General features: G+C 55.4%; 51 protein-coding genes and 3 pseudogenes. 24 read left to right on the forward strand and 30 right to left on the reverse strand.

The window, feature by feature from the left end; genetic code table 11:
• The coding region (locus tag HMPREF3178_RS31895) for a fumarate hydratase (protein ID WP_228705148.1) at positions 1-485 on the reverse strand (485 nt) is incomplete at its 3' end.
• Between the two features lie 52 nt (positions 486-537).
• The gene (locus tag HMPREF3178_RS22745; protein WP_017145769.1) at positions 538-2043 is read right to left on the reverse strand and encodes an anion permease; all 1506 of its coding nucleotides are present in this window, start codon (positions 2041-2043) and stop codon (positions 538-540) included.
• A 627-nt stretch (positions 2044-2670) separates the two neighbouring features.
• Here HMPREF3178_RS22745 and HMPREF3178_RS22750 point away from each other — a divergent pair.
• Positions 2671-5448 carry a flavocytochrome c gene (locus tag HMPREF3178_RS22750; RefSeq protein ID WP_004113380.1) on the forward strand — a complete coding sequence of 926 codons (2778 nt, stop codon included), beginning with the start codon at positions 2671-2673 and terminating at the stop codon, positions 5446-5448.
• 65 nt (positions 5449-5513) lie between these two features.
• Complete coding sequence (locus tag HMPREF3178_RS22755; RefSeq protein ID WP_004102540.1) at positions 5514-6464, forward strand: FAD:protein FMN transferase; 951 nt, start codon at positions 5514-5516, stop codon at positions 6462-6464.
• Here the strand turns inward: HMPREF3178_RS22755 and dcuR are convergent.
• Together dcuR and HMPREF3178_RS22765 are read right to left on the reverse strand one after the other, a co-directional pair.
• Positions 6445-7164 (reverse strand): two-component system response regulator DcuR, encoded by a 720-nt coding sequence (gene dcuR / locus HMPREF3178_RS22760; RefSeq protein WP_016807965.1) that lies wholly within the window; start codon positions 7162-7164, stop codon positions 6445-6447. The two genes, HMPREF3178_RS22755 and dcuR, sit on opposite strands and share 20 nt — an antisense overlap.
• A complete protein-coding gene (locus HMPREF3178_RS22765) occupies positions 7161-8780 on the reverse strand; it encodes a sensor histidine kinase (RefSeq protein ID WP_016807964.1) in 1620 nt (539 codons plus the stop codon). Before HMPREF3178_RS22765 ends, dcuR begins: the two co-directional genes overlap by 4 nt.
• 377 nt (positions 8781-9157) lie before the next feature.
• Between HMPREF3178_RS22765 and HMPREF3178_RS22770 the strand changes: the two genes are divergently transcribed.
• The 3 genes from HMPREF3178_RS22770 (at position 9158) to HMPREF3178_RS22780 (ending at position 13158) form a co-directional block, all read left to right on the forward strand.
• Positions 9158-10063: an N-acetylmuramic acid 6-phosphate etherase gene (locus HMPREF3178_RS22770; RefSeq protein ID WP_004113377.1), complete on the forward strand. Its 906-nt coding sequence runs from the start codon at positions 9158-9160 to the stop codon at positions 10061-10063.
• A gap of 299 nt (positions 10064-10362) precedes the next feature.
• The gene (gene mqo, locus HMPREF3178_RS22775) at positions 10363-12018 is read left to right on the forward strand and encodes a malate dehydrogenase (quinone) (protein ID WP_016807963.1); all 1656 of its coding nucleotides are present in this window, start codon (positions 10363-10365) and stop codon (positions 12016-12018) included.
• Between the two features lie 213 nt (positions 12019-12231).
• Positions 12232-13158, forward strand: a complete 927-nt coding sequence (locus HMPREF3178_RS22780) for a LysR family transcriptional regulator (RefSeq protein WP_004102531.1) — start codon at positions 12232-12234, stop codon at positions 13156-13158.
• On the opposite strand, the gene mdcH is transcribed toward HMPREF3178_RS22780, so the two are convergent.
• The 10 genes from mdcH to HMPREF3178_RS30370 form a co-directional block, all read right to left on the reverse strand.
• Complete coding sequence (gene mdcH / locus HMPREF3178_RS22785; protein WP_017145770.1) at positions 13148-14050, reverse strand: malonate decarboxylase subunit epsilon; 903 nt, start codon at positions 14048-14050, stop codon at positions 13148-13150. The genes HMPREF3178_RS22780 and mdcH overlap by 11 nt on opposite strands.
• Positions 14047-14667 carry a malonate decarboxylase holo-ACP synthase gene (locus HMPREF3178_RS22790; protein ID WP_017145771.1) on the reverse strand — a complete coding sequence of 207 codons (621 nt, stop codon included), beginning with the start codon at positions 14665-14667 and terminating at the stop codon, positions 14047-14049. Before HMPREF3178_RS22790 ends, mdcH begins: the two co-directional genes overlap by 4 nt.
• 2 nt (positions 14668-14669) lie before the next feature.
• Positions 14670-15629 carry an AEC family transporter gene (locus tag HMPREF3178_RS22795; RefSeq protein WP_004113372.1) on the reverse strand — a complete coding sequence of 320 codons (960 nt, stop codon included), beginning with the start codon at positions 15627-15629 and terminating at the stop codon, positions 14670-14672.
• Positions 15630-15757: 128 nt separating this feature from the next.
• Positions 15758-16558, reverse strand: a complete 801-nt coding sequence (mdcE, locus tag HMPREF3178_RS22800) for a biotin-independent malonate decarboxylase subunit gamma (RefSeq protein ID WP_004102523.1) — start codon at positions 16556-16558, stop codon at positions 15758-15760.
• On the reverse strand, positions 16558-17391 hold the full coding sequence (locus HMPREF3178_RS22805) for a biotin-independent malonate decarboxylase subunit beta (protein ID WP_017145772.1): 834 nt from the start codon (positions 17389-17391) through the stop codon (positions 16558-16560). The genes mdcE and HMPREF3178_RS22805 overlap by 1 nt, the downstream gene beginning before the upstream one ends.
• Positions 17384-17683: a malonate decarboxylase acyl carrier protein gene (gene mdcC / locus HMPREF3178_RS22810; protein WP_017145773.1), complete on the reverse strand. Its 300-nt coding sequence runs from the start codon at positions 17681-17683 to the stop codon at positions 17384-17386. The genes HMPREF3178_RS22805 and mdcC overlap by 8 nt, the downstream gene beginning before the upstream one ends.
• Positions 17684-17700: 17 nt before the next feature.
• Positions 17701-18543, reverse strand: a complete 843-nt coding sequence (locus HMPREF3178_RS22815; RefSeq protein WP_016807961.1) for a triphosphoribosyl-dephospho-CoA synthase — start codon at positions 18541-18543, stop codon at positions 17701-17703.
• Complete coding sequence (gene mdcA, locus HMPREF3178_RS22820; protein WP_017145774.1) at positions 18543-20198, reverse strand: malonate decarboxylase subunit alpha; 1656 nt, start codon at positions 20196-20198, stop codon at positions 18543-18545. Before mdcA ends, HMPREF3178_RS22815 begins: the two co-directional genes overlap by 1 nt.
• A gap of 459 nt (positions 20199-20657) precedes the next feature.
• Positions 20658-21692, reverse strand: coding sequence for an AI-2E family transporter (locus tag HMPREF3178_RS22825; RefSeq protein ID WP_017145775.1), 1035 nt, complete (start codon positions 21690-21692; stop codon positions 20658-20660).
• Between the two features lie 171 nt (positions 21693-21863).
• Positions 21864-22187 (reverse strand): hypothetical protein, encoded by a 324-nt coding sequence (locus HMPREF3178_RS30370; RefSeq protein ID WP_004102516.1) that lies wholly within the window; start codon positions 22185-22187, stop codon positions 21864-21866.
• A gap of 30 nt (positions 22188-22217) precedes the next feature.
• Here HMPREF3178_RS30370 and mdtJ point away from each other — a divergent pair, with 30 nt between their 5' ends.
• From mdtJ to HMPREF3178_RS22840, 3 genes are all read left to right on the forward strand, one after another.
• The gene (mdtJ, locus tag HMPREF3178_RS22830) at positions 22218-22580 is read left to right on the forward strand and encodes a multidrug/spermidine efflux SMR transporter subunit MdtJ (protein ID WP_004102515.1); all 363 of its coding nucleotides are present in this window, start codon (positions 22218-22220) and stop codon (positions 22578-22580) included.
• Complete coding sequence (gene mdtI / locus HMPREF3178_RS22835; protein WP_017145776.1) at positions 22567-22896, forward strand: multidrug/spermidine efflux SMR transporter subunit MdtI; 330 nt, start codon at positions 22567-22569, stop codon at positions 22894-22896. The genes mdtJ and mdtI overlap by 14 nt, the downstream gene beginning before the upstream one ends.
• Before the next feature lie 106 nt (positions 22897-23002).
• Positions 23003-25159 carry a putative bifunctional diguanylate cyclase/phosphodiesterase gene (locus HMPREF3178_RS22840; protein ID WP_070585523.1) on the forward strand — a complete coding sequence of 719 codons (2157 nt, stop codon included), beginning with the start codon at positions 23003-23005 and terminating at the stop codon, positions 25157-25159.
• A 4-nt stretch (positions 25160-25163) separates the two neighbouring features.
• Here the strand turns inward: HMPREF3178_RS22840 and HMPREF3178_RS22845 are convergent, their stop codons facing one another.
• Together HMPREF3178_RS22845 and HMPREF3178_RS22850 are read right to left on the reverse strand one after the other, a co-directional pair.
• Positions 25164-25976 carry a trypsin-like serine peptidase gene (locus tag HMPREF3178_RS22845; protein ID WP_017145778.1) on the reverse strand — a complete coding sequence of 271 codons (813 nt, stop codon included), beginning with the start codon at positions 25974-25976 and terminating at the stop codon, positions 25164-25166.
• A gap of 558 nt (positions 25977-26534) precedes the next feature.
• Entirely contained in the window at positions 26535-27476 is a 942-nt protein-coding gene (locus HMPREF3178_RS22850) for a LysR substrate-binding domain-containing protein (RefSeq protein ID WP_017145779.1), read from the reverse strand.
• A gap of 117 nt (positions 27477-27593) precedes the next feature.
• Between HMPREF3178_RS22850 and HMPREF3178_RS22855 the strand changes: the two genes are divergently transcribed.
• Entirely contained in the window at positions 27594-28202 is a 609-nt protein-coding gene (locus tag HMPREF3178_RS22855) for a LysE family translocator (RefSeq protein ID WP_004102499.1), read from the forward strand.
• Positions 28203-28348: 146 nt separating this feature from the next.
• Here HMPREF3178_RS22855 and asr read toward each other — a convergent pair whose 3' ends face one another.
• Together asr and HMPREF3178_RS22865 are read right to left on the reverse strand one after the other, a co-directional pair.
• The gene (gene asr / locus HMPREF3178_RS22860; protein WP_004102497.1) at positions 28349-28717 is read right to left on the reverse strand and encodes an acid resistance repetitive basic protein Asr; all 369 of its coding nucleotides are present in this window, start codon (positions 28715-28717) and stop codon (positions 28349-28351) included.
• 173 nt (positions 28718-28890) lie between these two features.
• The gene (locus HMPREF3178_RS22865; protein WP_017145780.1) at positions 28891-30378 is read right to left on the reverse strand and encodes a carboxypeptidase M32; all 1488 of its coding nucleotides are present in this window, start codon (positions 30376-30378) and stop codon (positions 28891-28893) included.
• Between the two features lie 336 nt (positions 30379-30714).
• Between HMPREF3178_RS22865 and HMPREF3178_RS31440 the strand changes: the two genes are divergently transcribed.
• On the forward strand, positions 30715-30807 hold the full coding sequence (locus tag HMPREF3178_RS31440; protein WP_004102479.1) for a KPN_01571 family protein: 93 nt from the start codon (positions 30715-30717) through the stop codon (positions 30805-30807).
• A gap of 35 nt (positions 30808-30842) precedes the next feature.
• Here HMPREF3178_RS31440 and HMPREF3178_RS22870 read toward each other — a convergent pair whose 3' ends face one another.
• A complete protein-coding gene (locus HMPREF3178_RS22870) occupies positions 30843-32093 on the reverse strand; it encodes an MFS transporter (protein WP_004102477.1) in 1251 nt (416 codons plus the stop codon).
• A gap of 116 nt (positions 32094-32209) precedes the next feature.
• On the opposite strand from HMPREF3178_RS22870, the gene HMPREF3178_RS22875 reads away from it, so the two are divergent.
• The 3 genes from HMPREF3178_RS22875 (at position 32210) to bioD (ending at position 35280) form a co-directional block, all read left to right on the forward strand.
• Entirely contained in the window at positions 32210-33103 is an 894-nt protein-coding gene (locus HMPREF3178_RS22875) for a LysR family transcriptional regulator (protein ID WP_070585524.1), read from the forward strand.
• A 133-nt stretch (positions 33104-33236) separates the two neighbouring features.
• A complete protein-coding gene (gene mlc / locus HMPREF3178_RS22880) occupies positions 33237-34457 on the forward strand; it encodes a sugar metabolism global transcriptional regulator Mlc (protein WP_004102473.1) in 1221 nt (406 codons plus the stop codon).
• Between the two features lie 127 nt (positions 34458-34584).
• A complete protein-coding gene (gene bioD / locus HMPREF3178_RS22885; protein ID WP_004102470.1) occupies positions 34585-35280 on the forward strand; it encodes a dethiobiotin synthase in 696 nt (231 codons plus the stop codon).
• Here bioD and clcB read toward each other — a convergent pair.
• The 6 genes and pseudogenes from clcB to HMPREF3178_RS22915 form a co-directional block, all read right to left on the reverse strand.
• Positions 35233-36528, reverse strand: coding sequence for a voltage-gated ClC-type chloride channel ClcB (clcB, locus tag HMPREF3178_RS22890; RefSeq protein WP_029496814.1), 1296 nt, complete (start codon positions 36526-36528; stop codon positions 35233-35235). The two genes, bioD and clcB, sit on opposite strands and share 48 nt — an antisense overlap.
• Positions 36529-36669: 141 nt before the next feature.
• Complete coding sequence (gene dmsD, locus HMPREF3178_RS22895) at positions 36670-37278, reverse strand: Tat proofreading chaperone DmsD (RefSeq protein ID WP_017145782.1); 609 nt, start codon at positions 37276-37278, stop codon at positions 36670-36672.
• Between the two features lie 39 nt (positions 37279-37317).
• Entirely contained in the window at positions 37318-38175 is an 858-nt protein-coding gene (locus HMPREF3178_RS22900) for a DmsC/YnfH family molybdoenzyme membrane anchor subunit (RefSeq protein ID WP_017145783.1), read from the reverse strand.
• A 1-nt stretch (position 38176) separates the two neighbouring features.
• Positions 38177-38794: a DMSO/selenate family reductase complex B subunit gene (locus HMPREF3178_RS22905; protein ID WP_004102463.1), complete on the reverse strand. Its 618-nt coding sequence runs from the start codon at positions 38792-38794 to the stop codon at positions 38177-38179.
• A gap of 10 nt (positions 38795-38804) precedes the next feature.
• Positions 38805-41240, reverse strand: a pseudogene (gene ynfE / locus HMPREF3178_RS22910) (selenate/tellurate reductase subunit YnfE).
• 148 nt (positions 41241-41388) lie between these two features.
• Positions 41389-41640: a DUF1161 domain-containing protein gene (locus HMPREF3178_RS22915; RefSeq protein ID WP_004102460.1), complete on the reverse strand. Its 252-nt coding sequence runs from the start codon at positions 41638-41640 to the stop codon at positions 41389-41391.
• 102 nt (positions 41641-41742) lie between these two features.
• Between HMPREF3178_RS22915 and HMPREF3178_RS22920 the strand changes: the two genes are divergently transcribed.
• On the forward strand, positions 41743-42453 hold the full coding sequence (locus tag HMPREF3178_RS22920; RefSeq protein WP_017145784.1) for a YnfC family lipoprotein: 711 nt from the start codon (positions 41743-41745) through the stop codon (positions 42451-42453).
• Here HMPREF3178_RS22920 and speG read toward each other — a convergent pair.
• Together speG and HMPREF3178_RS22930 are read right to left on the reverse strand one after the other, a co-directional pair.
• The gene (gene speG, locus HMPREF3178_RS22925) at positions 42447-43007 is read right to left on the reverse strand and encodes a spermidine N1-acetyltransferase (protein WP_004102449.1); all 561 of its coding nucleotides are present in this window, start codon (positions 43005-43007) and stop codon (positions 42447-42449) included. The genes HMPREF3178_RS22920 and speG overlap by 7 nt on opposite strands.
• 60 nt (positions 43008-43067) lie before the next feature.
• Positions 43068-43409, reverse strand: a complete 342-nt coding sequence (locus HMPREF3178_RS22930) for a DUF1283 family protein (protein ID WP_004102447.1) — start codon at positions 43407-43409, stop codon at positions 43068-43070.
• A gap of 136 nt (positions 43410-43545) precedes the next feature.
• Between HMPREF3178_RS22930 and HMPREF3178_RS22935 the strand changes: the two genes are divergently transcribed.
• The 6 genes from HMPREF3178_RS22935 (at position 43546) to HMPREF3178_RS22960 (ending at position 50150) form a co-directional block, all read left to right on the forward strand.
• A complete protein-coding gene (locus HMPREF3178_RS22935) occupies positions 43546-43872 on the forward strand; it encodes a YnfA family protein (RefSeq protein WP_004102445.1) in 327 nt (108 codons plus the stop codon).
• Positions 43873-44082: 210 nt separating this feature from the next.
• Positions 44083-45297: a starvation-sensing protein RspA gene (rspA, locus tag HMPREF3178_RS22940; RefSeq protein ID WP_004113339.1), complete on the forward strand. Its 1215-nt coding sequence runs from the start codon at positions 44083-44085 to the stop codon at positions 45295-45297.
• A 15-nt stretch (positions 45298-45312) separates the two neighbouring features.
• A complete protein-coding gene (locus HMPREF3178_RS22945) occupies positions 45313-46332 on the forward strand; it encodes a Zn-dependent oxidoreductase (RefSeq protein ID WP_016808800.1) in 1020 nt (339 codons plus the stop codon).
• A gap of 43 nt (positions 46333-46375) precedes the next feature.
• Positions 46376-47752 carry an MFS transporter gene (locus HMPREF3178_RS22950; RefSeq protein WP_071530302.1) on the forward strand — a complete coding sequence of 459 codons (1377 nt, stop codon included), beginning with the start codon at positions 46376-46378 and terminating at the stop codon, positions 47750-47752.
• Between the two features lie 234 nt (positions 47753-47986).
• Positions 47987-49450 carry a mannitol dehydrogenase family protein gene (locus HMPREF3178_RS22955; RefSeq protein WP_004113336.1) on the forward strand — a complete coding sequence of 488 codons (1464 nt, stop codon included), beginning with the start codon at positions 47987-47989 and terminating at the stop codon, positions 49448-49450.
• A 268-nt stretch (positions 49451-49718) separates the two neighbouring features.
• A complete protein-coding gene (locus tag HMPREF3178_RS22960) occupies positions 49719-50150 on the forward strand; it encodes a universal stress protein (RefSeq protein ID WP_004102436.1) in 432 nt (143 codons plus the stop codon).
• Positions 50151-50201: 51 nt separating this feature from the next.
• On the opposite strand, the gene HMPREF3178_RS22965 is transcribed toward HMPREF3178_RS22960, so the two are convergent.
• Positions 50202-50888: a GntR family transcriptional regulator gene (locus HMPREF3178_RS22965; RefSeq protein WP_004102435.1), complete on the reverse strand. Its 687-nt coding sequence runs from the start codon at positions 50886-50888 to the stop codon at positions 50202-50204.
• An 88-nt stretch (positions 50889-50976) separates the two neighbouring features.
• A complete protein-coding gene (gene ydfG, locus HMPREF3178_RS22970; protein ID WP_004102434.1) occupies positions 50977-51726 on the reverse strand; it encodes a bifunctional NADP-dependent 3-hydroxy acid dehydrogenase/3-hydroxypropionate dehydrogenase YdfG in 750 nt (249 codons plus the stop codon).
• A gap of 172 nt (positions 51727-51898) precedes the next feature.
• On the opposite strand from ydfG, the gene dcp reads away from it, so the two are divergent.
• Positions 51899-53941, forward strand: coding sequence for a peptidyl-dipeptidase Dcp (gene dcp / locus HMPREF3178_RS22975; protein WP_017145786.1), 2043 nt, complete (start codon positions 51899-51901; stop codon positions 53939-53941).
• Between the two features lie 274 nt (positions 53942-54215).
• On the opposite strand, the pseudogene HMPREF3178_RS30375 reads toward dcp, so the two are convergent.
• Positions 54216-54407: pseudogene (locus HMPREF3178_RS30375) on the reverse strand (colicin-like pore-forming protein); the annotation flags it as partial.
• Positions 54408-54869: 462 nt separating this feature from the next.
• On the opposite strand from HMPREF3178_RS30375, the gene HMPREF3178_RS22980 reads away from it, so the two are divergent.
• From HMPREF3178_RS22980 to HMPREF3178_RS31900, 3 genes and pseudogenes are all read left to right on the forward strand, one after another.
• Positions 54870-55316, forward strand: a complete 447-nt coding sequence (locus HMPREF3178_RS22980; protein WP_004102431.1) for a DUF3290 domain-containing protein — start codon at positions 54870-54872, stop codon at positions 55314-55316.
• A gap of 9 nt (positions 55317-55325) precedes the next feature.
• Entirely contained in the window at positions 55326-55961 is a 636-nt protein-coding gene (locus tag HMPREF3178_RS22985) for a DUF421 domain-containing protein (RefSeq protein ID WP_004102429.1), read from the forward strand.
• Positions 55962-56323: 362 nt separating this feature from the next.
• Positions 56324-56603 (forward strand): annotated as a pseudogene (locus tag HMPREF3178_RS31900) (SAM-dependent methyltransferase); the annotation flags it as partial.
• Between the last annotated feature and the right edge of the window lie 149 nt (positions 56604-56752).

Genomic DNA, 56752 nt, shown 5'->3' on the forward strand with positions numbered 1-56752 from the left:
GTGCCGGTGTTGACCTCTTTATACATATCCAGCGCGGCGTTCTGCGAATAGCGCAGGTTGTCTTCGGTATAGGTGTTATAGACGCCGCGGGCGAGGGCCGCCTCATCGCCGCCGCCGGTCCATACGCGCTGGCCTTTCTTGCCCATAATAATCGCCGTACCGGTATCCTGGCAGGTGGGCAGCACGCCTTTCGCCGCGATTTCAGAATTGCGCAGAAACTGCAGCGCCACGTATTTATCGTTGTCGCTGGCTTCAGGGTCGAGAAGGATTTGCGCGACCTGTTTCTGATGATCCACCCGCAGCATAAATGCCGCATCGTGGAAGGCCTGCTGCGCCAGCAGAGTGAGGGCCTGAGGATCGATTTTGAGGATCTCCTGACCTTCGAACTCGGTCACGGAAACGTGATCCTTGCTCAGCAGATAGTATTCAGTCTTATCTTGCGCTAACGGAAAGGCTTCCTGATAGACAAAAGGTTTAGTCGACATTGCTTTGCTCCCTAAGAGTAAAACCGCCGGAGTTGGCCCCGGCGGTTATGAATCAGAACATCATGGACATCCACGGATAGCCAATCAGCAGCAGGGCAGCCAGGAAGATGGCGCCGAAAATCGTACCAAGACGCCAGTAGTCTTTGGTCGGCAGATAGCCGCTGCCGTAGTAAATCGGGCTGGGGCCGGTACCGTAGGGGGTAATAATCCCCATCACGCCGAGCGAGGTCACCATCAGCAGCACGAAGACCTGCATGTTCATACCCGGGATGGTGGAGGCGATAGTCAGCATCGCCGGCAGCAGCGCGGTGGTGTGGGCGGTGGTACTGGCAAACAGATAGTGCAGCAGATAGAACGCCAGCAGGAGGATAACGGTAGCCACGCCCGGAGAGATGCCGCTCATTAGCGCGCCGCCTTCTTTACCCAGCCAGGCGATAAAGCCGGTGGAGGAGAGACCGTCGGCCAGCGCCACCAGGGTCGCAAACCAGGCGAAGGTATTCCATGCCGCTTTATTACTGGTGATATCGTTCCATGAGAGTACGCCGGTCCATAGCATCAGCACGATAACCAGCAGGGCGGCCAGCGCCGGTTCAATCCACTCGGCGGCGAAGATCCACATCATCAGCGCGAAGCAGACGAAGACCAGCAGCAGGATTTCATTGCGCGACAGGCGGCCAAGTTTTTCCAGCTCGCGGGCGGCCCACAGCGGCACTTCATCGTTGACTTTGACTTCTGGCGGATAGAACCAGTAGGCCAGCAGCGGCATTGCCAGAATCAGCAGGATACCCAGCGGCAGGAAAGCGATAAACCAGGTGCCCCAGGAGATATTGATGCCAACAATGCTTTTCACCAGCGCCAGAGCCAGCAGGTTCGGCGCCAGAGCTGAGAGAAACATCGAGCTGGTGATACAGGCGGCGGTGATCGCCACCCACATCAGGTAGGAGCCGATGCGGCGCGCGCTTGGGTCATTGGGTTTTGAGCCATAAAGCGGCGGCAGGTTAGCGATAATCGGGTAGATGGTCCCCCCGCTGCGCGCGGTGTTGGAGGGGGTGAACGGCGCCAGTAGCAGATCGGCGAAGGTGATGGCGTAGCCCAGCGTCAGGCTACGGCGGCCAAGATATTTCACCAGAATGAGCGCCAGACGGCGGCCAAACTGGGTCTTATCGTAGCCTGCGGCAAACATAAAGGCGCCGAAGATCAGCCACACGGTGGAGTTACCGAAACCGCTCACCGCCCATTTAAAGGAGGCGCCGGCAAGCTTAAAGCCGGGTGCGGCGAGCTGTTCAGGACTGAACAGCAGCCACTGGCTGCACAGGGCAATCACCACCACGCCGGTAATACCGATGACCGCGCCGGGCAGCGGTTCAAAGATTAGACCGACGATGACGCCGACGAAAATGGCAAAGTAGTGCCAGGCGTAAGGGGGCAGGCCCTCGGGCACCGGGATGAACAACAGCAGGACGGCAACGATAATGGGCATCACCATCATCAGTAGACGTTTATAAGCAGCCTGGGGGGCTGCACCGGCAGGCGGTATGGTTGTCTTTTTCTCTTTCATAATGAGTATCTGCAAGTAGTTAAAAATTGGGTTTTGTCACCGACCAGCCTTTCGATTTCTTTAGTTGCAAAACTTACTTTAATTATTAATCGTCGATTCTGGTTATGCCGATGACCATTATTTAACGCTTTTTGTTGGGCGCTAAATTAAAAAGATTGGTTATTTATATATTGCGCTTTCATGCGGTATTGCAATTGATTGAGATCAAAAAAAGCGGGTTGTTGAGTAAATTTTTATTATCTCTAATAACCCTGTTTAGTGAGGTGTTTATTTGTATGAAATATAGATAGATGTTAAATATAAATTGAGCGCGATAAAGTAATTAAAATTTATCTTGTTGAAATATATGTGTATTTATTGGTTTCCTGGTGGGGGCTCATGTTAACAATGGTTTCCTGATTGTTATGATTAGTCCTGTTTTTGTGAATAATTTATTTTTAATTAATAATACAAAGGAGGTATTGGTGTTATTGCTGGTATTAAATAGTTTTTTAACTAACGTAATATCTTTGGTAACTAAAAAAAGCGCTATATTATGGGCATGACTTAAGGGATTACTAAATACAAGCAAAAACAATTCCGTCGCCTGATTCTCAATTTTTAATATTTATAATCTGGAGCGTCATTATGACCAGTTATCCACGAATTTTGCGTCCTTTTACTTTACCGAACGGTACCGAGCTTAAAAACCGCCTGTTAATGGCGCCGATGACAACCTGTACCGGTTATTTTGACGGAACCGTAACCAGCGAACTGGTGGAGTACTATCGCGCTCGCGCCGGCAGTATCGGCACCATCATTGTTGAATGCTGCTTTATCGATGATTACGGCCTGGCGTTCCCGGGCGCTATCGGCATCGATAACGATGAAAAAATAGCCGGACTGGCGAAAATCGCCGCCGCTATCAAAGCGGAAGGCTCAAAAGCGATTCTGCAGATTTACCACGGCGGCCGGATGGTCGATCCGCAGCTTATCGGCGGACGCCAGCCGGTCGCGCCCAGCGCCATTGCCGCGCCGCGCGATGGCGCTGCGACGCCGCGCGCGCTGAGCGGTGATGAAGTTGAAGGCATGATCGCGAAGTTTGGCGACGGCGTGCGCCGCGCCATTCTGGCCGGGTTCGACGGCGTAGAAATTCACGGCGCGAATACCTATCTGATCCAGCAATTTTATTCGCCAAACTCTAACCAGCGCGACGACGAGTGGGGCGGCAGCCGCGACAATCGAGCGAAATTCCCGCTGGCAGTGCTGGATATCACTCATAAAATGGCCCGCCAGTACGCCGACGATGCCTTTATCATCGGCTATCGTTTCTCCCCGGAAGAGATGGAAGTCCCGGGCATCCGTTTTGATGACACCCTGTATCTGCTGGAAAAGCTGGCCGCCCGCGGCGTGGATTATCTCCACTTCTCCGTTGGCGCAACGCTGCGCCCGTCGATTGTCGATACCACCGATCCCACGCCGCTAATTGAAAAATATTGCGCCATGCGCTCTGAAACCCTGGCTCAGGTACCGGTGATGGGCGTGGGCGGGGTCGTTAACGCAGCCGATGCGGAGCAGGGGCTGGATCATGGCTATGATCTGATGGCGGTGGGGCGTGCCTGCATTGCTTACCCTGACTGGGCGGCGCGCATTGCCGCCGGCGAAGAGCTGGAATTGTTTATTGACAGCACCCAGCGTGAAGCTCTGAACATCCCGGAACCGCTGTGGCGCTTCTCGCTGGTGGAGGCAATGATCCGCGATATGAGCATGGGCGACGCCAAATTCAAACCGGGGATGTTCGTCGAAACCGTTCAGGACGACGCCAACGAGCTGGTTATCAACGTCAGCCTTGAAAACGACCGCATCGCCGATATCGAGCTGGCGGCAAGCCCGGTGCAGACCGTCGAGTTCACCACCAGCTTTGAAGAGATCCGCGAACGTATTCTCAGCGCTAATACTCCGCACGTGGATGCGATTTCTGGCGCAACCAGCCAGAGCGAAGCGGTGAAAAAAGCGGTGTCCAAAGCGATGCTGAAGTCCAGTAAAGCGCTGGCCGCCGAAGAGGGCGCGGGCGAAGCGGCGCCGAAAAGCTACGATGTGGTGGTGGTCGGCAGCGGCGGAGCCGGGCTGGCGGCGGCGATTCAGGCGCACGATGAAGGCGCGAGCGTGCTGATCGTTGAAAAAATGCCGACCATTGGCGGCAACACGATTAAAGCTTCAGCCGGGATGAACGCCGCAGAGACCCGCTTCCAGCGCGTGAAAGGTATTGAAGATAGCAAAGAGCTGTTTTACCAGGAAACGCTGAAAGGCGGTAAGAACAAAAACGACCCGCAGCTGCTGCGCCGCTTCGTGGAAAATGCGCCGGAAGCCATTGAGTGGCTGGCGCGTCGCGGCATTATGCTTAACGATATCACCACTACCGGCGGGATGAGCATCGACCGCACCCACCGTCCGCGCGACGGGTCGGCGGTCGGCGGCTACCTGATCAGCGGCCTGGTGCGTAATATCACTAAACGCGGGATCGATGTCCTGCTGGATACGTCGGTTGAAGAGATCCTGATGACCGACGATGAGGTGAGCGGCGTACGCCTGCTTAACGATGAACAAGAAACCGTTGTGGTACAGACGAAGAGCATTGTCGTGGCTACCGGCGGCTTCAGTGCCAACAGCGCGATGGTGGTGAAATACCGCCCGGATCTGGCCGGCTTCGTGACCACCAACCATAGAGGGGCGACCGGCGGCGGTATCGCGCTGCTTGAACGCATCGGGGCAGGGACGGTGGATATGGGCGAAATCCAGATTCACCCGACCGTCGAGCAGCAAACCTCGTATCTGATTTCCGAGTCGATCCGCGGCGGCGGGGCGATTCTGGTGAACCAGCAGGGCAACCGCTTCTTCAACGAAATGGAGACCCGCGATAAGGTTTCCGCCGCGATTATCGCGCTGCCGGAGCACTTCGCTTATATCATCTTTGACGAGCACGTCCGGGCGAAAAACAAAGCCGCCGACGAGTACATTGCTAAAGGTTTCGTCACCAGCGCCAGCTCGCCGCGCCAGCTGGCGGAGAAACTGGGGATGGATTACCATGCCTTCCTCGATACGCTGGAACGCTATAATGGCTTTGTTGAAAAACAGCATGACGATGATTTTGGCCGCACTACCGCGCTGCGCGCGCCGATTAATGAAGGCCCGTACCATGCGATTCGCATCGCCCCGGGGGTTCACCACACGATGGGTGGCGTGACCATCAATACGGAAACCGCGGTATTGAACGCCGGTCAACAGCCGATTGCGGGCGCTTTTGCCGCAGGTGAAGTGGTTGGCGGCATCCACGGCGGTAACCGCATCGGCGGTAACGCAGTGGCCGATATCATTATCTTCGGTACCCTCGCGGGCCATCAGGCGGCGAAACGCGCCAGAGGTTAAGCGTCAGCGACACCTGCCGGGCTGGCAAATAGACGGCCCGGCTTCTTATCTCTCAGGAGTATGATATGTCCGACAACCGCGTCTACAGCTACTCCGCCGTGCTGATGGGTTCGCCCATTCTCCTCAAGCTCTATGTTCACGATGAACCGCTCGCTTCACGCGTTTTTCAGCTGATTAAGGGCTACGAAGATCTTTTCACCGTTAACCGCGCGCACTCCCAGGTGATGGATATCAACCAGGCCGCCGGGCGGCATCCGGTGACGGTAAGCCGTCCGGTCTACGCGCTGATCAAATGCGCCAAAGCCGCCAGCATGGTGCGCGACAGCGCGTTTAATCTGGCGATTGGCCCGCTGGTGAAGCTGTGGCGCATCGGCTTTCAGGGCCGCAGCGTGCCCGCGGCACCCGATATTGCCGCCCGACTGGCGCTAACGCGTCCGCAGGATGTGATCCTCGATGATGCCGCCAGCAGCGTCTACCTTGCGCGGACGGGGATGGAGATCGATCTGGGGGCCATTGCCAAAGGCTATATCGCCGATCGGGTGCGCGACTATTTGCAGCAGCAAGGCATAAACGCCGCGCTGATTAATCTCGGCGGCAACGTCCACACGCTCGGTGAGTGGTCTATCGGGCTGAAAAAGCCGTACTCAGCGGCGGATGCGCTGATCGGCAGCATTGCGGTGGCGGGGCAGTCGGTGGTGACCTCGGGCATTTACGAACGCTATTTCGAGCAGGATGGCAAACGCTGGCACCATATACTCGATCCACGCAGCGGTTATCCGCTGGATAATGAGCTGGAAAGCGTAACCATTATTTCCGCCGACTCGCTGGACGGCGATATCTGGACGACCCTGATTTATGGCCTTGGCGTGGAGAAAGGCTGCGCGGCCCTGCGCCAGCGTGAGGATATCGAAGCGATTTTCGTTACCAAAAACCGCGACGTTATCCTCTCTTCACAGCGCCGGTTCCGCTTTCAGCTGCTGGATGACGGCTACCGGCTTAGTGACTGTACTGCTTAAGCAGATTGTATTGCTCGGCTATCAGGTGATAGCGATACACCGGACGTCCGGTGGCGCCATAATGAATGCTGGTATAGAGAATGTTAATTTGCGCCAGCCAAATCAGGTATTTACGGCACGAGACCCGAGATATGTTCACCGCCGCCGCCAGTTCGTCGGTGGAAAACTCCACGTCCGGGTGGGCATCAATCCACTGACAGAGGGTACGCAGCGTCTGGGGGGTTAAGCCTTTCGGCAATTTACGGGCATCCGCGGCATCCGGCACATTGCCGTGCAGCAGCCGGTCAACGTCCGCTTGTTCGTAATAGGGTTGACCGGTCATCAGCTTACGTTTTTCGCGCCAGGCGGTCAGGGCCTCTTCAAAACGCGGAAACTGGAAGGGTTTGATCAGATAGTCCACCACGCCGTAGCGCATAGAAGCCTGAACCGTCGCGGCGTCAGCGGCTGAGGTGATCATAATCACGTCGATGGCCCGTCCCGAGGCGCGGATAGCGGGCAGCAGATCCAGGCCGCTATCCTGCTGCATATAGACATCCAGCAGCACCAGGTCTATCTCCAGATCCTTGTCGTTAATCATCTCCCTGGCTTTACTCAACGTAGACGCAGTGCCGCTACAGCGGAAGCCGCTGACTCGTCCCACGTACAGGCGGTTCAGTTCAGCAACCATGGCATCATCGTCAACAATTAACACATTTATCACGCACTTTTCCTTTTACTGTCCCAGGGGAGGTGAACAAAAAATTGGGTAAACACACCGGGCTCGGATTCTACGGCCAGCGACCCGCCCAGTTCACGAAGCTGCTGGCTGGCGAGAAACAGCCCGACGCCGCGATTTTCGCCTTTGGTGGAGAAGCCTTTATTAAAAATATCCTCGATAAAGTCTGCCGGGATGCCGGGGCCATCATCGCTGACTTCGCCGCTCAGCCAGCCGTTCTGATAATGCAGCAGCAGGCCGACTTCGCCTTCGGCCTGGCCGCTCATAGCATCCAGCGCGTTCTCGATTAAGTTGCCCAGCACCGTGACCAGCACGGTGACCTGTTTTTCATTCGGGCAGTCCGGCACCAGGCTCTCTTCGGCAAGGGTGAGGGTAAAACCTCGCTCCTTGGCGCGCTGTATTTTGCCGATCAAAAAGCCGGCCACCACTGGCGATTTGATCCGATGCTGGATTTCGCCGATATCCGCCTGATAGGTGTGGGCGGTCTGCAGCACGTACTCTTCCAGCTTATCGTAGCTTTTCATATTCAACAGGCCGAGAATTACGTGCAGCTTGTTCATAAACTCATGTGAGGTGGTGCGCAGGGCGTCGACATAGTTCACCATCCCGTCAAGCCGCTGCAGCAGCTGGCTGACTTCGGTCTTGTCGCGGAAGGTACTAATCGCGCCGACCACCTCATCCTGACTGCGGACCGGCACCGTATTACTGATCAGCAGCAGACCATTACAGCCGAGCTCCCGATCGTAGATCGGCTCGCCGGTATGTAAAACTTCCTGCAAATCAGCCAGCAGCGGCGTTTGCGCGATATCGCGTCCAGGGCCGCTAAACAGAACGTCGCGCGCGGCGGGGTTAATCAGCGTCACCTTGCCGTCGGCATCTACCGCCACCACCCCCTCTTTTAATGAATGCAGCATCGCCTGGCGTTGCTGGAACTGCGTTGAGATCTCCTGCGGCTCGAGGCCCAGCAGAACGCGCTTCAGGCCGCGAACCAGGCTCCAGGTACCGACGGCGCAAACCAGCGCGCTGAACAGTACGGTGAGGAGCACATCCCAGCGGCTGTCGGCGATCTGCGTATCGACTTTGCTCAGCGAAATACCAATCGCCACCACGCCGATTTGCCGGCGGCTATCGTCAAAGACCGGGGTGAATACCCGCAGCGCGGGGGCCAGCACGCCGTGATTGACGGCTACATTCTCTTTGCCCTTCAGCGTAGGCAGGATGTCATCGCCGATAAAGGGTTTGCCGATAATCTGGCCATCAGGATGCGAGTAGCGAATCCCGTCCATATCGGTCACGACGGCAAACAGCAGGCCATTGCGTTTGCTGACGGCCAGAGCCAGCGGCTGAATGATTCCGCGTTCAGGCGGCAGCGTCAGACCCCGCTTAACTTCCGGGGAGTCGGCCAGCGTCCGCGCCACCGCCAGCGCGGTATCCTTGACGCCATCGCGGGTTGCGCCGCTTATCTGCATAAACCACAGGGCGTAGACCAGAATCAATACGGAACCGATGACGCTGCCAATCATTAAGGTCACGGCGGTGCTCAGCTTCATACTCATCGGGCGTTTACGCGCGGGCGCTGCCTGCTGCGCTAATTCATTCATACCGACCCCAGGATAAAACGGTTAGATAGGTATTATCGCTGAATGCATGGCTTTCATAAAGCCGTGTAATAAAAGCCAAATAACTCTGATACGCCAGCGTTGAAGATCGCGTTGGGGTTTATTCCGGATGTTTCCTGCGGGCGAAGCGTGCCGTATATTTACCTGGTTAAAAATCATTGCGCTCAACGGACCATTGCCTGAATAACGACCAGTCGATGGCTGAATGGCTTCAGGGGGGCAAAACTGTGACTCCCGTGGCGGTAAAGCGCGTCATGAAAGCTTTACACTGCAATTAATAGCCATGGTCAATGAAAGGGTTTGCCGCAGGCCAGCGCTTTCGCCCCCGAAGGTTCTTTCGGTTCTAAACGGAGGTTTTTATGAGCAGTAAGCCAACCGCTTCAATGATGGAACGACGCCACCCTGAAACTACCCATATAGAGAGTCTTGCCACCCTCGATATGCTGACGCTGCTGAATAAGGACGATCGGCAGATTGCCGAAGCGGTCGAAGCATGTTTGCCGGAGATCGCGCGCCTGATTGATAACGCCACGGCGACGCTGAGTCGGGGAGGGCGACTGGTGATTATCGGTGCCGGGGCGTCAGGTCGTGCCGCCGTGCAGACGGTAAGTGAGTTTACGCCGGAGGGGAAACATTCGCTGGTCGGACTTATCGCCGGCGGCCCTGCCGCTGCGCTGCAGGAGATGGAAACCGCGGCGAATGATTACGATCTTGGCGCCTTTGAACTACAGGCGTTACAGTTCAGCAACCAGGATATGCTGCTGGCGCTGACGGTAAGTGGCAAGACTCCGTGGGTCTGGGGGGCGATGCGCCATGCCTGGTCGCTGGGCGCGCCAATTGCGGTTCTGACGCAGCAGGCCAATAGCGAAGCCGCCCAGCTGGCGGATATTATTATCGCCCCGCAAACCGGGCCGGAAGCGGTGGCGGGCTTTGGCAATCCGAAGGCGCAAATTGCGCAGCGACAGATCCTCAATATGCTGACCACCGGGCTGGCTATTCGTAGCGGGCGAGTGTATGAAAACCTGCGCGTCGATCTGCAGGCCAGCACGCCGCGCTGGGCCGAGCGGCAGATTGCCATCGTAATGGCGGCGACGGCGTGCTCGCGCAGTGAGGCCAAAGCCGCGCTGGCCAGCTGCAACCAGCACTGCCGGACGGCAATCTTGATGCTTCTCAGCGGGCTGGATGCCTGGCAGGCGCGCGAGCTGCTGGCAGAGCATAACGACAGTCTGCGGATTGCGCTACGGGCAGCGCAGCCGGTGGCCTGAACTTAACCTGGCGGCGCGTATTTGCGCAATACGCGCCGATGAAGGCAATATCATTCCTCCGGTACGGCAATTTTATTCCTCACTAACCATCCGTTTACTCTGATTTAATTTTGCGGGTTGTAAATATACCATCCGATGCATATTTATTGCTTTGGGCAATATTTTACTTTTTTAAGTTAAAAAACCAGGTTAACAATAATTAGCTATGCGTGCGAATGTGTAAATGACATTTTAAAATAAAGTAAAAGTGCGTTAATATGCAGGCTCTTATTACACTTGTGCTATGTGATATTTCTATTATGCCTGCAATTAAAAATACGATTATATCTATGACCGCATTAGCGATGTTCGTCAGCTCGGCGACCTTCGCAAATGACGATACCTCGAAAAAAACCGATTTCCTGCTGATCGGCGGCGGCATCATGAGCGCGTCGCTGGGAACCTGGCTGCATGAGTTACAGCCGGACTGGAATCAGGTCATGGTTGAGAAGCTGGATGGCGTCGCCCTGGAGTCCTCTAACGGCTGGAACAATGCCGGTACCGGGCACTCCGCGAATATGGAGCTGAACTATACGCCGGAACGCCCGGATGGCACCATTGACGTCAGCAAAGCGCTGGATATTAACGAACAATTTATGATCTCCCGCCAGTTCTGGACGGCGCAGGTCAAGCGCGGCATTTTGCACGATCCGCACTCCTTTATTAACTCCACCCCACATATGAGTTTTGTCTGGGGCGATAACGTGGATTATCTGCAAAAGCGCTATGCCGCGCTGCAGCAAACGACCTTATTCCAGGGGATGAAATTCTCCACCGATCACCAACAAATAAAACAGTGGGCGCCGCTGGTCATGGAAGGTCGCGATCCGCAGCAGCGCGTGGCGGCGACCTGGACACCGGTGGGTACCGACGTAAACTATGGGGAAATAACCCGTCAGCTGATCGGTAGTCTGAAGAAAAATAACAACTTCACCCTGCAAACGTCTTCTGAAGTGACCGCCTTTAAACGCAATGCTGATAATTCCTGGCACGTGACAATCAAAAACGTTAATAGCGGCGAAGAGCGGGCGATCGATGCGAAATACGTATTTATCGGCGCCGGCGGCGGTGCTCTGAAATTACTGCAAAAAACCGGTATTCCGGAGGCGGATAACTACGCCGGTTTCCCTGTGGGCGGCTCCTTCCTGATGACCGAAAACCCGGCAGTAACCAACGAGCATCGTCAAAAAGTTTACGGTCAGGCTTCGGTTGGCGCGCCGCCGATGTCGGTGCCGCACCTTGATGCCCGCTTCCTCGACGGCAAGCGCGTGGTGCTGTTTGGGCCGTTTGCGACCTTCTCAACTAAGTTCCTGAAAAACGGTTCCTTCCTCGACCTGCTGAGCACCACGACTACCAGTAACGTGCTGCCGATGACTCATGTCGGTCTGGATAACTTTGACCTGGTGAAATACCTCATCAGCCAGGTGATGCTCAGCGACGATGACCGCTTTGCCGCGCTGAAAGAGTACTATCCTGGCGCGCGCAGAGAGGACTGGAAGCTGATTCAGGCTGGCCAGCGCGTGCAGATCATCAAAAAAGATGCCGAGAAGGGCGGCGTACTGAAGTTGGGTACCGAAGTGGTGGTGGATGAACAGAAAACCATCTCCGCGCTGCTGGGCGCTTCGCCGGGGGCTTCCACCGCCGCGCCGATTGCCCTGAACGTGATCAAGCAGATGTTCCCGGCGCAGTTTAATTCCCCGGAATGGCAGAGCCGCATTCGCGATATCGTACCGAGCTATGGCCAGAAGCTGAACGGCAACGTCGCGCTGACCCAGCAGGTGTGGGATGATACCGCAGCGGCGCTACAGCTCACCAAACCGCCGGTGATTGAAATGAACGTCTCCGCTCCGGTAATGACCGCCAAACCGGCAGAGCCGAAGGCGGAAACATCGCCGCAGCACGATATGGCGCTATAAGCCCACGTCGTTGACATTGCCCGGTGGCGGCTGACGCCTCACCGGGCCTACTGGCCTCTCTTCGCTGCCCCGGCGAAAACGCTAAATTGCTAAAATCTCTTCCCCCGGCGATATCCCCCTTCCGGCTAATCCTTCAATTGTGAATTGCGGTTATACTGTCTTGAAATCACAAGAGAAAATGCGAATGAAGACCGAAAAGCGGAGCCCGGGGCAATGAAAGACGATATTAATCAGGACATCACCTTCCGCAAGCTGTCGGTATTTATGATGTTTATGGCAAAGGGCAATATTGCCCGAACCGCAGAATCAATGCAGCTGAGCGGCGTCAGCGTCCACCGGGCGCTGCATACGCTGGAAGAGGGCGTTGGCTGCCCGCTGTTTATTCATAAAGGGCGCAACCTGCTGCCCCTCCCGGCGGCGTGGACGCTGCTGGAGTACTGCCAGGACGTGATCAGCCTGATGACCCGCGGACTGGAAGCTACGCGTAAAGTTGCGGGTGTCGGACAAGGGCGGCTGCGAATCGGCACGCTTTACTCTCTGACCCTTGAAACCGTACCGCGCATTATTATGGGCATGAAGCTGCGGCGGCCGGAACTGGAACTGGATCTCACCATGGGTTCCAATCAGATGCTGCTGGATATGCTGGAAGATGACGCGCTCGATGCGATCCTGATCGCCACCAACGAAGGTGAATTCAACAATTCAGCTTTTGATGTGGTCCCGCTGTTTGAGGATGATATCTTTCTTGCCGCCCCGGCGACGGAACAACTGGACACCTCAACGCCCGCCGAGCTGCGCGACTATGCGCGGCGTAAATTCGTTTCTCTGGCGGAAGGGTTTGCCACCTATGCCGGATTTCAGGACGCTTTTCAGGTGGCGGGATTTCAACCTGAAATCGTCACCCGGGTTAACGATATTTTTTCGATGATTAGCCTGGTGCAGGCGGGCGTGGGCTTTGCGCTACTGCCGGGACGAATGAAAAAGGTGTATGAAAATGACGTTCAGCTGTTGAAGCTGGCGGAGCCCTATCAGATGCGCCAGCTGATCTCCATTGTCTACTCACACCATCGCGAGCGCGACGCCGACCTGCTGGCGCTGGCGGCGGAAGGGCGGATGTACGCCCGCAGCCTTAGCCATTAAGCCGGTTTGCCAAGTGACGGGCGACGTCGATACCGCTGCGCTCCAGCGAAATGCTCTCTCCCCGCCAGCCCGCCTGGCGGGTGAGGCAGGTTAGCACGCCGCCGGGCGGCATCTCGATTGCCAGCCGCGCGTCCCGTTCATCAGCGGCGATCATCGCTTCCTGCCAGCGCACGGTTCGCGCCATATTCAGCGCCAGATCGTCGGCGATTTTTAATGGGTCCCATAAAACGCGCGCCGTGGAGCCGCTCAGATACGCACAGCACGGTCGTTGCAGCGTGACGTCAGCGAAGGCTTTTGCCAGCTTAGCCGCCGGTTCATTCAGCAGCGCGCAGTGGGAAGGGACGCTAACCGCCAGCCGCTGAGCTTTACTGGCGCCAGCCGCCAGCGCCAGCTGAGCCACGCGGGCCATCTCGTCGTCGCGTCCGGCAATGACAATCTGCGTTTCAGCGTTAAGGTTGGCAATATAGAGGTCGCTATCGGCAATCAGCTTTTCCACGCGGTTGAGCGTCAGGCCCATAATCGCGGTAAGCCCATAGCCGTGGGGATAAGCCTGCTCCATTAAATCGCCGCGCAGCGCCACCAGCCGCAGGGCGTCGGTGAAATCCAGCGCGCCGGCAATGACCGCCGCCGGGAAAGCCCCTATCGACAGGCCGCTAACCATGTCCGGCTTCACACCTTGACGCTGTAGCTCCCGCGCCCAGGCTGCGCCTGCGATCAGCAAGCACAGCTGCACTGCACGGGTATGTTTTAACGCAGCGGCGGTATCTAAATGGTCTACTTCATCGCCGAGCACGGTACGCGCCTCGGCAAGGATGTTCTGGCGGTCGGGAAGGGCGGCGAGCATATACGGCCGCTGGTTTCCCTGACCGGGAAAGGTAAAGAGAATTTTCATGCTTCCTCCCTGTTCCATGGCGTAGCGGTCAGGCGCGCGCCGCGGGACGTTTTCAGCAGGGCGCGGCCATCTCGCAGCCACTCGTTTAACGCGAATGCCCCTGCGGGCGTTTCGACCTGGGTATCCGCCCGGCAGGGCAGACGGGCGACGCGGGACTGCCAGGCGAGCAGCGCTTCGCGGTCGAGCGGCTGCGGCGCGCGGATCAGCAGATCGAGATCGCTGGCGGCGTGAAGCACGGGAATTTCGGTGGCCAGCGCATAGCCGGTACTGCCGGTAATGCCCCAGCGCCACGGCCAGTCGTGCAAGGTCAGTGATATCGCCGCCTGAACCGGCGGCTGAGAGACAAACGGCGAACGCAGAAGCAGCAGGCGATCGGCGAGCGTTTCCGGGGTAATGGTTCGGACGATATTCTCCATCCGTACCCACCCCGCAGCGCGCTGTTCGCGCTTCATGCCCCGCACGCCCACCGGAATGCGGGCGCTGACGTCAACGTCGCGTCGTACCACCACCGGCAGGCTGGTGCGCCAGTGCTGAGCGACCCAATGTTCCTCGATCGCCTCCAGCGCGGCGGCACTATTCAACCAGACTAAATCGTGAGGACGCGGCGTTGATAGCATCGTTAGATCCCTGAAGTTAAAGTGATAAACAGCGGCAGCGACAGGATACACAGAACCGAGCTTAACAGCAGCACCGCTTCCGCATCCGGCGACTGTACGCCAAAGCGGTTGCCGAAGACCACGCCGAAGAAACCGGCCGCCAGCGCAATCATCAGAATGGCGGTAATGGCGATAGAACCGTGCAGCCCCAGCAGCATCACCAGACCCCAGGCGATAAACGGCTGAACCAGCAGTTTGACGAGAGTGGAAGTGGCAATCAGCGCATTGAGCTGCAGCTTACGCGCCGACAGAATGACACCGGTCAAGAACAGCGCCGCGGCGGTCGCCGCCAGGCCCAGCGGTTTAATAGAGGCCAGCAGCAGATCCGGCATTTTGAGACCGATCGCCGAAAGGACAACCCCCAGCAGAGGCCCCCAGACTATCGGTTTTTTCACTGAACGCCACATCAGTACCGGCAGCATCGCCAGCGTCGAACCGCTGTTCTCGCCGGCGGCAAGCGCTTTTTCACGCTCCAGAATCAGCAGACAGAACGGCGTCATCAGTACCGAGCCGCAAGCGATGGAAACGGCGACGGAGAGGGATGTTGATGCGCCTTCGCCGAGCACGCTGCCCAGAATCGGCAGACCAAGGGCGGCGTAGTTAGGCAGCGCTACGGTCAGGGTCAACACGGCGGCATCCTGCGGCGAGCGCTTGAATACGCGGGTAGCGAGGAAGTAGATGGCCGCATAGGTAATCCACATGGCTCCGGTCAGTACCAGTACCAGCGGCGATTGCGCGACGATACCGTTCCATGGGGTTTGCACCGTGGCGCTAAACAGCGTCGCGGGGAGGGCAAAATCCATCACGAAAATATTGAGTAAAGAGACGTTTTTGTTATCGACCATTTTGGCCTTGCCGGCCCAGAAGCCCAGCAGCATGATGACAAAAATCGGCGCGAGGGCATGAATAATCACATAAGTCATATATCACCTGTAAATGAAAAAGAGTACTGGCGCGATTGTTATAATTTCTAAAAGCGGTTCCTTCCCGGAGCGCTCGATGGCGCCCCGGGTGGCCGCTTCCGGCAGGTTTTCTTCTACTTAGGGACTGACTACCAGCTGGCGCGCATGCGATCGCGTACTAGTTGGGAACTACGGCGGTTCTCCGCGCCAAGGCGGCACTTCAGTGAGGCATCCCGGCGGGCGTCAGCGATGGCGTCGCGCAGGGTATCGGTGACCAGCGTCAGATCGCGGGCGTCCGGTGCGTCAGGATTACTGATATCCAGCAGAGCGGAGAGCAGGCCGAGCGTCGCGTAGTTGCTGACGTCATAGGCCATAGGCGGAATGGTTGCCGCCAGTTTCTCCAGCGCTTCAACGGTACGCAGGGTGATCCGCGCGGCCGACTCTTTACCCATCGCATGCACCAGTACCCCGGCGTCGTTAAACGCGATCAGTCGATTAGCCTGGTAGCCGTGGGCGAGAAACGCCCCGGACATCGCTTTGCCGACGATCAGGCCAATCACCGGATGCCCGGCAAGACGCGCCTTCGCGTATGCGCCTGCGGCGCCAGCCAGCGCCTGATGAATACCAAATGCTTCTTCGCGACGGCCATAGGCCTGGCTGGGGACATCGATAACCGCGATAATCGGGCGCTTCACCGTTTTATCGGCATCGGCGTCGAGGGTTTCGTTGACCACTTTTGCCAGCGTCCAGCCTTCGAGCAGGCCAACTTCACCCTGAGCGGCGCGTGGGTAATGGTTATTAGCATCCGGTACCACGGCGATAAAACGGGCGCTTTCACCGTTAAAATCGGCGTCGGCAACCTGCACCGATGGGCACAGACCGGTCATTAGCGGGGCATTCGGCGCCAGCTGATTTAGCCACAGCGCGGCGCGATTAGTGAACTGGCTCATTATTTCACCTCCCGGGCGAATAGCTGTTTGATCTGCGCGGTGTCCGCCTGCTGGCGGGTATCGAATCGGGTCAAACGGGTCAGGAAATCTTCATATGTGTCGCTGCGATGCTGCGCGGGCACGCCTTTGGCGATCGCCTCGTTCATCGCGCTTTTCACCGCGTTGATACCATCGCCTACCAGGGCATCGACCAGGCCGCTGGCGTAGCGAATTTCGCCGCCGGTCATGCTCCAGATAAACGGACGGTCGCGGGAGTCATACTCTTCAATCCCCGCTTCCTGCTCGATAACCTGCGGCCCGTTGAGGCCCAGACGCGCTTCACGGGTGACAATCAGGTAGCTACACAGCGCCGCGGCGATGGACATTCCGCCGAAGCAGCCGACGGTGCCGGCAACGATGCCGACCACCGGGGTATAGCGGCGCAGGTCGACTATTGCGGCATGAATATCGGCGATGGCAGCAAGGCCCAGGTTGGCTTCCTGCAGGCGCACGCCGCCGGTTTCCAGACACAGCACGGCCTGAGTGGGAATACCGTTGCGGTTATCTTCCGCCGCCAGCTCAAGGGCGGCGGCCATTTTCGCGCCGGAGACCTCACCCATGCTGCCGCCCTGGAAGGTACCTTCAATGGCAATCACCACCGCCGGCTGGCCATTGATGGTCCCTTTTGCAACAACCATACCGTCGTCGGATTGCGGGACGATGCCCTGCGCGCCGAGCCACGGCGACATGATGCCGTCGAAAGGATCCAGCAGTTCGCGATAGCTGCCGTCATCCAGCAGGGTGCGGGCGCGTTCACGAGCGCGGAGTTCAATAAAGCTGCGATCGTTACGCATGAGCCACCTCCTCAAAAACCTGTTCAATACGGATCCGCGCGACGCCGGGCGTGGCGCCGAAGTCGTGGATGATCAGCTGTCCGCCGGGCAGGCCGTTAATCAGGCTCAGCCGTTCGAATAGCGCGTTCCAGCGCGCCTGGCTGTTGTCCACGGAGGTGGTGATTTCTACGTTAAGCGTATCGCTCTGTCCGGCGGTATAGAGCACTTCCATATCGCCGGAGCCTACAACGCCTGCCAGCGCTTTGCCGCTGAAGGCGCGGTTGGCAGGGAATGACAATTTAATCTGTTCCATAACATCCTCTGAATGCGTTAAGCGGAAACCCGGTCGAGAAACAGGGTGGCGGCAAGAAGATCCGCCGCGCCACCCGGCGAGGCGTTCTGCGCCAGCATCTGCGCATCAAGACGCGCCAGCGCGGCGCGTCCCCTGGCTGTCGCACATCCTCCCGCTGCCAGCACCTCGCCAGCGCCTTGCCGCATCGCTTCAAGGCCCGCCATTCCGGCGCGGGAGAGCACGCAGGTATCGCTAAGCGAAGTCATAATCGCCATCAGCGCATCAAGCCGGGCCTGCTCTTCACTGGCTCCCTCGGCCCGGCTGCGCAATAGCTGCGGCAGGGCAAGGGTAGTGACGTGCGGAAAAGCGCGCTGCGCTTCTTCCCGCGCGCCCGGAACCTGCCAGCGGCGGCTGGCGCGCAGGCCTTTACTGAAAGTTTTCGGCGCGCAGGCATCCGGCAGACGGGCGAGGGCGGCGGCGGTTTCCGCAATCCTCTGTGCATGACCCTCTCCTCCCAGCATCGCCGTCGCGCTGACCAGCAGGCCCAGCGCCCAGATAGCGCCGCGATGGGTATTGACCCCGGCAGTCGCCTGCATCATCTGCGCTTCGCCTTCGCGGCCCAGCCGGCCAACGGTTTCACGCAGGGCAACGTCCGCCGGCCGCAGCCAGCTCTGCTGGGCCAGCGCATGAAACGTTGGCTGCAGGCTGCGGGCTGAACGCTCCATCAGCGCCAGGCTCAGATCCTGATGCGCGCCGTTGCCGCGGCTATCGACCAGGCCCGGTTTAGGGCTGAGTCGCGCCTCGTCAACGAGGCAGGCGCTGGCGGTATGGGCCAGCCAGCGGGCCCGGGTTTCAGCAAACTGGGGAGAGAGTTTTTTCATTACCAGCTCCGGAATTTTGCCGGTGGGTTGTACAGACCGTCGGACCACTCAACCAGATCGGCCACGCTACCGGCGGCAAGCAGGGAGCGGGTGGCATCGCTGCGGCGGATACCGATATCCTCCGGATACATGACTTTGCCGCTTTGGCGCAGTGCGGCCACGCGTTTGGCATCAACGCCGAGACCGATATCGGTGATCCCGGCCACGGCGGCTACCATAGCCCGGCGCTCTTCAAGGCTTTCCGCCCGATAGAGATAGGCGATGCCTTCTTCGGTCAGTACATGGGTAACGTCATCGCCGTAAATCATTACCGGCGCCAGCGGCATCCCGGAGGTTTTGGCGACTTCAACGGCGTCAAGTTTTTCCACGAAGGTCGGTTTCACGCCCGCCTGGAACGTTTCCACCATCTGTACCACCAGCTTTTTACCGCGCTGCATCGGGTCCGGTTCGGTAATCATGTTGAGCCATGCTGGCGTGGCGTGGCGGCGACCGTGCGGATCATGGCCCATATTCGGCGCGCCGCCGAAGCCGGAGAGGCGGCCGCGGGTCACCGTGGAGGAGTTAGCGTAGCCGTCAACCTGAAGGGTCGAACCGATAAACATATCTACCGCATACTGTCCCGCAAGCTGGCAGAAGGCGCGGTTGGAGCGCATGGAGCCGTCGGCGCCGGTAAAGAAGATATCCGGACGCGCGCGAATGTACTCTTCCATCCCCAGCTCGCCGCCGAAGCAGTGGACGCTCTCTACCCAGCCGCTTTCAATCGCCGGAATCAGCGTCGGGTGCGGATTCAGCGTCCAGTGTTTACAGATCTTACCCTTCAGACCGAGCTGTTCGCCGTAGGTTGGTAGCAGCAGTTCGATGGCGGCGGTGTTAAAGCCGATCCCGTGGTTCAGGGATTGCACCTGATGCTCGGCGTAGATGCCTTTAATCGCCATCATCGCCATCAGGATATGTTCCTGTTTAATCAGGCGCGGATCGCGGGTAAACAGCGGCTCGATAAAGAACGGTTTATCCGCGACGACTACGTAGTCAATCCACGAACCGGGGATATCCACGCGCGGCAGATCGCATTCGTCATCCACCAGTTCGTTAACCTGGGCAATAACGATGCCGTCATGAAACGCGGCGGCTTCTACCAGCGCCGGAGTGTCTTCGGTGCTCGGCCCGGTGTACAGGTTGCCCTTGCGGTCGGCTTTATAACCGGCGATCAGCGCGACGTTCGGCGACAGGTCTACATAAAGACGGGAATAAAGCTCGATATAGGTGTGGATAGCGCCGATTTCCAGCAGGCCATCTTCCAGCAGCTGCGAAATACGCAGGCTCTGAGTACCGGAGAAGGAGAAATCGAGCTTGCGGGCGATACCTTTTTCGAAGAGGTCCAGGTGCTCGCTGCGCCCGACGCTCGGCATAATCATATGCAGGTCGTGAATTTTTTGCGGGTTAACTTCCGCCAGCATCCGCGAGAGGAAATCAGCCTGTTTCTGGTTGTTACCTTCCAGCACCACGCGGTCGCCGGGGGCCAGCAGCTGCTCAAGGACCGCAACCAGCTGGTCGGTGGGGATCACTTTGCCTGAGACTCTGGCCTCGGCCAGTCGCCGCTGTTTTTCCGTACGGCGACGGTTCCAGACGCGTCCCGTCGTTTGTTCGGCACTCATTATTAACCTCCTGATTCGACGAATCGTTTTGATTGTCCTGGTGTGGGAATAAGTGTGCGTCGCGACGTGGCGGGCATCAATTAAGGCCGATGGAGAATCGTTAGCGTAAGAGTAATGATTGGTGGAGCAGCGATGTGATGGCGATCAATAATGATAGTGAATGATTGGTCTACGAGGAGGCGACGTAGAGATAAAAGTGAAGAGTGGGGGAATTTTCCGGTGGCGCAGCTTCTCCCCGGCTCGCACTGCGTTTAGCCGGGCTACGGGTTCACAGCCGCTTGTAGGCCAGTAGCCCGACAGATGCGCCTGCATCGCCTCCGGGAAGTTTTGCCACTCCGCAGTCAGTCCCCCCGGGGCGGCGCAAAGCGCCTGCCCGGGCTACGGGTTCACAGCCGTCTGCGGGCCGGTAGCCCGGACAGATGCGCAGCATCGCCTCCGGGAATAGCGCGTGCAATGTCGTTAGTTTTTACTCAAATCACTCAGCAGAAAGGCAATACTCTGCCCGGCCACCGTCTGTTCGAGGGCGATTTTGACAATGATCGTCAGCGGTACCGAAAGCAGCATCCCTACCGGACCCAGCAGCCAGCCCCAGAAAATCAACGACAGGAAGACCACCAGCGTCGATAACCCCAGCCCGCGGCCCATAATGCGCGGTTCAAGGATGTTGCCAAACACCAGGTTAATCACCAGATAGCCCGCCAGGACCACCAGCGCTTCGTACAGACCGCCGAAGACCAGCACCTGTAAAATCGGCGGGATCGCCGCGAGGACCGAGCCAATATTCGGAATATAGTTGAGAGCAAAAGCCAGCAGCCCCCACATAAAGGCAAAACGAACGTCCAGCAGCACCAGCATTCCCCAGACCACCAGTCCGGTCACCAGGCTGATGGCGGTTTTTAATACAAGGTAGTGGGAGACGCTATCCAGCGCCCGTTGAATCGCGCCCATGCCTTCCACCGGCCGCGACATCAGCTGCTGCAGCTTTGCCGGAAGCTGCGGGACCTCCAGCAGCATAAACACCACCGTCAGCAGCAGCAGGAAGATAGAGGACATGGCGTTTGAAAGCTGGGTAAGCAGACTGGTCACCAGCGTCATCACCGCGTTGGGGTCAATGTACTTATTAAGCTCTACCACTGAGACGGTAAAGCCGAAGCGCTGCAGCCAGGGCGCGATAGTCTGCATCGGTTCATAAAGATAATTGCGGTACTGCGGCAGCGTGCGCGCCAGTTCGTTAAGCGAGGTGCCCAGCGAGGCCAGTAGCACCACGGCCAGCAGGACAATGACGCCGACCAGCAGCGAAATAGCCAGTACCCGCTGCACCCGACAGCGCACCATGAGCTGAACCAGCGGGTTAATCACTACCGCCAGAAAGATCGCCAGAATAAAAGGAACGATAATATCCGCCGCGAAGCGAATACCAGTCAGGATGATCACCATCATGCCAAGCATGATGACAATTTTTAAGCCGTTAAGCGTAATGATGGGTTTGGCCATACCGCTCCCTGCGAGAGAAAAAATGGGGTCTAATATGCGTTTATTGTAGACGCTGGCAAAGACAGCGTCTCAACGCGTCGCGTTGGTTAAAATGAAAAGCGCGACCCATGAATAAATAATTGACGAAACGCTATCATAATGGCGAACACCCCAGTAAAAAGCTAATCCAAATCAAATATCCGAGGTAAAGAACTGCAAAGACTTTGAGTTAAATGTGGCGTTATGGTACAAATCTGCGTGTGTATAACTACAGAGGACAATTTTCATCCGCAAATGATGAGAAGCAATACCGCGGATAATTGTAATTTTATGGACAATCAGTTCAGGATGTATATTTCTTATCACCCTGCAGTATCCCTCTTCAACTCCCGCTTCCTCGGCGAGCAGCACTGGCGCTCGGCGCTTTAGTTTTCTTCTCTCTGCCTGAGCTGGCGCGCTGCGCACGGCTAAATTAACGTCAGAATTTTTCCGGTTTACTTCGCAGTAAGCCGTCATGGATTATATTCTCAAGCAGGAGAAGGAATCATGTTTTATTGGATTTTATTAGCTTTAGCTATCGTTGCTGAAATTACCGGCACTTTGTCGATGAAATGGGCAAGCGTAAGCGGCGGGCATACTGGTTTTATTTTAATGCTGGTTATGATCGCGCTTTCCTATATTTTTCTCGCGTTCGCGGTGAAAAAAATCGCCCTCGGCGTAGCCTACGCCCTGTGGGAAGGGATTGGGATTTTACTGATCACCATTTTTAGCGTCCTGTTGTTTGATGAGACGCTGTCGATGATAAAAATCGCCGGGCTGGTCACCCTGGTCGCCGGGATTGTCTTGATCAAATCCGGGACGCAGAAAGCGGTAAAACCAGGCAAGGAGAAAGCGCATGCAACAGTTTGAGTGGATCCACGCCGCCTGGCTGGCGCTGGCGATTGCGCTGGAAATTATCGCCAACGTTTTTCTTAAGTTTTCCGACGGCTTTCGCCGTAAATTCTATGGCGTGATGTCGCTGGCTGCGGTGCTTGGCGCCTTTAGCGCGCTCTCGCAGGCGGTCAAGGGGATTGACCTGTCGGTAGCCTATGCGTTGTGGGGCGGTTTCGGTATCGCGGCGACCATTGCCGCCGGCTGGGTGCTGTTTGGCCAGCGTTTGAACCATAAAGGCTGGATCGGGGTGATCCTGCTGGTGGCCGGCATGGTGTTAATTAAACTCGCCTGATATGATGCCGCCTGCGAATGCGGGCGGCAAAATCTGCTCTCTGTATTACGCTTAAAAAATGAGCCTGTTCGGGCAATTTAGCCACCGGCCGTGATGAGGGCAGAACATGATTCACTTGCCAGGTTGGCGCAATATTCCCTCCGCCAGAACGCTTTCCATCATGATCTTTTTCGCCGGGATCGGCCTCATCGTGTCGGTGGTTTTTCTGCTCTATCTCTCCCAGCATCTGATTGGCCAGAAAGCGAACGAAATTGATAAGCATCGCTCCGTTTTATCGGTTAATGGCGCGGTGCAGACGTCGGTTAACCGCGTGCTGTCGCTGGTTCTGGATAATTCCGTCTGGGATGATGCCGTGAGTCAGACCTATGCCGGAAGGCTCGATCCGCAGTGGCTCTATAATTCCTGGGGTTCTGGTTTCAAGATTAACAATCTCTATGACGGTACTTTCGTACTCGATCAGCACTACCGCGTACTGTGGGGATCGTTTCGCAGCCAGCCCTTCCCCGGGCAGGATACGCAGTTTCTCGGCAGCGGCTTCCACGCGCTTATTTCCCAGCATGCCGCCGCGCTGCGCAGCGGTAAAAGCGCCTGGGCAGGCATTACCCGCACCCGCGCCGGTATTGCTTTTATCGGCATCGGCCTGATCCGTCCGACGGTCGGACGCCTGCAGGTGTTTGATGATACCCGCCGCTATCTGGTGATTACCCGCCATATCAACCCGCAAATGCTTGAACGTCTTGGCGATACGTTCCAGATTCGCAATCTGCACGTCACCCAGACCGGCGGCGAATACAGCATTCCGCTACGTACCCAGGCCGGGGAAACCGTGGGCTACCTGAGCTGGCAGCCCGGCCTGCCCGGCGCCGAAGCGTCGCGGGCGGCATCGAACAGCATTCGGCTGATTGCAGCGGTGGCGGCAGGGCTAATCCTGCTGTTTATCCTGTTCAGCTGCCTCGGACTGTACAAACTGGCGCGCGGCGAAAGCGTGGCGCGTCATAACGCCATGACCGACTGGCTGAGCCGCCTGCCTAACCGGCGGGCGCTGATCGAACGGCTTAATCAGGTTTGTGAAAATTCGCGCTATCAGACGCAAAGCGTGGTGTTTATCGATCTCGACGGCTTTAAGGACGTTAATGATAACTACGGTCACGACGTCGGCGATGCGCTGATCCTGCATATAGCGAAGGCGCTGCGGGAGCGGGTTCCCCCGGAAGGGATGCTGGCGCGGATGGGGGGCGACGAGTTCGCAATGACGATAAGCGGCGCAGAGGCGGCCAATCAGGCTTCGGTCTTTGCCCGCGCGGTGCTGGAACTGTTAAACGCACCGATTATCCTGAGCGGACGCAAAATCTATATCAGCGCCAGTATCGGTATTGCCAGCGGCGTGCCGGCAAGCTGCTCCAGCACGGAGCTTTTTCGTCGCGCCGATATTGCCATGTACCACTCTAAAAAGACTGGCAAAGGGCGTACCACCTGGTATGACGACGCGCTCAGCGACGCGCGGCAGTATCAGCTCAATATCGAGAATGGCATTCGTCAGGGACTGGAGAACGAAGAGTTCGATGTCTGGTATCAGCCGATCGTCAACGCTGATACGCTGGTGATGGAAGGTGTGGAAGCGCTGCTGCGCTGGCCGCGACGCCCGCAGGGGGCGCTGCCGCCGGATGCGTTTATCGGTATCGCCGAAAGCAGCGGCCTGATATACGCCCTCGGTCAATTTGTCCTGCATCGCGCCTGCAGCGATCTGCAGCCGTTAGGCGATCTGCTTCTGTCGGTAAATATCTCCCCGGCGCAGTTCCGCGACCCGGAGTTCGAGTCGCGGGTGGTCCAGGTGCTGGGACGCTGCCATTTTCCGGCCCGTCGCCTTCAGCTTGAGGTTACCGAGAGCTATGTTCTGGAGAATCCCGACCGCGCGAGAACGGCGATTAAAAATTTAAAATCGCTGGGTATCGCGGTAGCGCTCGACGATTTTGGTACCGGCTACTCCAGCATCGGCTACTTACGCAGCTTCAGCTTCGACAGCCTCAAGATCGATAAATCGCTGGCCGGATTGGTGGATGTTGATACCCAGGCCGCAGAGCTGGTGCGCGGTACCGTGAGAATTGCCGGGGCGCTGGACATCACGGTGGTGGCGGAAGGCGTAGAGAATCAAAAACAGCTGGCGCTGCTGCGGCGGGCGGGACGCGACAGATTGCAGGGCTACTATTTTAGCGAACCGATGCCCGCCACGTCGTTACTGCAACTGCGCCAGCAGCAGGGCTGACCGCTTACTGGGCGGCCAGGGCTTCCAGCTTATCGCGAAAACCGGTCACCGAGATGGCGCGGTTATCCGCTCGCCAGCGATCTTTTGGTCCAGGCGCCGAGCTTTGAACCGCAATCACCTGCCAGCCATCATCAGTTTTCAGCAGCAGCGGCGAGCCGCTATCGCCCGGCAGCGTATCGCACTGATGGGAGAGCACCGATGCCTGCGCCCAGCCGGTGACCACGCAATCCTGATGGGTGTAGAGATTATCCAGATGATCTTCCGGATAGCCAGACTGAGTCACTTTTCGTTCGGCGGTTTTAAGCGCGGCGGTCAGATCGGTTTTGCTGCCGCTAAAAATCGGCACCGGCGTAATGCCGGAAGGAGCGTAGCGCAGCACGATAAGGCCAAAATCCCATGGCGCCGCGGCGCTGGGAACTATCCAGCCATCGCCGTCTGCCTTAAGCCGTTTGCCCAGTGAAGGATCTACCCGACCTTCGATACCGTGAATTTCGTACACCCAGCCGCCTTTACGCGAGATAAAACGCAGCGCGACGGGTTTGTCTGGCTTACCTTTAGGTGGCGTAAGCAGACAGTGCCCGGCGGTGAGCGCCAGATTGGGGGAAATCAGCGTGGCGGTACAGAGATTACCGCTGGCGGTTTCCAGCTGCCCGATAGCATCCCAGGGATCGTCTGTGGGATTGCTGACGGGTTTACGGTCGTCATGACCAAAAAACAGCGTCTTAATATCTTTCGCACTCATGCCATCATCATCGGCCTGCACCAGCGCAGGGAAAAGACAGATCGAACACAGTAATAACAGTACGTCTCTACGCATATCACTCTCTGGGGAGATAATTATGTCTATTGAAAGTAGCAGCAGATTTAAGTTTATGAAAGTTAAGAACAATTTTAATTAAGCCAGACGGCGGGCTAATCCAGCCAAAAACGCGCCTTCATGACGGATCAATGGTGTTATTTCAAGATGTTAACGCTGTTTGGCCGCGGCGCTATTTCCGCAGAAAAGGGCGGCGGAAGCAACTTAAATCGTGTATCCGAACGTACATCAGATGAGGGAACATAACCTGATTTCCGCTTCAGCTTATTCTTAAGTCCATTCAGAAAAAAAAGCCGCTATTGGGTAAAATATGCAATTTCTTCACAGGAAAAACGCACTTCTTTACCTGTTTCTTACTTACTTTCAAAGTGAAACATTTTCTCACCGTAAACGTTGTTATTGCTACCCGCTTGTTGAGCAAAAAGAGATGTTATCCCGGCGATGATATCTGCAATGTCTAACACCCGATGTACGGGAGGATTTATGTCTAAACAAGGTATTCGCGCATTAGTTTATGTTTCGGTCGTATCCGCGATGATCTGGGGCGCTACGGGTTATCTATTGGTTGCCGCGGTTCACGTTCTCTAATTCGGGCTCCTCTCCCCGGCGGAGAATATTATCGGGGAGCGGGCCGGGGATATGCTGATTTAAAAAGTGATGCAGTAAAGCGATGGGCTGTGGGCTGAGAGGGTTTTTCGGCCAGACAAAATAGTAGCCTTCGCCGGTAGTTACCGCCGTCGGGAAGGGTAAGGCCAGCAGCCCGGCGCGTATCGCGGGTAGATTAAGCAGCAGATCGCCAATGCTGACGCCGTGCCCGCTCATCGCCGCCATGGTGCCTTGCTCAAGGGTATCAAAGACGATGCCCTGAGCAATATCCGGCGCAGGTCGCTCATAATGCTCGAGCCAGCGCCGCCAGTCACGGCGATCGGTGGACGGATGTATCAGCGTGCAGGCCGCTAAATCTTGCCTGGCCTGCTGCATCATCCCCGGTGCGCAAAGCGGGATTAACCATTCGGCAAAAAGCAGGCTGCAGCAGTTATTATTGCCAAAATTGCCATCTCCCAGGAGGATTGCGCAGTCGAATGGCTCCTGAGTAAAATCGACGCTGTCGCGATCCATCCACAGGCTGCTCATTTCCACTTCCGGTCGCTGGTGCTGCTGGCGAAACTGTTGCAGGACGTCCAATAGCCAGCGCATCGTAAGCGTTGACGGCGCCTTCAGCCGTAGCTTGCCTGCCTGACGACGCAGGGTCTGGCAGGCCCGGTCTATCGATGAAAAACTCTCATTCAGCGCCTTCGCCAGCTGATAGCCGGCATCGGTAAGCGTGACCTTTGGGCCATGGCGAACAAAAAGCCGGCATGCAAACCATGACTCCAGGGTGCTGACGTGGCGACTGACGGCGCCGGGCGTGACGTGCAGCGCCGCGGCGGCCTGACTAAACGAACCAAGCCGAGCGGCGGTTTCAAAAGCGCGCAGTGCGTAGAGCGGCGGCATAGACATTGGCAGAGATTTTCAATATTGAGTAAAACTCACATTCAAACTCACTATAAGTCGTTTTTCAACTCTGAAATCAGAGAGGAAGATAGGGTTTTAATTGGGAAATGGTGAGTTTAAATCATGAATATCTCTTTGCTGACGGCCTACTCTTTGACGGTACTGGCGCTTATTGCCACCCCGGGGCCGGTGGTGGTGTTAGTGACCGGCGCGGCGGCGCGGGAAGGCTTTGCCAGTGCGGTGCGCACGATGATTGGCGGGAATCTGGCTTCTTTAGTGCTGCTGGCCGCTGCTGCTGCGATGCTGAACGGCATAGTGGCGCTTGATCCACGCGCGCTAACGCTGATGGCGACGATCGGGTCGCTGTTTATTATTCGACTTGCGCTGGGGATGTTACGTGCAGAGCCGGTGACGCAGGATGCATTGAAAAAGCGTAGTGGGGTGATGGCAGGATTTGCGACCGCGTTAAGCAATCCCAAAGATATCCTGTTTTTTGCCGCGTTTTTTCCGCAGTTTATTTCTGTAACCGACAGCTTCGGTTTGAGCCTGGGGCTCCTGACGGCGGTATGGGTGATGATCGACTTAGGCGTGCTTACGCTCTATATTCTGGCGGTTCGTCGTTGGTTAACGGCGCGTTACGCCCAGCGATTAACAACGGTGTCGGCGTTTTTCCTGCTAATTCTGGCGCTTTACGGCCTGGGCTACAACCTCTGGCAGCTAAGTCTTCAGTAGAGGAAAAAACGGCTGGCGACCAGCGCGCAGATAATCAGCAGGATCAGGATGAGCTCAAAACGGTAGCGCCGCAGCATAGTGCTCTCCGGAAAAAAACGGCGCTGAAGCCAGCGCCGGTATTATATCAATCAATCTCACCCGGGAGATTAAGCAGCCGGTTGGGCAGCAGCTTTAGCGGTATGGTGCCCGGTGGTTTTGTGGTGCTTTTTCGCAGCCTGGGCTTTCTGAGCTACCGGTTTAGCGGCGGCCTTTTTGTGTTTTTTGGCGGCCTGAGCCTTCTGGGCGGCAGCCGGTTTAGCTTCTGCTTTCTTGTGCTTTTTAGCCGCCTGCGCTTTCTGCTCTGCAGCCGGTTTAACAGCGGCTTTATGGTGTTTCTTGTGATGGGTCGCTTTAGCGGTGGTGCTGTGAGTTGCAGCAGCCGGAGCCGGAGTGGCGGTGGTGGCGGCATCGGCAGCGAAAGCGACAGAAGACAGACCCATAGCAGCGGCAACGACCAGAGCTAATACTTTTTTCATTCTGATATCCTCGAAAAGGTTTCTTGTTTCAACCCCACTGCGGGGCCGTTGAAAGAACTATATGCTTGTCTTATCGAGGTTTCCGTGAGTGTTTGGTATCGGCGTGTAACCGTATGTACAACCTGCTCTCACCAGGGAAAATTGGGCGCCGGGAGCGGCCCGACGTCCGTAGCTTACAGATACCGCGAGGTGAGGTGCTGGCGGAAAAAGTCGCTGTTAAGGTCTTCCCCGGTCGCATGCTGTATCAGCTGCGAGGTGGTGAAACGGCTGCCGTGCTGCCAGATATTCTGCCGCAGCCAATCGAAGAGGGCGGTAAAGTTACCGTTGGCGATATCGCTTTCTAGCTGCGGTAGCGCCCGTCTGGCGGAAGCCATCAGCTGAGCGGCGTACATAGCGCCCAGCGTGTAGGACGGGAAGTAGCCAAAACCGCCATCGGTCCAGTGGATATCCTGCATACAGCCGTCCCGATAGTTGCCGGTAGTAGACAGTCCCAGCCAGTGCTGCATTTTTTCATCCCACAGCGCCGGAATATCATCAACCTCGATATCGCCATCAATCAACGCACGTTCAATTTCGTAGCGCAGAATGACGTGCGCCGGATAGCTCACCTCGTCGGCGTCGACGCGGATAAAGCCCGGTTTGACGCGTTGATTCCAGGCGATAAAGTTGTCGCGGCTAAAGGCCGGCTGCTCGCCAAAGTACCGGCGTACCGTTGGCAGCAGGCGTTGCAGAAAGGCTTCGCTGCGGCCGAGCTGCATTTCGAAAAACAGGCTTTGCGACTCGTGGATTGCGGTAGAGCGGGCGAGAGCGATGGGCTGATCGATCCAGTTACGCGGTAGATTTTGTTCGTAGCGTGCGTGACCGGTTTCATGAATCACGCCAAACAGCGCGCTGAGCAGATCGTTCTCGTTGTAGCGCGTGGTGATACGCACGTCCTGGGGCACGCCGCCGCAGAAAGGGTGGGCGCTGATATCCAGCCGTCCGCCATCAAAATCAAAGCCCAGCACGCGCATCGCTTCCAGCCCCAGTTCGCGCTGGTCAGCAATCGGAAACGGCCCTTGAGGTTCGATGAGCGGCGTTTGCGCCTGCTTTTCAACCACTTTCTCCAGCAGCGTGGGAAGCCATGACTTGAGGTCAGCGAACAGCACATCAAGACGCGTACTGGTCATATCCGGTTCAAAAATATCCAGCAGCGCGTCATAGCGGGAGCAGCCTTTTGCCGCGGCGCGAATCTGCGCCTCTTCGCGGCTCAGCTTGACCACTTCCCGCAGGTTTTCAGCAAAACCCTGCCAGTCGTTCGCCGGACGCTGGCTGCGCCAGGCGTGCTCGCAGCGGCTACCCGCCAGCGATTTCGCTTCCACCAGGCTTTCCGGCAGCAGCGCCGCCTGCTCGTACTGGCGGGTCATCTCGCGCAGGTTTGCCTGCTCAGCATCGTTCAGCTCTTCCTGAAGCGCATTGCGCAGCCATTCGCCCACTTTTTTATCGGTCAGAATCTGATGTTGCAAAACGCCAAGCTCAGCCAGCGCTTCGCCGCGGGCCGCGCTGCCGCCGGGCGGCATCATGGTGAACATGTCCCAGCCGGCGATGGCGGAGAGATGCGAAAAGCGGGAAAGGCGCTGAAAGGTCTTTACAAGTGACTGATACGGCGAGCTTTTTTCCATATTGTCGGATCCTGTTGGCTGCGTTTGCATAGGTGAGAATGAGGAGTATTCCATCACAATTCCTTTACCTTTCCCACAATGAAAAACCGGGGTGATGCTGACCTGGACGTCAGGCAGCGCTGGAATTGACCATCTGACCACAGCTACCCTAATGGAGTAAGGTGGTACAGACGGGTAAGTGATTGCCCGGACGGTTCATCAGCATAATGTCATGATTAATCGATTGCGTATTTTATGTTTGGCTCGAAATAATCCGGATGTGCGCAAAATAGCAGTTTCTTTCTCTGTGGTTGGCTAAAATATAAACATAGACAGGCCGCTGATGTGAGGTGGATTATGAATCCGTTTACCTGGCTGTTTATCGCACTGCTTTCTATGGACGCCGTCAGAGAACTGATGGGCATGTCGTCGGTACTGGGAATGTGGTGAACTGCGTGGCCCGCTTCAGGCCACGCAAGCCCGCGTTACTTCAGGCGCTTGTGCAAACAGGCGCCGGTAAGCAGCGCAGCCAGCAGCATCAGCGCAATAAACCCGCCAACGCCGTTCCAGCCGTAGTTATGCCAGAACACGCCGCCTAATGTCCCCGCCATGCTGGATCCCAGATAGTAGCTGAATAAATAGAGCGACGAGGCCTGGCCACGCGCGCGGCGGGCTCGTGGGCCGATCCAACTGCTGGCGACCGAGTGGGCTGCGAAAAATCCCGCAGAGAACAGCAGCATGCCGATGAAAATCAGCCACAGCGATGAGAATAACGTCATCAACAGCCCGCCGAGCATAACCGCCGTGGAAAACAACATCACCGGGCCGCGGCCATAGCGCACGGTCATCGCACCGGCTTTTGGCGAGCTCCATGTTCCGGTTAAATAGGCCACCGAAAGCAGGCCTACGACCGCCTGGCTTAATGACCACGGCGAGAGCATCAGGCGATAGCCAATATAGTTAAACAGAGTGACGAAGGACCCCATTAACAAAAAACCTTCGAGGAACAGCAGGGGCAGCCCGCGATCGCGCCAGTGCAGACGAAAGTTGATCAGCAGCGTTTTTGGTCGCAGCGAGGTCGGACGGAAGTGGCGCGATTCCGGCAGGATGCGCCAGAACATCAGTGCTGCGGCAAGGGCGAAGCCGCTGATGACCGCCAGCGCAATCCGCCAGCCGAAGAAATCTGTGAATACACCGGTCAGCAGACGACCGCTCATGCCGCCGATGGAGTTACCGCTGATATACAGCCCCATCGAGAACGCCACCACGCTGGGATGGATCTCTTCGCTCAGGTAGGTCATGCCGACCGCCGCCACGCCGCTCAGCGACAGACCAATCAGGGCGCGCATAATCAGGATCCCGTGCCAGCTGGACATCATCGTCGACAGCAGGGAGCAGCAGGAAGCCAGCACCAGCGCCGTCACCATTACCTGTTTGCGGCCAATCGCGTCAGAGAGCGGGCCGGTAAACAGCAGGCCGACCGCCAGCATGGCGGTGGAGATGGACAACGAGATACTGCTGCTGGCTGGTGAGACGCCGAATTCAGTGGAGAGCACGGGCAGGATCGGCTGAACACAATAAAGCAGCGCGAAAGTCGCCAGTCCGGCAGAGAAGAGCGCAAGCGTAACGCGAATAAATTGCGGAGTGCCGCGTTTGATAAACTGGTTTGGCTGAGGAGCGATGGTGTCGCTGACGTCGCTTGCCGGGACGGCGTCAGCGGTAGTTGTACGGCTCACGGAAAAATCCTTGCTGATATACAGAGTTAAATGACCTTGCAGGGCATTTATTAAGGGTATGAAAATGTAAATATTCTGTCTAATATATTAATAATCTCAAATAAGACGTTTTAAATATGAATATTGAGCTGCGTCATCTGCGCTACTTTATTGCGGTGGCGGAAGAACTCCATTTTGGTCATGCGGCGGCGCGGTTGAACATATCTCAGCCGCCGCTTAGCCAGCAGATTCAAATCCTTGAGCAGCAAATTGGCGCACGTCTGTTTGCTCGTACCAACCGCAGCGTTAGCCTGACGGATGCCGGCAAGCAGTTTCTCGCCGATAGTCGGCAGATCCTCTCGCAGGTGGAAGATGCCGCCGCGCGGGCCGCTCGTCTTCACCACGGCGAGACCGGTGAACTACGCATTGGCTTTACTTCGTCGGCTCCCTTTATTAAGGCGGTATCGGACACGTTGTCGACCTTCCGCCATCGCTATCCGGATGTGCATATTCAGACGCGGGAAACCAACACTCGCGAGCAGATTGTGCCGCTAAACGAAGGGGCGCTGGACCTGGGGCTGATGCGTAACACCCAACTGCCGGAAACGCTGGTCTGGGAAAGAGTGCTGCGTGAACCGCTGCTGGCGATGGTGCCCCGGGACCATCCGCTGGCGAGCCAGCCTGGCGTTAGCCTGCGGGAGCTGGCGCGGGAGCCGTTCGTCTTTTTTGATCCTCATGTTGGTACCGGACTGTATGACGATATTCTGGGGTTAATGCGCCGCCACGACCTGACGCCGGTCATCACCCAGGAGGTGGGGGAAGCCATGACCATTATCGGCCTGGTTGCCGCCGGGCTTGGCGTGTCGATTTTACCGGCCTCATTCCGGCGGGTTCAGCTGTCGGAAATGTGTTGGTTGCCCATCGAACAGCAGGATGCGGTCTCGGAAATGTGGCTGGTATGGTCTAAGCATCGTGAGCAGGGTCAGGCGGCGCGCCGTTTTCGCGAATCGCTGCTGGCCAGCGCCAGGTGATGCATTTAAGACAAATCAGGGCTAAAAATGTGCGGTAAATCACAAGGCTAAGTAAAAATTTGACGAGTACCGTTGAAGTGCTTCACCATAGCCCTCAGTTTATTTCGAAGCGCGAAAATAAAGGGAGTCAACGGTGGTAGCGGACAGTCAGCCAGGCCATATCGATCAAATAAAGCAGACCAACGCGGGCGCAGTTTATCGCCTGATTGATCAGCTTGGCCCGGTGTCGCGCATCGACCTCTCGCGCTTCGCGCAGCTCGCGCCTGCCAGTATCACTAAAATCGTCCGCGAAATGCTGGAAGCGCATCTGGTTCAGGAAACGGAAATCCAGGAGCCGGGAAGCCGTGGAAGGCCCGCCGTAGGGTTGATGGTGGAAACCGAAGCCTGGCACTACCTCTCAATCCGCATCAGCCGCGGCGAAATCCACCTCGCGCTTCGCGATCTGAGCAGCGCGCTGGTGGTGGAAGAGCAGCTGGAGCTGGCATTACAACACGTCCAGCCCTTTGCGACGCGGCTCCTCGATCACGTAGACCAGTTCTTTATTCGTCACCAAAAGAAGCTGGAGCGTTTAACCGCCATTGCCGTCACTATGCCGGGAATTATCGACACCGAGCACGGTATTATTCACCGGATGCCATTTTATGAAGACGTTAAGGATATGCCGCTGGGCGAGATTTTAGCCAATCATACCGGCGTATCGGTCTATATTCAGCACGACATCAGCGCCTGGACCATGGCCGAATCGCTGTTTGGCGCCTCCAGGGGGGCGCGCGATGTGATTCAGGTGGTTATCGACCACAACGTGGGGGCGGGGGTGATCACCGACGGTCGTCTGCTGCACGCGGGCAGCAGCAGTCTGGTTGAAATCGGCCACACTCAGGTCGACCCGTATGGTAAACGCTGCTATTGCGGCAACCATGGCTGTCTGGAAACCATTGCCAGCGTCGAGAGCGTGCTGGAACTGGCGCAGATCCGCATGGCCAAGTCGATGAGCTCAATGCTGCATCAGCAGCCGCTCAGCGTCGAGTGGCTATGTGAGGCCGCGCTGCAGGGGGATTTACTTGCCCGCGACATTATCAGCGGCGTCGGGAACCACGTTGGGCGGATTCTGGCGATTATGGTTAACCTCTTTAACCCGCAGAAAATCCTTATCGGTTCACCTTTCAACCTCGCCGCTGATATTTTATTTCCGGCAATATCTGATTGCATTCGACAACAATCGTTACCGGCCTACAGCCGACATATTGCCGTTGAAAGCACGCAGTTTTCTAACCGGGGAACGATGGCTGGTGCGGCTCTGGTAAAGGATGCCCTCTATAACGGATCGTTGCTCATACGACTGTTACAGGGTTAACATTTTTTCATATTCACACCAAAAATTGCGCTATCTCAAGCCCGCCCTCGATGGCATCGCGTAGACTTTTTCCACAGTTGATTATTTCTCTCCCGTATATTTCATCAACATAACTGTGGGGTTAGTGATGTTTAAGCGTTTCTTCATAACAGGTACTGACACTTCTGTCGGCAAGACAGTCGTTTCCCGTGCGCTGTTGCAGGCACTCGCTGCCAGCGGCAAAAGCGTAGCCGGGTACAAGCCTGTGGCGAAGGGCAGTAAAGAGACGCCGGACGGACTGCGGAACAAAGATGCGCTGGTTTTACAGAGCGTGTCATCGCTGGTGTTACCGTATGATGCTGTCAATCCCATCGCGTTAAGCGAAGATGAAAGCAGCGTGGCGCATAGTTGCCCAATCAACTACGGTCTGTTGTCGGACGGCCTGCAGCGCATGAGCGCGCAGGTTGAGCATGTGGTGGTCGAAGGTACCGGAGGCTGGCGCAGCCTGATGAACGATCTGCGTCCGCTGTCGGAGTGGGTGGTACAGGAACAGCTGCCGGTGCTGATGGTGGTGGGGATTCAGGAAGGCTGCATCAACCATGCCTTGCTGACCGCACAGGCTATCGCTAACGACGGCCTGCCGCTGATTGGCTGGGTTGCCAATCGTATTAATCCGGGCCTGGCGCATTATGCTGAAATTATCGATGTGCTGAGCAAAAAACTGCCAGCGCCGCTCATCGGTGAATTGCCTTACTTGCCGCGCGCGGAACAGCGCGAACTGAGCCAGTATATCGACTTATCGATGCTCGGCGAGATGATGGCGGTAGATAGAATCCCGGCGTAACGTCCGCGACAGCACCGATGCCAGTACGCTGGCAATCAATAAACCGGGCAGTAAAACGTACTGTCCGGTCATTTCACAAATCATCAGCGTGGACATAATCGGCGCATGGGTTGTCGCCGCCAGAAACGCCGCCATGCCGGTTAAGCCTATCATTATCGCGATCTCCTGGTAATCAGGTAGCCACAGTCCCGTCAGGCTGGCGAATAGCATGCCGATCCCCAGGCCAACAAACAGCGTTGGCGTAAACACCCCCCCCGGCGCGCCGGAACCGCTGCTGGCCAGCACGGCGAGCAGCTTGCAGACAAAGACAAGAATGATAGCGCTGAAGAGCGGCGGCGAAAGCAGATAGCTTTGTACGACACTGTAGCCATTTCCCCAGACGGCCGGCGCGAGAAGCGAGAGCAGGCCGACAATAAGCCCGCCCAGCGCCAGCTGCCAGGGGGGCGACAGACGCAGCCGGACAAAGCACTGATGGCTATAGCTCATCAGCCAGATAAACAGCGGCCCGCAAAGCCCGGCCAGCAAACCCGTTGCCAGCATTAACCCATAGTGGGTCGCGCGCAGGGTGGCGTGAAACTCAACATGGTAGAGCGGCGCCGAACTTCCGTTCAGCAGATTGGTGAGCAGCAGGGCGGTTACCGCAGCAATGACGACCGGACCAAGCGACGCCAGCATCAGAGTGCCGAATAAGATCTCGGCGATAAACAGGCTGCCGGCAAGCGGCGCATGGTATGCGCTGGCCATCCCGGCGGCGGCGCCGCAGGCGACCCACAGCTTCCACTCATCTTTTGGCGTAAACCGGCGGGCGAACAGCGAGGCGGCCAGCGCGGCCAGCAGGATCATCGCCCCTTCCCGGCCAATAGCGCTGCCGGTGGTGACCACCAGCAGAGAGGCCAGCGATTTTACCAGGCTGGCCGGGGTATCAAACCTGCCGTCGCCGGTCTCGAGAGCTTCCATGTAGTCGGTTGGCGCGTGCGGACGTTCAACACTGCGGCGCTGCCAGAACCATAGCAGGGCGCCTGCGGCAAGGCCGCCCAGCATTGGCGTTAACAGCCGACGCCATCCGGGCATAGACTCAGCGGCGTTCACCAGACTTCCGCTGTCATTGCTCAGAAACAGGCTTTCCAGTCCCGCCATTGCATGGCGGAACAGGGCAACCGCGAGGGCGGCGAAGACGCCGACCAGCATGGCAATGACCAGACGGCGAAACATAACCTGGACATCAGGATAAGCGTGAAGACGATGCATTAGCGAATACGATTAGCGAAACAGATGGCTTATTTTCTCTGGATATAAAGATATAAGCAAAAGCGATAAGTGCGAATGAAGCGGAAAGGTGACATTGTCACTTGCAGGTGATGCCCGGCTGGCGGGCATCAGCTGAGGGAGTTAACGGTAGAGCGGTTTCTCGGCCACCGCACAGGGCAGCCGCGCCTGCCATTTCGCCAGCGTCTCCTGCGCCAGCTGGCCAAGAGCCTGATAAAAAGGCTGATTCGCCTCGGCCACAAATACGCTCAGAAAGCGGCCGGACCACGGGAGGAGATGCCAGGCCAGAAGCTGGTTAAAGGCCTCATCCTGAGCAGATTCGCACAGCCAGGCTGCCAGCAGTAGCAGGGTGCCAAAGTGGTCTTCCGGCTCCGAACGTTGTTCGGACAGCGCGATGCCGGTTGCCCGCATCCATTCACGAAGCGCCAGCGTTGAGTCGCCAAACAACACGCTTTCTTTATCCAGCCAGACGGAGCCCCACGGCGGCGCAGGCAGCGCCCACGGACCGATAAACAGCCGCTGCCAGGCTTCCGGTAGCGGTTCATCGTCCTCGCGAGCGAACAGCGCCGCCAGGCCGTCCGTCACCGCGTAGGGCCACTGACTTCGCCAGCTGCCGTCGCGCAGGGCCGCAACCAGCGGAGCAGCCTGCTCGCTGTCCGGCGCAAAAGAGAACAGAGCGCCCAGCGTGCGGGCGCTGAGTGCGACAGCGTCGCGGTCTTGCGATTGCATCATACCATTCCTTACAGCAGAGGGTGCCGCAGCACCCGTTTATTAACCGGCAATCGCCGTACCCACGGTCATATGGAGACCATAAAACAGGCCGCGGCCGATAAACTCGCCGAGCATCACCAGTGCCAGTCCGAGCAGCAAGCTGGCGATGCGCGGATTCTGGCGTCTTGCCAGCGGGCAGAGCCAGCAGCCGAGACCCAGCGCCAAAAGAACTAACCGCAGGATTTGTAGCCAGCCATAATAAGGCAGCAGTGCGCTGGCCTGCTGTACGGAGCTGTGGATCTCCGCCAGCTCGCTGTTTTGCAGTATGACGACCGCCAGGCTTGCCAGCAGCGCGAGCACGCTTATCGAGGCGAAAACTCTGCCGTTAAACGGCACGTTGGCTACGCGCAGCAGCAGGGCGGCGAAAAGCGGCCCGCACAGCACCATCGTCAGGAAGAATGCGGCGGTGGTATAGGCATTATACCAGGTCGGCACGGTATCAATCTGGTACACCATGGTCATCTCAAGGACGAACAGGCAGCCGAGCAGCATAGTCAGCAGGAGCCAGGCTTTCGCCAGAACCCGCGGCATTTTCCCGAGAATCGTCACCAGCCACCAGAAACCCCCGACGGCGAAAAATAGTGCGCCGCTGGCAATTTCATTGCTTAACGCCGATGATCCCACCCGGTTAAGGGCGTTAAATGCCCGCAGCGGCGAGCCGAGGTGGATGATTGATGCGAGAAAGCCAATCCCCATTATCAGCCAGATAAAAAACATGCCCCGCACCAGGCGCTGCCGGGCTTCGGAGTTGTTATTCAGCGAAAGCCAGCCCAGCCCGCTGACGATAATCGCCCCTGCGACGCTTTGCCCCAGCACCGTAAACAGCACCAGCGGCCATTCATGCCATCCGTTTCCCATTTTATACCTCCTTCGGGTTGGCCAAATAGCCGGTGGTATCGCCGCACGGACGCGCATTGGCGTTCGGTTTGATCACGATACTCGGCCTGGTGAAGTGCGCAGACGGCAGCGGAGCGACGGCGGCCAGCTGACCGTGTTTTTCGCGGAGTTCTTCGATGGGGCCAAAGTCGAGAGCCCTCAGCGGGCAGGACTCGACGCATATCGGTTTTTTACCTTCGGCGACCCGGTCATAGCAGCCGTCGCATTTAGTCATATGGCCTTTTGCCGCGTTGTACTGCGGCGCACCGTACGGGCAGGCCATATGGCAGTAGCGACAGCCGATGCATACCTCTTCGTTCACTACCACGAAACCGTCATCGCGCTTGTGCATGGCGCCGCTGGGACATACTTTCGTGCAGGCCGGATCTGCGCAGTGGTTGCAGGCGATTGACAGGTAATAGGCGAAGACGTTTTGCTGCCACACGCCGTTATCTTCCTGCCAGTCGCCGCCCGCGTATTCGTAGATGCGGCGAAAGCTGACATCAGGCGTTAAGTTTTTATAATCCTTACAGGCCAGCTCGCAGGTCTTACAGCCCGTGCAGCGGGCGGAGTCGATAAAAAATCCATACTGAGCGCTCATGGTTTACTCCTTAAACCTTCTCGATTTCGACCAGATTGGTGTGCTGCGGGTTGCCCTTAGCCAGCGGCGAAGGGCGGTGCGTCGTCAGCGTATTGATACAGGAGCCGCGATCGATACGATCGCCATTCATATTGGCATCATGCCAGGCCCCCTGGCCCATCGCCGACACGCCGGGCATGATGCGCGGGGTCACCTTGGCCGGGATCCGCAGTTCGCCGCGGGCGTTGAATACGCGCACCATATCGCCGTTCTTGATCCCGCGTTTTTCGGCGTCCAGAGGATTTAGCCACACCTCCTGACGGCAGGCTGCCTGCAGTATATCCACATTGCCGTAGCTTGAGTGGGTGCGCGCCTTGTAGTGGAAGCCGAACATTTGCAGCGGGAACTTCTCGCGTAAAGGATCATCCCAGCCTTCAAAGGTTGAGGCGTAGATCGGCAGCGGGCTAATGGTTTCGTCCTTTTCGAGATGCCAGTTTGCGGCGATCTCCGCCAGACGGCTGGAGTAAATCTCGATTTTACCCGACGGGGTTTTTAACGGATTGGCGGCCGGGTCTTTACGGAAGTCGCGATAGGCGACAAAGTGGCCGTTGGGGTCTTTACGTTTATAAATCCCCATCTTTTTCAGTTCGTCGTAGCTCGGGAGCGCCGGGTCTTTCGCCAGCATTTTCGCGTATAAATGCTGCAGCCACTGCTCCTGGGTACGGCCTTCGGTAAACTTCTGGTGGACATCCTCGCCAAGCCGTTTTGCCACTTCGCTAAGGATCCAGTAGATAGGTTTGCGCTCAAATTTGGCGGAGGTGACCGGCTGAATGAAAATGAGATAACCCATATTGCCGGCGTAATCGTTGGGAATAATATCTTCCTGCTCGACGGTCATCAGGTCCGGCAGCAGAATATCGGCATATTTGGCCGATGAAGTCATAAAGTTTTCGATAACCACGATCATCTCGCATTTGCTTTCATCCTGCAGGATCTCGTGGGTTTTATTGATATCCGAGTGCTGGTTGATGATGGTGTTGCCGGCATAGTTCCAGAGGAATTTAATTGGCACATCCAGCTTCTCTTTGCCGCGTACGCCGTCACGGGTGGCGGTCATTTCCGGGCCGCGAACGATGGCGTCAGTCCAGCTAAAGCAGGAGATGGCGGTTTTCACCGGGTTGGTCAGCACCGGCAGGCGTTCAATAGTGATGGTATAGGTGGATTCGCGGGCGCCGCTGTTGCCGCCGTTAATGCCGACGTTGCCGGTCAGTATCGGCAGCATGGCGATCGCTCGGGCCGACAGTTCACCGTTAGCCTGGCGCTGCGGTCCCCATCCCTGGCAAATATAAGCCGGTTTCGTGCTGCCGATTTCCCGGGCCAGCTTGATGATGCGGTCGGCGGGAATGCCGGTGATCCGCGATGCCCATTGTGGGGTTTTCGCCGTGCCGTCGTCACCCTCGCCGAGAATATACGCTTTGTAATGCCCGTTCGCCGGGGCATCTGCCGGCAGCGTTTTCTCATCGTAACCGACGCAGTATTTATCGAGGAATGGCTGATCGACCAGATTTTCATTAATCAGCACCCAGGCGATGCCGGCCACCAGCGCGGCGTCGGTGCCGGGGCGAATCGGGATCCACTCATCTTCCCGCCCGGCGGCGGTATCGGTATAGCGCGGGTCGATAACGATCATTCGCGCGTTAGAGCGCTCGCGCGCCTGTTCTAAATAATAAGTGATGCCGCCACCGCTCATGCGGGTTTATGCCGGGTTATTACCGAACATCACCACCAGCTTGCTGTTTTCAATATCGGAGGTGCTGTTGCCATCATTGCTGCCGTAGGTGTAGGGCATGGCGCAGGCAATTTGCGCTGTACTGTAGGTTCCGTACTGATTCAATGAGCCGCCGTAGCAGTTCATCAGGCGCATTACCGGTGAGGCGGTGGGTGACGAACGCGTCATGTTGCCGCCGACAATCCCCGAAGAGTAGTTAATATAAACGGCTTCGTTGCCATAATCTTTGACGATGCGTTTGAGATTGCCAGCAATCGTATCCAGCGCCTCTTCCCAGCTAATGCGGACAAACTTGCCTTCGCCGCGTTTACCGACGCGCTTCATGGGATAATTAAGGCGATCGGGATGATTAATGCGCCGGCGAATGGAACGGCCGCGCAGGCACGCGCGCACCTGGTGATCGCCATAAATATCCGCGCCGGTATTGTCGGTTTCGACCCAGACGACTTCATCGTCACGCACGTGTGAACGCAGCGCGCAGCGGCTGCCGCAGTTGACCGAGCAGGCCCCCCAGACAATCCGTTCTTCACCGCGCGTAGCGTCTTGCACCGCGGCGGCGGCATTGCGCAGGCTGAAAGGCAGCGATAAACCGCCGGCGGCGAGGGCCAGCGAACCAAGGGCGGTCGATTTGATTAGCGTTCGGCGGGTAAGGCCGTCGGTATGTTCCTGGTTAGACATTGCTCACTCCATGATTTTGTTATAATGGCGTAATGCCAACGCCTGCTTAATGTCGGCGTGGAGAGTGAGGGATCTTACTTAAAACGGAGTAGAGAGATCTTATCCCCGGTCAACCAAGGGATAAGACTTCTCCAGTCATGCGGTGAGGTTACTGCGCGCCGCTGTCGCGGGTGTAGATGATTTTAAAGGTATCGTTGGCGCAGTGGCCGACAACCTGCTCGCCGGGCCGATCGGGCTGGTCGTTCGGGACGATCGCCAGGCTAAAGCCCGATTCCGGGACGCCGTTGTTGATGATTTTCTGCTGAATATCGCTTTTTACCCGCTCGCAGGAATCCGGCGCCGCGAAAGCAGCTGTCGAACCCAGAAGCAGGGCCGCACAGAGCCAGGGGGATAGTTTCATCATAAACTCCTTATTGACGTTATCCAGAATTAAGCATAGCAGAAGTGGTGTAAACAATTGTATTTGCTAATATGATTGTACTATGCACAAAAGGAATCGCGCGTGAAAAAACGGTTTTTGCTGTTACTGGCTGTCGGAGCGCTTAGCGCCTGCGATGAAAAGGAAGCACCCCAGGCCTTCACTCCTGAAATGGCCAGTTTTTCTAACGAATTTGAGTTCGATCCGCTGCGTGGGCCGGTGAAAGAGTTTAGCCAGACGCTGTATGACGAACATGATGAAGTGGTGAAGTGGGTTAAAGGGCGTTTATCCAGCGAAGGGTGCTTTGACCTGTTGGCATTTGAAGACCTGGAGAACAAAACCGGCGCGGCGCTGGTGCTGGACGCGAACTACTATCTGGATGCGCAAAGCCAGGAAAAACGCCTGCGTTTGCAAGGAAAATGCCAGCTGGCGGAAATGCCTTCGGCGGGCGTGTCGTGGGAAACCGATGATAACGGATTTGTTGTGACCGCTCGCGGCAAGGAGAGCACCGCGACCTACCGCTATGATAGCGAAGGCTATCCGCTGGGTAAAACGACCACCGCTAAAGGCGAGCGTTTTACGGTAAGCTCAACGCCGTCGTCCGATCCGCGCAAAAAGATGGACTACACCGCAGTGAGCATCTTTAATGACCGCACGCTGGGCAACGTAAGTCAGACCTGCGATTACGACGACCACGACAACCCGGTAAGCTGTGAGCTTAAGGTTGTCGACGACAGCGTACAGCCTGCGCTGATCCGCCACTACACCATCAAAAGCACCATTGACTATTACTGAGCCGTCGGTTTCAGCAGCGTCTGGCCCTGTGGTTTATGCTCGGCCAGATACTGGTGCTGGAACAGGCACATACGGATGGTATTGCGATATTCACCGTTAATAAAGAATTCGTGGATCAGTTCACCTTCCACCATAAATCCGAGCTTGCGGTAGATGTGGATCGCTTTTTCATTTTCTTTATCGACGATAAGGTAGAGCTTATATAAGTTGAGCACCATAAAGCCGTAATCCATGGCGAGCTTAGCGGCGCGGGTGGCCAGTCCTTTGCCCTGATAATCAGGGGAGATGATGATCTGAAACTCAGCGCGACGGTGCACGTGGTTGATTTCAACCAGCTCAACCAGTCCGGCCTTTTCGCCGTCGCATTCAATAACAAAGCGGCGTTCGCTCTGATCGTGAATGTGCTTGTCGTACAGGTCGGAAAGTTCAACAAAGGCTTCATAGGGCTCTTCAAACCAGTAGCGCATAACGCTGGCGTTGTTGTCGAGCTGGTGGACAAAGCGGAGGTCTTCGCGCTCAAGCGGGCGGAGTTTGACGTGATAAGCGTCAGTCATGGGAATACCTGTGTGTTATAGCGAAGTTTTACTGATTATGGCGCCCGCAGGCGCCATACATTACGGAGTAATAGTGCGGCCAGTGCGGCGGTCAAGGCAGCGCAGGGTGTTAGGTTCCCAGTACGCGTTGACGTTCGCGCTCTTCTGGCAGTTGTCCTGGGCATCAAAAGCCACGTCGGCTTTATCCCACTCTTTTTCGGCGCGCTTGTTGACCTTCTGGCGTAAAGAGCGGGTGTCGTTCCACTGCTCTTTTTCCATCGCGGCCTGCTGGCGGCTCTGGGCGCTGTCGCCGGACTCAATGACCAGCTTGTCCGTTTTGGCGAACGACGATGCGGTAAAGACCATCGCGCTCAGCGCCAGCAGGGCGGTCAGACACCAGCGTTTGTTCAGTGTTGTGTTCATCACGATTTCCTTTAAGTGATCCCCGTGGTGTGAGTTTACTACATCTCCTTTCGACGGCATACCCGACAAAATAGAGTTAACGACGGCCATTATTGCGTAGAATGAGTTAACGCTTGCTCAACTTACGACGTTTTAAATGGTAAAAACCACGCTGCTTTTCTTTGCCACCGCGCTGTGCGAAATCATTGGCTGCTATTTACCGTGGCTATGGTTAAAACGTGGGGCGACGCCCTGGCTACTGATTCCGACCGGCCTGGCGTTGGCGCTTTTTGTCTGGCTGTTGACGCTGCACCCGGAGGCAAGTGGACGGGTGTACGCCGCTTACGGCGGGGTATATGTTTGCACCGCTCTGCTGTGGTTGCGTTTCGTCGATGGCGTCAAACTGAGCCATTATGATTGGGCTGGGGCGCTGGTTGCGCTGTGCGGCATGCTGATAATTGTGGCCGGCTGGGGACGCGCTTAGCCCTTCTTTTCTGTTAAAAAAGCCGGGGTAAATATCGCTATCCCGGCCTCTTTGTCTTGTGCATTAGCCCATTCCTTCTCCGTTTATACCCTCCCTGACCGCGCTGAGATAATGTGATCTGTCGCGTCTTTTTCGATCGTTATACTTGTATGGTAGTAGGTCTGATGTTTTAATTTTGTTCACTAACCGCATAGAAGTAAGGAAGAAGAAATGAAGATCGTTGCCGCTGAAGTTTTCGTCACCTGCCCGGGACGCAACTTCGTCACCCTTAAGATCACCACTGATGATGGTATCGTCGGTTTAGGTGACGCGACGCTAAACGGCCGCGAGCTGTCCGTTGCATCGTATCTGCGGGATCACCTCTGCCCGCAGCTGATTGGCCGCGATGCGCACCGCATAGAAGATATCTGGCAGTTTTTCTACAAGGGCGCCTACTGGCGTCGCGGCCCGGTCACGATGTCGGCGATTTCCGCTATCGATATGGCGCTGTGGGATATCAAAGCGAAGGCTGCGGGTATGCCGCTGTATCAGCTGCTGGGCGGGGCTTCGCGGGAAGGGGTCATGGTTTATTGCCATACCACCGGCCACTCTATTGACGAAGTGCTGGACGACTACGCGCGCCATAAAGAGATGGGGTTTAAAGCGATTCGCGTGCAGTGCGGCGTGCCGGGAATGAAAACCACTTACGGTATGGCGAAAGGTAAAGGCCAGGCCTACGAACCGGCAACGAAAGGCCAGTGGCCGGAAGAACAGCTATGGTCCACCGAAAAGTATCTCGATTTCACTCCGCGCCTGTTTGCCGCCGTGCGCGAAAAGTTTGGTTTTGACGAGCATCTGCTGCACGACATGCACCATCGCCTGACGCCGATCGAAGCGGCGCGTTTTGGCAAAAGCATTGAAGAGTACCGCCTGTTCTGGATGGAAGACCCGACCCCGGCAGAAAACCAGGAGTGCTTCCGTTTAATTCGTCAGCATACCGTCACGCCGATTGCCGTTGGAGAAGTGTTCAACAGCATCTGGGACTGTAAACAGCTGATTGAAGAGCAGCTGATTGACTATATCCGTACCACCATCACTCACGCAGGCGGGATTACAGGAATGCGCCGGATTGCCGATTTCGCCTCGCTTTATCAGGTGCGCACCGGCTCGCACGGGCCGTCCGATCTCTCTCCGGTCTGCATGGCCGCCGCGCTGCATTTCGACCTGTGGGTACCGAATTTCGGCGTACAGGAATATATGGGCTACTCCGAGCAGATGCTGGAAGTTTTCCCGCATAGCTGGACATTTGATAACGGCTATATGCACCCGGGGGAAAAACCAGGACTCGGTATCGAATTTGATGAAAAACTGGCCGCGAAATACCCCTATGAACCGGCTTATCTGCCTGTCGCACGTCTGGAAGACGGCACGTTGTGGAACTGGTAACGAAGGAAATAACAAATGAAAAGTATCGTAATTCGTCAGCCGAATGAACTGGTGATTGAAGAGCGTCCGCTCCCGCAACCTGCCGCAGGAGAAGTACGGGTTAAGGTGAAACTGGCGGGAATATGCGGTTCCGATAGCCATATTTACCGTGGACATAATCCGTTTGCCAAATACCCGCGGGTGATAGGCCATGAATTTTTTGGCGTTATCGACGCCATTGGCGAGGGCGTTACCGACAAAGCCATCGGCCAGCGCGTGAGCGTTGATCCGGTCATTAGCTGCGGTCATTGCTACCCCTGTTCCGTGGGCAAGCCGAACGTCTGCACTTCGTTAGTGGTGCTTGGCGTGCATCGGGACGGGGGGTTTAGCGAATACGCGGTGGTGCCGGCGAAAAATGCCTGGCGGGTGCCTGACAACGTTTCCGACAAGGATGCGGTGATGATTGAGCCTTTCACTATTGCGGCCAACGTTACCGGGCACGTTTCGCCGACCGACCAGGATATTGCGCTGGTATACGGCGCGGGTCCTATGGGCCTGACGACCATACAGGTGCTGAAGCGGGTGTACCGCGTTAAGCAGGTTATCGTTGTCGACCGCATCGATGAACGCCTGCAGATGGCCGAGCGTAACGGAGCGGATTGGGTAATTAACAACAGCAATGAGCCTCTGGCTGACACGCTGAAGGCGCAGGGGATCCTTCCGACGCTGATCATTGATGCGGCCTGCCATCCCTCTATTTTACAAGAGGCGGTTACCCTGGCCTCGCCGGCGGCGAGAATTGTCTTGATGGGCTTCTCGACTGAGCCTTCGCAGGTGGCGCAGCAAGGAATTACGGGGAAAGAACTGTCGATTTTCTCATCGCGGCTTAACGCCAATAAATTCCCCGTGGTCATTGATTGGTTAAAACAAGGGTTAATTGATCCGCAGGAGTTGATTACCCACGAATTTGCGTATCAACACGTTGTTGACGCTCTTGAGCTTTTTGAAAATGACAGAAAACGTTGCTGCAAGGTTTTATTAACCTTCGGGCAATAATAACAGGTGCGGACTTTGTACCCTACAATTAGAGATAATCATTATGACTACCGTTAAAAATGAGAGAACCACTTCCGATCTCATTCGTGCAGCCGTATCTGGTTGGTTAGGTACTGCGCTGGAGTTTATGGATTTCCAGCTCTATTCCCTGGGCGCAGCGCTGGTTTTCCACGAGATATTTTTCCCGGAGCAATCTGCCGCTATGGCGCTTATTCTGGCGATGGGCACCTACGGCGCAGGCTATATTGCGCGCATCGTCGGCGCCTTTATTTTCGGTAAAATGGGCGACCGTATTGGGCGTAAGAAAGTCCTGTTTATTACCATCACGATGATGGGTATTTGCACTACGCTCATTGGCGTGCTGCCAACCTATGCGCAGGTGGGGATTTTAGCGCCGGTATTGCTGGTCACATTACGCATTATTCAGGGACTGGGCGCGGGCGCTGAAATATCCGGTGCGGGCACCATGCTGACGGAATATGCGCCGAAAGGTAAGCGCGGAATTATCTCTTCGCTGGTAGCGATGGGAACCAACTGCGGTACCTTAAGCGCTACGGCTATCTGGGCGGTGATGTTCTTCGTGCTGGATCGCGAACAGCTCGTCGCGTGGGGATGGCGTGTGCCGTTCCTCGCAAGCGTAGTGGTGATGATCTTTGCCATCTGGCTGCGCCTCAATCTGAAAGAAAGCCCGGTATTTGAAAAGGTGAGTGAAGAAGGCAGTCTGCAAAATGGAGTGGCCGCTCAGGAAGGCTCCTTCAGCGCAATGCTGAAAAGTAAGTCTTTCTGGCTGGCCACGGGGCTGCGCTTTGGGCAGGCCGGAAATTCAGGGCTGTTGCAAACGTTCCTGGCGGGCTATCTGGTTCAAACCTTAATGTTTGATAAAGGTATCCCCACCGATGCGCTAATGATCAGCTCCGTGATTGGTTTTATCACCATTCCATTCCTGGGCTGGCTGTCAGATAAAGTAGGGCGCCGCATCCCTTATATTATCATCAATATTTCAGCCATTATTCTGGCCTGGCCGATGCTGTCGATTATTGTTGATAAAAGCTACAGCGCGAGCACCATTATGGCGTCATTAATCGTTATTCATAACGTCGCTGTATTAGGCCTGTTTGCGCTGGAAAATATTACGATGGCTGAAATATTCGGCTCACGTAACCGCTTTACCCGCATGGCAATCTCTAAAGAGGCGGGTGGTTTAGTCGCGGTTGGCTTTGGTCCTGTTCTGGCCGGTATCTTCTGTAATATGACCGGTTCATGGATGCCCATTGTTGTTATGCTGGTGTGCTACTCAATCATCGGCTTAATTTCTGCCATCCTGATGCCTGAAGTTCGCGATCGCGATCTGAGCTTGCTGAATGATGCAGCGGATTGCGCACCGCAGAATAAAGCGGTGGGCAACGGACAATATATTTAAGCAGCATACATTCCGCACCGAATGATGATAGCCAAAAATAACAATCTGCCGGGCCTTTAGCCCGGCATTTTTTACGCTTTTAGTGCCTGAAATAGCACGGTAAATAACCCACTCTGTCTTGTATGGTAGTTGATAAAGGTCAAGGATATCATACCGGTTGCATGAGAGGGTTTATATCAACAGCCCATTCTCACTTCACGTGGGGATTCAGAAATCATAAATATGAGAGCCACCATGGAAAATATGCTTTTAACAGCGCATGCCACGCTGCCATCCTACGATCGTAACCGTCTCGTTCCGCGCATTGTCCATCTGGGCTTTGGCGCATTTCATCGCGCGCATCAGGCCGTATATACAGATATTCTGGCGACGGAGCACGACAGCGACTGGGGTTATATTGAGGTAAACCTGATCGGCGGCGAACAGCAGATTGCCGACCTGCAGCAGCAGGATTTACTTTATACCGTCGCGGAAATGTCGGCCGATGCCTGGACCGCTCGCGTTGTTGGCGTGGTTAAGCAGGCGATACATGCCCAGGTGGATGGCCTGGAAAGCGTCCTGGCGAAAATGTGCGAGCCCCAGGTCGCGATTGTGTCACTGACCATTACTGAAAAGGGCTACTGCCACTCTCCGGCCAGCGGCCAGCTGCAGCTGGACCATCCGTTAATTGCTGCCGATTTACAACATCCTCATCAACCGAAATCTGCGCCGGGCGTGGTGGTTGAAGCGCTGGCGCGGCGCAAAGCAGCAGGACTGCCGCCGTTCAGCGTCATGTCCTGCGATAATATGCCGGAAAACGGTCACGTAATGCGTAATGTCGTCTGCGCCTATGCTAACGCTGTCGATGCTGAGTTAGCCGAGTGGATTGCGCGTAATGTCACTTTTCCCTCCACTATGGTGGACCGCATCGTTCCGGCGGTAACGGCCGATACATTAGAGAAAATTGAGCAGCTTACCGGCGTTCGTGACCCGGCGGGCGTCGCCTGTGAGCCGTTTCGCCAGTGGGTCATCGAAGATAACTTTGTCGCCGGTCGTCCAGAATGGGAGAAAGCCGGCGCCGAACTGGTCTCTGACGTGCTGCCGTTTGAAGAGATGAAGCTGCGTATGCTAAACGGCAGCCACTCTTTCCTTGCCTGGCTGGGCTATCTGGCCGGCTACCAGCATATTAATGACTGCATGCTGGACGACAACTATCGCCGCGCCGCGCATGCGCTGATGATGACTGAGCAGGCGCCGACGCTAAGCGTGCAGGGCGTTGATCTGGCACGCTATGCCGGCCTGTTGATCGATCGCTATAGCAACCCGGCGCTGCAGCACCGTACCTGGCAGATAGCCATGGACGGCAGTCAGAAGCTACCGCAGCGGATGCTGGATTCGATTCGCTGGCACCTGGTTCATGGCAGCGACTTTACGCTGCTGGCGATGGGCGTTGCCGGCTGGATGCGCTACGTCAGCGGGGTGGACGACCGGGGGCAGGAAATTGAAATTTCCGATCCGCTATTGCCGATCATCCAGCAGACTGTCCAAAATAGCGCGGACGGAGAAGAGCGAGTTAAAGCGCTGATGGGCATTGAGGCTATTTTCGGCCAGGACCTGAGCCAGGAGCCCCGGTTTGTTAATGAGGTTACGCGCGCTTATCTGTCGCTGAAAAAACACGGAGCCAAAGCGACCGTTGCCGCCTGGGCTCAGGAGAACTAAACATGGTGCCGCCGATGATGGCGGCATTACTGTTACATACCATTTCTGAACACTATTTTTATGTTCAGGGAGGGCTGTTTAAATAATAAATCTTGATCCAGATCGTTGAATATACATAACTTTATCTAACAACAGTTAAGTATAAATAATTGGCGTTTATTTTAATCTCTAAAGTATTTATTTGGGTGATTTATCATTCACCTGCTGAAGTAACTATGGCATGATGAGTTAACTTACTAAGTTTCCTCAGAAAAAAGGAGAACGGTCTATGTACAAAAAAATTTTGTTGCCAGTAGACGTTTTTGAAATGGATTTAAGTGATAAGGCGGTGCGTCATGCCGAGTTTTTGGCCTCAGCGGATGAAGGTGAAATAACGCTGCTCAACGTTCTGCCGAACAGCAGTAGCTCAATATTGCGCGGCTTTGCGGCTGATATACGTAAGTTTGAAGCCTATATGCGCGAGGAGTCGGAGAAAAAAATGAAGACGATATCCCGTCTGTTCTCGATTCCCGCCGGGCGAATTCACTCCAGGGTGGTGTTTGGCAACGTACGTGATGAAATCCTGGCGGTGAGCAGTAATGAAGAATTTGATGTTATCGTTATTGGTTCCCGTAAACCGGGAATATCAACCCATCTGTTGGGCTCTAACGCCGAGTCGATTTTACGCCACGCCAAAATACCGGTTTTGGTTGTCAGATAATACCGATCATTTTGTTTCTGGCGGCAGAGAAACGTTCTGCCGCTACGCATTTTACTCTTCGCTAAACCAGTCGCTATTTTCCTGACGTACCAGCAGCACGGATTCGCTAATTTCTTGCAGATGCAGGCTCATCGCCTTTTCAACCGCATCCGGGTTGCGGGCCACCAGCGGCTGGAAAATATCATAATGCTGGCGCAGCATCATATCGGGAGGAGTGACGTGATCGAGGCTCATGTAGCGCACCCGGTCAATGGTGGCTTTAATGTTTTCAACGGTATCCCAGGCGAGCTGGCAGTCGGCAATTTGCGAAAGCTTCTGATGAAACTCATCATCCAGCTGGAAAAAATCGGTTAACTGCTGGCGCTCAACCGCCGTGCGCTGCTGATTAAGATTTTGCTCAAGCTGGTAGAGCTGCTCATCATTCACCATTCCGGCAGCGCGTCGCACCACGGCGCATTCGATAGCCTGGCGGACAAAACAACCGTTGCGTACCTGCGAGAGAGAGATCTTATTTACGTAGCTGCCGCGCTGCGGACGGATCTGGATCAGGCCATTTTCAGCCAGTTTTATAAAGGCTTCGCGCACCGGCTGGCGAGAAACGTCAAAGCGCACGGAGACTTCTTTCTCCGAAAGCGGGGTTCCGGGCGGAATCAGACAATGGACGATATCCCGACGAAGGATACGATAAATTTGCTGATTTACGGGCTGTGTCGGATTCAGTTGAGCTTCTGCGGCCATTGATGGTTACTTTTATAAGGTAGTTGCGCTATTTTACGGGATTTTTACCGTCCAGCCCAGACCCGGCCTGCAGGCCGGGTCACGGAGCTTAGCCCTGACGGTGAACGTTCAGTCCGGCAAAACTTTGGCTGACCGGCATCATTTCCAGGGTGTTGATGTTGACGTGTTTTGGCAGGTTCGCGACCCACCAGACCGCTTCGGTGACGTCTTCCGGCGTCAGGGCTTCGGTATTCTCGTAGGCTTTACCCGCCTTCGCGTCGTCACCTTTAAAGCGCACGTTAGAGAATTCGGTTCCGCCAACCAGGCCCGGTTCAATATCGGTCACGCGCAGGGCCGTACCGTGCAGGTCTGTACGCAGGTTCAGGCTGAACTGGCGCACAAACGCTTTGGTCGCGCCGTAGACGTTACCGCCTGCATATGGCCACGCGCCGGCGACCGAGCCGATGTTAATGATATGGCCGCGATTACGTTCAACCATTCCCGGCAGAACGGCGCGGGTCATATAAACCAGCCCTTTGTTATTGGTGTCAATCATGTCTTCCCAGTCTTCAATGCTGGCTTTATGGGCGGGTTCAAGACCCAGCGCAAGCCCGGCATTATTGACGAGAACATCAATCGCCTGCCAGTCAGCCGGCAGCCCGGCAATCATCTCTTCGATGGCTGCGCGATTGCGTACGTCCAGCTGGGCGGTATAAAGATTCTCGCCCAGCTCATCCTTAAGAGTTTTCAGGCGTTCTTCGCGACGCCCGGTGGCAATCACTTTGTGACCGTTAGCGATAAAACGGCGAGTAATGCTTTCACCAAAACCCGCGGTTGCTCCGGTAACCAGGATAATCATCTTACTGTTCCTCAACGCTTTTTGTGTCTTCATACCATAGCACGCGATCCCGGCGACGGGTAATGGAAATCATCAGTCAGACGTTGTCGATCGCGGCGATACACAGAGTATTGATTGCGGTCAATCAATGAGTTGCCTAATCTTACAGGATAATCGTTTTCAGGAGATGAAGATGTCGGAGAACAATCCTTTTTTCAGCGTTAGCCTGCTGCCTTATCAGGCGCCGCGTTTCGATCTGGTTGACGTCAGCCATTACCGACCCGCCTTCGACGAAGGCGTTCGTCGCCAGCGTAAAGAAATTGCCGCTATCGTTAATAACCCGCAGCCGGCTGATTTTGCCAATACCCTGGAGGCCCTGGAGCAGAGCGGTCAGCTGCTGGCGCGGGTAACCAACGTCTTTTTTGCGATGGCAGGCGCGGAGACTAACCCGACCATTCAGGCACTCGATGAGCAGTTTTCCGCCGAGCTGGCTGAACTGGCTAACGATATCTGGCTCAACGATGCTCTTTTTCAGCGGGTGAAGCTGGTGTGGGAGCGGCGAGAATCGCTCTCCCTTGACGCCGAGTCCAGACGTCTCCTTGAGGTAACCTGGCAACGCTTTACCCTTGCGGGAGCCACGCTTGCGGAAGAGCAAAAAGCGGCGCTGCGCGCGCTGAATACCGAAGCGGCGGCGCTGCAAAGCCAGTTCCAACAGCGCCTGCTGGCGGCGGTAAAATCGGGGGGCCTGGCGGTGGATTATGTTCATCAGCTCACAGGTCTCAGCGATGATGAGATAAGCGCAGCGGCAGAAGCCGCGCAGGAGAAAGGGTTAAGTGGACGCTGGCTGCTTTCTCTGCTCAATACCACCCAGCAGCCTGCGCTGCTTTCGTTGCAGGATCGGCAAACGCGAGAAAATCTTTTTGCAGCTGGCTGGACGCGAAATCAGAAGGGCGATGCGAATGACACACGCGAGCTGGTGCTGCGGTTGACGGCAATCCGCGCGCGCAAAGCGCAACTGCTGGGCGCAGATGACTTTGCCAGCTGGTCGATGGCCGATCAGATGGCGGGCGCCCCGGCAGAGGCGTTTGCCTTTATGCGGCGAATCGCTCCGGCGGCGCGGGCGCGAGCCGAACAGGAACTGGCGGATATTCAGCAGGTTATCGATCAGGAAGGCGGCGACTTCCGCGCGGCAGCGTGGGACTGGCTCTATTACGCAGAACAGGTGCGCCGGGCGAAATTTGCTATCGATGAAGCACAGCTTAAGCCCTATTTTGCTCTCGAGCGCGTTCTGCGTGATGGCGTATTCTGGGCAGCGACACAGCTGTTTGGCATTCGCTTTGTGGAACGATTCGATATCCCGGTTTATCACCCTGACGTGCGGGTCTGGGAAATCATCGACGCTACGGGCGAGGGTATCGCACTTTTTTATGGCGACTATTTCTCGCGGGATAGCAAAAGCGGCGGGGCGTGGATGGGCGTATTTGTCGAACAATCCACCCTGCGTGCGCAGCATCCGGTTATCTACAACGTCTGTAACTATCAGAAACCGAAAGCCGGGCACAGCGCGTTGCTTTCCTGGGATGAAGTTATCACTTTATTTCACGAGTTTGGCCATACGCTGCACGGGCTGTTTGCCAGGCAGAAGTACGCCAGCCTGTCGGGAACCAATACGCCACGCGATTTTGTTGAGTTTCCTTCGCAGATTTATGAACATTGGGCCAGCGAGCCGCAGGTCTTTGCCCACTATGCGCGGCATTACCAAACCGGCGAGGCCATGCCGGCAGCGCTTCGTGACAGCATGTTCCGCGCGGCGAAGTTTAATAAAGGCTACGATATGAGTGAGCTGCTCGCGGCGGCGCTGCTGGATATGCACTGGCACAGCGTAGCCGTGGATAAGCTACCCGATGACGTTGATACTTTTGAAGCCGCAGCCCTGCATGCGGAGAAAATGGATCTTCCCGCCGTGCCGCCACGCTATCGCAGCAGCTACTTCTCGCATATTTTCGGCGGCGGCTACGCCGCGGGTTATTACGCCTATCTGTGGACGCAGATGCTGGCGGATGACGGCTACCAGTGGTTCGTTGAGCAGGGTGGTTTAAGCCGTGAAAACGGCCAGCGCTTCCGCGAGGCGATTTTGTCTCGCGGCAATAGTACTGATTTAGCAGAACTTTATCGCCAGTGGCGCGGACACGATCCGCAGATTGAGCCGATGCTGGAAAACCGCGGGCTGAGTTAGTCGAGCGTTTTGGCGAGTAGAAGAAGACCGGGCGCAGTTCAGCAGAGCCCGGTTTTTTGTCTATTTTTCTTCCCCAAAATCCCGCCAAAACTTTTCCCCAAAATATCATGAGGCATGGCCCATTTGATGCCACTGAAACCTATAAATTTACTTTGTATTATATATTTGATTTCTTATCCGCGATTCCTTTGGCATCGCTTGCAGAGTTCTGCAATCGAAGGAAGCCATTATAAAATAATAATAACTTTGTATTAGTTACAAAACTAAATTGGTGTTAAATAGCGATAATTTTGTTAGCTTCTTCTACGATGGTATCGTTAACGATAGCACCAATTCCAGCCATAATTAAGCCACATCCCAGCACTCCTACCGGACCAGACAAAACGGCGGCAAAAGCTAATGCTGCGAGATGCGTGGCGGCAAAATCGATAGCGATTGTCTGCACTTTAACAAAGAAAGGATGCCAGTTATCAGTCTCAACTCAGCGCCCGGTTCTCAAGGTACAGGTCGGCAAACTAGTTGGCCGACTGATTATGACGGAGGATCTCTAAATGTGAATGGCACGATTATGCGGGATACTTACATCAATAGCCTCAAAATGTTCATTTCCGGCACAAGGTTTTCAGCAGGGAGTCCCAGACTTATTTGTGAAGATCTTTGCAAAATGGATGGTCAATTTTGAAGACCCTTCGGCTGTGCGCTTGAACCTTTGATTAAGTTGTTCATTCCAAATAAGAATGCTCCATGAGCCAACATCCCCCATATGCAGATACTTAATCCATCGATGCTCCACTTACGGCTTAAAAGATAATGACAAATTGCAGCTGATGGCTGATAATTACTGGTTGTTAAGTAACATCATGGCTGAAAGATGCTATGTGTTACTATAACGAAAATGGGGTATTGAAGGTTTAGGGATTATAAATTTATGAGATTTTATGGCATCGATTATCTACAAATGCAGTCTAATATCAATGATTATTTAAAATACATTATTATATTTAGTACATTATTTATCCTGATCGTTGTTTTTAGCCTGTATATGCGCCATCGTTTACAAACTAAATACCGTGACTTAACGATCATTGCGTTCTTATTTTTACTCTTCATTTCTGGTGTTCAGTATGCAGATTATACCGATAGCCAAAATATACACTCCAGGTCATCACAAATGGTCAACTTTATTAGGTTGTTGTCACAAGAAAAAAAAGTGAGTGTTAATTCTATATTCTCCAGTTCAGTACAACTTTCGGATGGCATTATCGTTAAAATTAATGATTTTTATTATCGTGTCAACTTAAGTCTGGATCAAAAAACATACAGCCTGGTAGAGGTTTCGTTAGTAACCCCAGATGTTGAAATCGTGAAAAACTGAGGAATAGAAATGATAATTTATACACCTATCATAATAAAGTTGGGACTGGGAATACTGTGCTTAATTGTTCAAATAAATCTCATGGGAAAGGGAAATCTGGCCCCTTCATCCGCAATGGATCAGGTTCAGAACTATGTGCTGGGGGGGATTATTGGTGGCGTAATTTACAATGAATCAATAACAGTACTACAATTTGTTCTGGTATTAATTATATGGACTTTTCTGGTTTTTGTTCTTAAGTTTTTAAAAGAAAATAATCGGTTAGTAAAAAGAATTCTTGATGGAAAGCCTATTACTTTGGTTCATAATGGAAGTGTTAATGTTAAGGAATGTTTACGCAATGGTGTTTCAGCTAATGATTTGATGTTCAAGTTAAGAGCAAGTGGTATTTATGAAATAGAACAGCTTAAACGAGTGATACTTGAACAAAATGGTCAGTTAACCATTATACAAAATGGTGATGAAAATATACGTTATCCAATCATAGTGGATGGTTTGGCCAACCATGATCTGCTCGAAATCCTTAACAAGAATAGTGACTGGTTAGAAAACGAAGTTATAAAGCAAGGCTTCAATAAAATCAGTGAAGTGTATTTAGGTGAGTATTTATCAGGTAGAATCAATTTATACGGATATGAAAAATAAAACCCAAAATTAATGCCCTTGTTATCAGCATCCAACTGATATTGGTGATTTTTTGTAGAGGGGTAAGTATCAGGAGGCTGCCATTTCTGGTGTACCTCTATCTCAGGTCTTTAGCATCAACATCCGCTTCTGACGTATAGCGGACGTTTTCAAAGCTATAGGCTATTGGTAGCATCATCAGTTCTGGCCATTTTTTTCATGTTACTAACCGTGCGAACAGGGCGCCAGGTGAAACGGTTTGCTGACAGAGCGCCATTTGCAATTATCTTTCCCGCTTATCAGAGAACTTCATTTTGGTGAGATCGCCGCGTCTTTGTATGGTGACTATCGCCATCAGCATGGGGTTTTGAACACAAAGGGCCATGTTGTTGTGCCTCCCTGAACATGACGAGCGCGGCGTATTCAGCGATATCCATGCCGAGCGGCATGCCCTTTGTGATGGCCGACAGTTGGTTATAATCCCCGATATTATCGCCGATTTTCGCAGGTTACCTTTTGAAGCCTCATCGTTTTCTGTGGTGGTTTTTGATCCCCCACATCTTGAACGTGTCGGACCAAACGGATGGCACGGTAAAAAAATATGGAAAGCTGGATTGGGACAACTGGGGAGATGATCTACGCGCTGGCGTTAGAGAGGCATTTTGAGTACTGAATCCTCATGGTGTTTTAATTTTTGGCCTGGTTTTAAATAAATGTTGAAGTTGATAGTTTTTGGTGATATACCATAATAATAGTATATTTAAAGATTTAGAGGCCATATTATGGCAAATGTTAAATCTTTGATTTGAGAT

It is taken from the genome of Klebsiella sp. HMSC09D12 (assembly GCF_001808475.1).
In the GTDB taxonomy this organism is placed as follows: Bacteria; Pseudomonadota; Gammaproteobacteria; order Enterobacterales; family Enterobacteriaceae; genus Klebsiella; species Klebsiella oxytoca.

What these genes read in the sequence shown, in the direction of transcription:
- HMPREF3178_RS22945 (WP_016808800.1), top strand. Translation starts at nt 45,313, where the DNA reads ATGAAAAGTATCGTAATTCGTCAGCCGAATGAACTGGTGATTGAAGAG.
- HMPREF3178_RS22805 (WP_017145772.1), bottom strand. Translation starts at nt 17,391, where the DNA reads ATGCGTAACGATCGCAGCTTTATTGAACTCCGCGCTCGTGAACGCGCC.
- mdcA (WP_017145774.1), bottom strand. Translation starts at nt 20,198, where the DNA reads ATGAGTGCCGAACAAACGACGGGACGCGTCTGGAACCGTCGCCGTACG.
- HMPREF3178_RS22750 (WP_004113380.1), top strand. Translation starts at nt 2,671, where the DNA reads ATGACCAGTTATCCACGAATTTTGCGTCCTTTTACTTTACCGAACGGT.
- mdcE (WP_004102523.1), bottom strand. Translation starts at nt 16,558, where the DNA reads ATGAGCCAGTTCACTAATCGCGCCGCGCTGTGGCTAAATCAGCTGGCG.
- HMPREF3178_RS22875 (WP_070585524.1), top strand. Translation starts at nt 32,210, where the DNA reads ATGAATATTGAGCTGCGTCATCTGCGCTACTTTATTGCGGTGGCGGAA.
- asr (WP_004102497.1), bottom strand. Translation starts at nt 28,717, where the DNA reads ATGAAAAAAGTATTAGCTCTGGTCGTTGCCGCTGCTATGGGTCTGTCT.
- mdtI (WP_017145776.1), top strand. Translation starts at nt 22,567, where the DNA reads ATGCAACAGTTTGAGTGGATCCACGCCGCCTGGCTGGCGCTGGCGATT.
- HMPREF3178_RS22955 (WP_004113336.1), top strand. Translation starts at nt 47,987, where the DNA reads ATGGAAAATATGCTTTTAACAGCGCATGCCACGCTGCCATCCTACGAT.
- HMPREF3178_RS22755 (WP_004102540.1), top strand. Translation starts at nt 5,514, where the DNA reads ATGTCCGACAACCGCGTCTACAGCTACTCCGCCGTGCTGATGGGTTCG.
- rspA (WP_004113339.1), top strand. Translation starts at nt 44,083, where the DNA reads ATGAAGATCGTTGCCGCTGAAGTTTTCGTCACCTGCCCGGGACGCAAC.
- HMPREF3178_RS22770 (WP_004113377.1), top strand. Translation starts at nt 9,158, where the DNA reads ATGAGCAGTAAGCCAACCGCTTCAATGATGGAACGACGCCACCCTGAA.
- mdcH (WP_017145770.1), bottom strand. Translation starts at nt 14,050, where the DNA reads ATGAAAATTCTCTTTACCTTTCCCGGTCAGGGAAACCAGCGGCCGTAT.
- HMPREF3178_RS22985 (WP_004102429.1), top strand. Translation starts at nt 55,326, where the DNA reads ATGATAATTTATACACCTATCATAATAAAGTTGGGACTGGGAATACTG.
- HMPREF3178_RS22900 (WP_017145783.1), bottom strand. Translation starts at nt 38,175, where the DNA reads ATGGGAAACGGATGGCATGAATGGCCGCTGGTGCTGTTTACGGTGCTG.
- HMPREF3178_RS22795 (WP_004113372.1), bottom strand. Translation starts at nt 15,629, where the DNA reads ATGACTTATGTGATTATTCATGCCCTCGCGCCGATTTTTGTCATCATG.
- HMPREF3178_RS22825 (WP_017145775.1), bottom strand. Translation starts at nt 21,692, where the DNA reads ATGGCCAAACCCATCATTACGCTTAACGGCTTAAAAATTGTCATCATG.
- HMPREF3178_RS22815 (WP_016807961.1), bottom strand. Translation starts at nt 18,543, where the DNA reads ATGAAAAAACTCTCTCCCCAGTTTGCTGAAACCCGGGCCCGCTGGCTG.
- HMPREF3178_RS22850 (WP_017145779.1), bottom strand. Translation starts at nt 27,476, where the DNA reads ATGTCTATGCCGCCGCTCTACGCACTGCGCGCTTTTGAAACCGCCGCT.
- HMPREF3178_RS22865 (WP_017145780.1), bottom strand. Translation starts at nt 30,378, where the DNA reads ATGGAAAAAAGCTCGCCGTATCAGTCACTTGTAAAGACCTTTCAGCGC.
- HMPREF3178_RS22950 (WP_071530302.1), top strand. Translation starts at nt 46,376, where the DNA reads ATGACTACCGTTAAAAATGAGAGAACCACTTCCGATCTCATTCGTGCA.
- HMPREF3178_RS22935 (WP_004102445.1), top strand. Translation starts at nt 43,546, where the DNA reads ATGGTAAAAACCACGCTGCTTTTCTTTGCCACCGCGCTGTGCGAAATC.
- speG (WP_004102449.1), bottom strand. Translation starts at nt 43,007, where the DNA reads ATGACTGACGCTTATCACGTCAAACTCCGCCCGCTTGAGCGCGAAGAC.
- dmsD (WP_017145782.1), bottom strand. Translation starts at nt 37,278, where the DNA reads ATGATGCAATCGCAAGACCGCGACGCTGTCGCACTCAGCGCCCGCACG.
- HMPREF3178_RS22745 (WP_017145769.1), bottom strand. Translation starts at nt 2,043, where the DNA reads ATGAAAGAGAAAAAGACAACCATACCGCCTGCCGGTGCAGCCCCCCAG.
- HMPREF3178_RS30370 (WP_004102516.1), bottom strand. Translation starts at nt 22,187, where the DNA reads ATGACGGCTTACTGCGAAGTAAACCGGAAAAATTCTGACGTTAATTTA.
- ydfG (WP_004102434.1), bottom strand. Translation starts at nt 51,726, where the DNA reads ATGATTATCCTGGTTACCGGAGCAACCGCGGGTTTTGGTGAAAGCATT.
- HMPREF3178_RS22780 (WP_004102531.1), top strand. Translation starts at nt 12,232, where the DNA reads ATGAAAGACGATATTAATCAGGACATCACCTTCCGCAAGCTGTCGGTA.
- HMPREF3178_RS22915 (WP_004102460.1), bottom strand. Translation starts at nt 41,640, where the DNA reads ATGAAACTATCCCCCTGGCTCTGTGCGGCCCTGCTTCTGGGTTCGACA.
- HMPREF3178_RS22840 (WP_070585523.1), top strand. Translation starts at nt 23,003, where the DNA reads ATGATTCACTTGCCAGGTTGGCGCAATATTCCCTCCGCCAGAACGCTT.
- HMPREF3178_RS22930 (WP_004102447.1), bottom strand. Translation starts at nt 43,409, where the DNA reads ATGAACACAACACTGAACAAACGCTGGTGTCTGACCGCCCTGCTGGCG.
- mdcC (WP_017145773.1), bottom strand. Translation starts at nt 17,683, where the DNA reads ATGGAACAGATTAAATTGTCATTCCCTGCCAACCGCGCCTTCAGCGGC.
- HMPREF3178_RS22960 (WP_004102436.1), top strand. Translation starts at nt 49,719, where the DNA reads ATGTACAAAAAAATTTTGTTGCCAGTAGACGTTTTTGAAATGGATTTA.
- mdtJ (WP_004102515.1), top strand. Translation starts at nt 22,218, where the DNA reads ATGTTTTATTGGATTTTATTAGCTTTAGCTATCGTTGCTGAAATTACC.
- HMPREF3178_RS22905 (WP_004102463.1), bottom strand. Translation starts at nt 38,794, where the DNA reads ATGAGCGCTCAGTATGGATTTTTTATCGACTCCGCCCGCTGCACGGGC.
- clcB (WP_029496814.1), bottom strand. Translation starts at nt 36,528, where the DNA reads ATGCATCGTCTTCACGCTTATCCTGATGTCCAGGTTATGTTTCGCCGT.
- HMPREF3178_RS22965 (WP_004102435.1), bottom strand. Translation starts at nt 50,888, where the DNA reads ATGGCCGCAGAAGCTCAACTGAATCCGACACAGCCCGTAAATCAGCAA.
- HMPREF3178_RS22855 (WP_004102499.1), top strand. Translation starts at nt 27,594, where the DNA reads ATGAATATCTCTTTGCTGACGGCCTACTCTTTGACGGTACTGGCGCTT.
- HMPREF3178_RS22845 (WP_017145778.1), bottom strand. Translation starts at nt 25,976, where the DNA reads ATGCGTAGAGACGTACTGTTATTACTGTGTTCGATCTGTCTTTTCCCT.
- HMPREF3178_RS22980 (WP_004102431.1), top strand. Translation starts at nt 54,870, where the DNA reads ATGAGATTTTATGGCATCGATTATCTACAAATGCAGTCTAATATCAAT.
- mqo (WP_016807963.1), top strand. Translation starts at nt 10,363, where the DNA reads ATGCCTGCAATTAAAAATACGATTATATCTATGACCGCATTAGCGATG.
- HMPREF3178_RS22765 (WP_016807964.1), bottom strand. Translation starts at nt 8,780, where the DNA reads ATGAATGAATTAGCGCAGCAGGCAGCGCCCGCGCGTAAACGCCCGATG.
- HMPREF3178_RS31440 (WP_004102479.1), top strand. Translation starts at nt 30,715, where the DNA reads ATGAATCCGTTTACCTGGCTGTTTATCGCACTGCTTTCTATGGACGCC.
- dcp (WP_017145786.1), top strand. Translation starts at nt 51,899, where the DNA reads ATGTCGGAGAACAATCCTTTTTTCAGCGTTAGCCTGCTGCCTTATCAG.
- HMPREF3178_RS22790 (WP_017145771.1), bottom strand. Translation starts at nt 14,667, where the DNA reads ATGCTATCAACGCCGCGTCCTCACGATTTAGTCTGGTTGAATAGTGCC.
- bioD (WP_004102470.1), top strand. Translation starts at nt 34,585, where the DNA reads ATGTTTAAGCGTTTCTTCATAACAGGTACTGACACTTCTGTCGGCAAG.